General features: G+C 59.8%; 23 protein-coding genes, 2 tRNA genes, 4 rRNA genes and 7 pseudogenes (2 of these 36 only partly in view). 24 read left to right on the forward strand and 12 right to left on the reverse strand.

The genetic code is table 11. The features are described 5' to 3' along the window. The 7 genes from LJU32_05245 to rrf (LJU32_05275) all read left to right on the forward strand — a co-directional run. Window positions 1-907 carry the 3' portion of a CoA transferase gene (locus tag LJU32_05245; GenBank protein ID WKV89763.1) on the forward strand. It extends 314 nt beyond the left edge of the window, so the window shows 907 of its 1,221 coding nt (coding positions 315-1,221); the start codon falls outside the window, past its left edge; the stop codon is at window positions 905-907. Window positions 908-1,537: 630 nt separating this feature from the next. After that, window positions 1,538-3,074, forward strand: a 16S ribosomal RNA gene (locus tag LJU32_05250). 81 nt (window positions 3,075-3,155) lie between these two features. Continuing rightward, window positions 3,156-3,232, forward strand: a tRNA-Ile gene (locus LJU32_05255). A 30-nt stretch (window positions 3,233-3,262) separates the two neighbouring features. Then, window positions 3,263-3,338, forward strand: a tRNA-Ala gene (locus tag LJU32_05260). Between the two features lie 247 nt (window positions 3,339-3,585). Then, a 23S ribosomal RNA gene (locus LJU32_05265) occupies window positions 3,586-6,477 on the forward strand. A 153-nt stretch (window positions 6,478-6,630) separates the two neighbouring features. Then, window positions 6,631-6,746, forward strand: a 5S ribosomal RNA gene (gene rrf / locus LJU32_05270). A gap of 105 nt (window positions 6,747-6,851) precedes the next feature. After that, a 5S ribosomal RNA gene (rrf, locus tag LJU32_05275) occupies window positions 6,852-6,967 on the forward strand. The 16S, 23S and 5S rRNA genes sit together here with 2 tRNA genes alongside, the layout of an rRNA operon. 65 nt (window positions 6,968-7,032) lie before the next feature. Here the strand turns inward: rrf (LJU32_05275) and LJU32_05280 are convergent. The 4 genes and pseudogenes from LJU32_05280 to LJU32_05295 form a co-directional block, all read right to left on the reverse strand. Beyond that, the gene (locus LJU32_05280) at window positions 7,033-8,211 is read right to left on the reverse strand and encodes a PepSY domain-containing protein (GenBank protein ID WKV89764.1); all 1,179 of its coding nucleotides are present in this window, start codon (window positions 8,209-8,211) and stop codon (window positions 7,033-7,035) included. A 75-nt stretch (window positions 8,212-8,286) separates the two neighbouring features. After that, window positions 8,287-10,787, reverse strand: a pseudogene (locus LJU32_05285) (TonB-dependent siderophore receptor). Window positions 10,788-10,873: 86 nt separating this feature from the next. Then, window positions 10,874-11,875: a FecR family protein gene (locus LJU32_05290; protein WKV89765.1), complete on the reverse strand. Its 1,002-nt coding sequence runs from the start codon at window positions 11,873-11,875 to the stop codon at window positions 10,874-10,876. Beyond that, the gene (locus LJU32_05295; GenBank protein WKV89766.1) at window positions 11,875-12,375 is read right to left on the reverse strand and encodes a sigma-70 family RNA polymerase sigma factor; all 501 of its coding nucleotides are present in this window, start codon (window positions 12,373-12,375) and stop codon (window positions 11,875-11,877) included. Before LJU32_05295 ends, LJU32_05290 begins: the two co-directional genes overlap by 1 nt. Before the next feature lie 312 nt (window positions 12,376-12,687). On the opposite strand from LJU32_05295, the gene LJU32_05300 reads away from it, so the two are divergent. Next, complete coding sequence (locus LJU32_05300) at window positions 12,688-14,568, forward strand: methyl-accepting chemotaxis protein (GenBank protein ID WKV89767.1); 1,881 nt, start codon at window positions 12,688-12,690, stop codon at window positions 14,566-14,568. A gap of 126 nt (window positions 14,569-14,694) precedes the next feature. On the opposite strand, the gene LJU32_05305 is transcribed toward LJU32_05300, so the two are convergent. The 5 genes from LJU32_05305 to LJU32_05325 form a co-directional block, all read right to left on the reverse strand. Continuing rightward, a complete protein-coding gene (locus tag LJU32_05305; protein ID WKV89768.1) occupies window positions 14,695-15,162 on the reverse strand; it encodes an SRPBCC family protein in 468 nt (155 codons plus the stop codon). Window positions 15,163-15,184: 22 nt separating this feature from the next. Beyond that, a complete protein-coding gene (locus tag LJU32_05310) occupies window positions 15,185-18,577 on the reverse strand; it encodes an amino acid adenylation domain-containing protein (protein ID WKV89769.1) in 3,393 nt (1,130 codons plus the stop codon). A 10-nt stretch (window positions 18,578-18,587) separates the two neighbouring features. Next, on the reverse strand, window positions 18,588-19,517 hold the full coding sequence (locus LJU32_05315; protein WKV89770.1) for a diiron oxygenase: 930 nt from the start codon (window positions 19,515-19,517) through the stop codon (window positions 18,588-18,590). Next, window positions 19,514-20,290: a DUF3050 domain-containing protein gene (locus LJU32_05320; GenBank protein ID WKV89771.1), complete on the reverse strand. Its 777-nt coding sequence runs from the start codon at window positions 20,288-20,290 to the stop codon at window positions 19,514-19,516. Before LJU32_05320 ends, LJU32_05315 begins: the two co-directional genes overlap by 4 nt. Before the next feature lie 695 nt (window positions 20,291-20,985). Beyond that, window positions 20,986-21,696 (reverse strand): GntR family transcriptional regulator, encoded by a 711-nt coding sequence (locus LJU32_05325; GenBank protein ID WKV89772.1) that lies wholly within the window; start codon window positions 21,694-21,696, stop codon window positions 20,986-20,988. 196 nt (window positions 21,697-21,892) lie between these two features. On the opposite strand from LJU32_05325, the pseudogene LJU32_05330 reads away from it, so the two are divergent. Together LJU32_05330 and LJU32_05335 are read left to right on the forward strand one after the other, a co-directional pair. After that, window positions 21,893-22,584: pseudogene (locus LJU32_05330) on the forward strand (transglutaminase-like cysteine peptidase). 14 nt (window positions 22,585-22,598) lie between these two features. Continuing rightward, window positions 22,599-24,550, forward strand: a pseudogene (locus LJU32_05335) (EAL domain-containing protein). A gap of 190 nt (window positions 24,551-24,740) precedes the next feature. Here the strand turns inward: LJU32_05335 and LJU32_05340 are convergent. Together LJU32_05340 and LJU32_05345 are read right to left on the reverse strand one after the other, a co-directional pair. Continuing rightward, window positions 24,741-25,079 (reverse strand): tryptophan synthase subunit beta, encoded by a 339-nt coding sequence (locus tag LJU32_05340; GenBank protein ID WKV89773.1) that lies wholly within the window; start codon window positions 25,077-25,079, stop codon window positions 24,741-24,743. 149 nt (window positions 25,080-25,228) lie between these two features. Continuing rightward, window positions 25,229-42,067, reverse strand: a complete 16,839-nt coding sequence (locus LJU32_05345) for a LapA family giant adhesin (protein WKV89774.1) — start codon at window positions 42,065-42,067, stop codon at window positions 25,229-25,231. A 361-nt stretch (window positions 42,068-42,428) separates the two neighbouring features. On the opposite strand from LJU32_05345, the gene LJU32_05350 reads away from it, so the two are divergent. The 7 genes and pseudogenes from LJU32_05350 (at window position 42,429) to LJU32_05380 (ending at window position 51,436) form a co-directional block, all read left to right on the forward strand. Continuing rightward, window positions 42,429-43,781, forward strand: a complete 1,353-nt coding sequence (locus tag LJU32_05350; protein ID WKV89775.1) for a TolC family outer membrane protein — start codon at window positions 42,429-42,431, stop codon at window positions 43,779-43,781. Window positions 43,782-43,814: 33 nt separating this feature from the next. Continuing rightward, window positions 43,815-45,970: pseudogene (locus tag LJU32_05355) on the forward strand (type I secretion system permease/ATPase). Continuing rightward, window positions 45,960-47,327, forward strand: coding sequence for an HlyD family type I secretion periplasmic adaptor subunit (locus LJU32_05360; protein ID WKV89776.1), 1,368 nt, complete (start codon window positions 45,960-45,962; stop codon window positions 47,325-47,327). The pseudogene LJU32_05355 and the gene LJU32_05360 overlap by 11 nt, the downstream one beginning before the upstream one ends. A 357-nt stretch (window positions 47,328-47,684) precedes the next feature. Next, entirely contained in the window at window positions 47,685-48,581 is an 897-nt protein-coding gene (locus LJU32_05365; protein ID WKV89777.1) for a TauD/TfdA family dioxygenase, read from the forward strand. 17 nt (window positions 48,582-48,598) lie between these two features. Beyond that, window positions 48,599-49,459: an ABC transporter ATP-binding protein gene (locus tag LJU32_05370; protein ID WKV89778.1), complete on the forward strand. Its 861-nt coding sequence runs from the start codon at window positions 48,599-48,601 to the stop codon at window positions 49,457-49,459. 20 nt (window positions 49,460-49,479) lie between these two features. Beyond that, window positions 49,480-50,345: pseudogene (locus tag LJU32_05375) on the forward strand (ABC transporter permease). Window positions 50,346-50,518: 173 nt separating this feature from the next. Then, the gene (locus tag LJU32_05380; protein ID WKV89779.1) at window positions 50,519-51,436 is read left to right on the forward strand and encodes a LysR family transcriptional regulator; all 918 of its coding nucleotides are present in this window, start codon (window positions 50,519-50,521) and stop codon (window positions 51,434-51,436) included. A 21-nt stretch (window positions 51,437-51,457) separates the two neighbouring features. On the opposite strand, the pseudogene LJU32_05385 reads toward LJU32_05380, so the two are convergent. Then, window positions 51,458-51,610, reverse strand: a pseudogene (locus LJU32_05385) (DUF4381 domain-containing protein). Between the two features lie 54 nt (window positions 51,611-51,664). On the opposite strand from LJU32_05385, the gene LJU32_05390 reads away from it, so the two are divergent. The 7 genes and pseudogenes from LJU32_05390 to LJU32_05420 form a co-directional block, all read left to right on the forward strand. Continuing rightward, complete coding sequence (locus tag LJU32_05390; GenBank protein ID WKV91041.1) at window positions 51,665-53,197, forward strand: MFS transporter; 1,533 nt, start codon at window positions 51,665-51,667, stop codon at window positions 53,195-53,197. Window positions 53,198-53,223: 26 nt separating this feature from the next. Continuing rightward, window positions 53,224-54,291, forward strand: a complete 1,068-nt coding sequence (locus tag LJU32_05395; GenBank protein WKV89780.1) for an HlyD family secretion protein — start codon at window positions 53,224-53,226, stop codon at window positions 54,289-54,291. Then, a pseudogene (locus tag LJU32_05400) lies at window positions 54,288-55,884 on the forward strand (efflux transporter outer membrane subunit). Before LJU32_05395 ends, LJU32_05400 begins: the two are co-directional and overlap by 4 nt. A 78-nt stretch (window positions 55,885-55,962) precedes the next feature. Beyond that, window positions 55,963-56,214 carry a DUF2789 domain-containing protein gene (locus LJU32_05405; protein ID WKV89781.1) on the forward strand — a complete coding sequence of 84 codons (252 nt, stop codon included), beginning with the start codon at window positions 55,963-55,965 and terminating at the stop codon, window positions 56,212-56,214. Window positions 56,215-56,296: 82 nt separating this feature from the next. Beyond that, complete coding sequence (locus LJU32_05410; GenBank protein WKV89782.1) at window positions 56,297-56,545, forward strand: hypothetical protein; 249 nt, start codon at window positions 56,297-56,299, stop codon at window positions 56,543-56,545. A 123-nt stretch (window positions 56,546-56,668) separates the two neighbouring features. After that, the gene (locus tag LJU32_05415; protein WKV91042.1) at window positions 56,669-57,097 is read left to right on the forward strand and encodes a winged helix DNA-binding protein; all 429 of its coding nucleotides are present in this window, start codon (window positions 56,669-56,671) and stop codon (window positions 57,095-57,097) included. After that, window positions 57,094-57,671 carry the beginning of an FUSC family protein gene (locus LJU32_05420; protein WKV89783.1) on the forward strand. It continues 1,486 nt past the right edge of the window, so 578 of the gene's 2,064 nt are visible here — the first part of the coding sequence; it begins with the start codon at window positions 57,094-57,096; its stop codon lies beyond the right edge, outside the window. Before LJU32_05415 ends, LJU32_05420 begins: the two co-directional genes overlap by 4 nt.

Consider the following 57,671-nt stretch of genomic DNA (forward strand, 5'->3'; position numbering starts at 1 on the left):
GGGCGGTCTGGCGGCCTACGGCCTGGACTATGAATCGCTGAAGGCGCTCAACCCGAATCTGATCTATTGCTCCATCACCGGCTTCGGCCAGACCGGTCCTTACGCCAAGCGCGCAGGGTATGACTTCATGATCCAGGGCCTTGGCGGCTTGATGAGTCTGACCGGTCGACCTGAAGGAGATGAAGGCGCTGGCCCGGTGAAAGTGGGCGTGGCGCTGACGGATATTCTCACCGGGCTGTATTCGACAGTGGCGATCCTCGCGGCATTGGCTCATCGCGATCACGACGGTGGCGGCCAGCACATCGATATGGCGTTGCTGGATGTGCAAGTCGCGTGTCTGGCCAACCAGGCGATGAACTACCTGACCACGGGCACTGCGCCAAAGCGCCTGGGTAATGCGCATCCGAATATCGTGCCTTATCAGGACTTCCCTACGGCGGATGGTGACTTCATCCTTACCGTGGGTAATGACGGGCAGTTCCGCAAGTTCGCCGAAGTCGCGGGGCAACCGCAGTGGGCGGATGATCCACGCTTCGCGACGAACAAGCTGCGGGTGGCGAACCGCGCGGTGTTGATTCCCTTGATTCGCCAGGCGACTGTCTTCAAGACGACGGCCGAGTGGGTTGCACAACTGGAGCTGGCGGGTGTGCCTTGTGGGCCGATCAATGATCTGTCGCAGGTGTTTGAAGACCCACAAGTGAAGGCGCGCGGTCTGGCGATCGAACTGCCTCATGCATTGGCGGGGATGGTGCCTCAGGTGGCCAGCCCGATTCGATTGTCGGAGACGCCCGTTGAATATCGCCATGCGCCTCCTTTATTGGGTGAGCACACATTAGAGGTTCTGCAGCGGGTGCTGGGTCTGAAGGCAGGTGCGGTGACTATGTTGAAGGAGGAAGGCGTCCTTTAAGGCTTCTTCTATATAGAAGGCGCTCTTTTCTCATCTGATTGGATGTTTTTTAACCAATACGCAACTTATTGAAAGAAAAGCGAAATTAACGGTTGACGGCAGATTCCAGAGGTCTATAATTCGCCCCACTTCCGGCGCAGTCGAAACGGAAAACTCCTTGAGATTCAAAGAGTTACGCAGTTTTCGACAGTGGCTTGCTTCAGATCATCGAAGCCTGGAAGGAGTTGATAGAGCAGTGATGTGTAGCTCTTTTAACGGTTCGATCTTCTCGGTCGAAAGCGGAGAAGAAGAGGTGTTGACAGCAGCGATTAACGCTGTAGAATTCGCCTCCCGCTAACGAGAGATCGGAAGCGCAAGTGGTTGAAGTTGTTGAAGAATTCTTCGAAAACTTCTGAAAATAATCACTTGACAGCAAATGAGGCTGCTGTAGAATGCGCGCCTCGGTTGAGACGAAAGATCTTAACCAACCGCTCTTTAACAACTGAATCAAGCAATTCGTGTGGGTGCTTGTGCAGTCAGACTGATAGTCAACAAGATTATCAGCATCACAAGTTACTCCGCGAGAAATCAAAGATGTAACCAACGATTGCTGAGCCAAGTTTAGGGTCTCTTAAAAACCCAAAGATGTTTGAACTGAAGAGTTTGATCATGGCTCAGATTGAACGCTGGCGGCAGGCCTAACACATGCAAGTCGAGCGGATGAAAGGAGCTTGCTCCTGGATTCAGCGGCGGACGGGTGAGTAATGCCTAGGAATCTGCCTGGTAGTGGGGGACAACGTTTCGAAAGGAACGCTAATACCGCATACGTCCTACGGGAGAAAGCAGGGGACCTTCGGGCCTTGCGCTATCAGATGAGCCTAGGTCGGATTAGCTAGTTGGTGAGGTAATGGCTCACCAAGGCGACGATCCGTAACTGGTCTGAGAGGATGATCAGTCACACTGGAACTGAGACACGGTCCAGACTCCTACGGGAGGCAGCAGTGGGGAATATTGGACAATGGGCGAAAGCCTGATCCAGCCATGCCGCGTGTGTGAAGAAGGTCTTCGGATTGTAAAGCACTTTAAGTTGGGAGGAAGGGTTGTAGATTAATACTCTGCAATTTTGACGTTACCGACAGAATAAGCACCGGCTAACTCTGTGCCAGCAGCCGCGGTAATACAGAGGGTGCAAGCGTTAATCGGAATTACTGGGCGTAAAGCGCGCGTAGGTGGTTTGTTAAGTTGGATGTGAAATCCCCGGGCTCAACCTGGGAACTGCATCCAAAACTGGCAAGCTAGAGTATGGTAGAGGGTGGTGGAATTTCCTGTGTAGCGGTGAAATGCGTAGATATAGGAAGGAACACCAGTGGCGAAGGCGACCACCTGGACTGATACTGACACTGAGGTGCGAAAGCGTGGGGAGCAAACAGGATTAGATACCCTGGTAGTCCACGCCGTAAACGATGTCAACTAGCCGTTGGGAGCCTTGAGCTCTTAGTGGCGCAGCTAACGCATTAAGTTGACCGCCTGGGGAGTACGGCCGCAAGGTTAAAACTCAAATGAATTGACGGGGGCCCGCACAAGCGGTGGAGCATGTGGTTTAATTCGAAGCAACGCGAAGAACCTTACCAGGCCTTGACATCCAATGAACTTTCCAGAGATGGATTGGTGCCTTCGGGAACATTGAGACAGGTGCTGCATGGCTGTCGTCAGCTCGTGTCGTGAGATGTTGGGTTAAGTCCCGTAACGAGCGCAACCCTTGTCCTTAGTTACCAGCACGTTAAGGTGGGCACTCTAAGGAGACTGCCGGTGACAAACCGGAGGAAGGTGGGGATGACGTCAAGTCATCATGGCCCTTACGGCCTGGGCTACACACGTGCTACAATGGTCGGTACAAAGGGTTGCCAAGCCGCGAGGTGGAGCTAATCCCATAAAACCGATCGTAGTCCGGATCGCAGTCTGCAACTCGACTGCGTGAAGTCGGAATCGCTAGTAATCGCGAATCAGAATGTCGCGGTGAATACGTTCCCGGGCCTTGTACACACCGCCCGTCACACCATGGGAGTGGGTTGCACCAGAAGTAGCTAGTCTAACCTTCGGGAGGACGGTTACCACGGTGTGATTCATGACTGGGGTGAAGTCGTAACAAGGTAGCCGTAGGGGAACCTGCGGCTGGATCACCTCCTTAATCGACGACATCAGCTGCTGCATGAGCTCCCACACGAATTGCTTGATTCATTGAAGAAGACGATAGAAGCAGCCCGAAATTGGGTCTGTAGCTCAGTTGGTTAGAGCGCACCCCTGATAAGGGTGAGGTCGGCAGTTCGAATCTGCCCAGACCCACCAATTTTGTGTGGGAAACGCCTGTAGAAATACGGGGCCATAGCTCAGCTGGGAGAGCGCCTGCCTTGCACGCAGGAGGTCAGCGGTTCGATCCCGCTTGGCTCCACCACTACTGCTTCTGAAGTTTGAAAGCTTAGAAATGAGCATTCCACCGGTTCGGTGATGAATGTTGATTTCTAGTCTTTGACTAGATCGTTCTTTAAAAATTTGGGTATGTGATAGAAAGATAGACTGAACGTTACTTTCACTGGTAACGGATCAGGCTAAGGTAAAATTTGTGAGTTCTCTTAGTTGAGAAATTCGAATTTTCGGCGAATGTCGTCTTCACAGTATAACCAGATTGCTTGGGGTTATATGGTCAAGTGAAGAAGCGCATACGGTGGATGCCTTGGCAGTCAGAGGCGATGAAAGACGTGGTAGCCTGCGAAAAGCTTCGGGGAGTCGGCAAACAGACTTTGATCCGGAGATGTCTGAATGGGGGAACCCAGCCATCATAAGATGGTTATCTTGTACTGAATACATAGGTGCAAGAGGCGAACCAGGGGAACTGAAACATCTAAGTACCCTGAGGAAAAGAAATCAACCGAGATTCCCTTAGTAGTGGCGAGCGAACGGGGACTAGCCCTTAAGTGGCTTTGAGATTAGCGGAACGCTCTGGAAAGTGCGGCCATAGTGGGTGATAGCCCTGTACGCGAAAATCTCTTAGTCATGAAATCGAGTAGGACGGAGCACGAGAAACTTTGTCTGAATATGGGGGGACCATCCTCCAAGGCTAAATACTACTGACTGACCGATAGTGAACTAGTACCGTGAGGGAAAGGCGAAAAGAACCCCGGAGAGGGGAGTGAAATAGATCCTGAAACCGTATGCGTACAAGCAGTGGGAGCAGACTTTGTTCTGTGACTGCGTACCTTTTGTATAATGGGTCAGCGACTTATTTTCAGTGGCGAGCTTAACCGAATAGGGGAGGCGTAGCGAAAGCGAGTCTTAATAGGGCGTCTAGTCGCTGGGAATAGACCCGAAACCGGGCGATCTATCCATGGGCAGGTTGAAGGTTAGGTAACACTGACTGGAGGACCGAACCGACTACCGTTGAAAAGTTAGCGGATGACCTGTGGATCGGAGTGAAAGGCTAATCAAGCTCGGAGATAGCTGGTTCTCCTCGAAAGCTATTTAGGTAGCGCCTCATGTATCACTGTAGGGGTAGAGCACTGTTTCGGCTAGGGGTCATCCCGACTTACCAAACCGATGCAAACTCCGAATACCTACAAGTGCCGAGCATGGGAGACACACGGCGGGTGCTAACGTCCGTCGTGAAAAGGGAAACAACCCAGACCGTCAGCTAAGGTCCCAAAGTTATGGTTAAGTGGGAAACGATGTGGGAAGGCTTAGACAGCTAGGAGGTTGGCTTAGAAGCAGCCACCCTTTAAAGAAAGCGTAATAGCTCACTAGTCGAGTCGGCCTGCGCGGAAGATGTAACGGGGCTCAAACCATACACCGAAGCTACGGGTATCATCTTCGGATGATGCGGTAGAGGAGCGTTCTGTAAGCCTGTGAAGGTGAGTTGAGAAGCTTGCTGGAGGTATCAGAAGTGCGAATGCTGACATGAGTAACGACAATGGGTGTGAAAAACACCCACGCCGAAAGACCAAGGTTTCCTGCGCAACGTTAATCGACGCAGGGTTAGTCGGTCCCTAAGGCGAGGCTGAAAAGCGTAGTCGATGGAAAACAGGTTAATATTCCTGTACTTCTGGTTATTGCGATGGAGGGACGGAGAAGGCTAGGCCAGCTTGGCGTTGGTTGTCCAAGTTTAAGGTGGTAGGCTGAGATCTTAGGTAAATCCGGGATCTTAAGGCCGAGAGCTGATGACGAGTTACCCTTTGGGTGACGAAGTGGTTGATGCCATGCTTCCAAGAAAAGCTTCTAAGCTTCAGGTAACCAGGAACCGTACCCCAAACCGACACAGGTGGTTGGGTAGAGAATACCAAGGCGCTTGAGAGAACTCGGGTGAAGGAACTAGGCAAAATGGCACCGTAACTTCGGGAGAAGGTGCGCCGGTGAGGGTGAAGGACTTGCTCCGTAAGCTCATGCCGGTCGAAGATACCAGGCCGCTGCGACTGTTTATTAAAAACACAGCACTCTGCAAACACGAAAGTGGACGTATAGGGTGTGACGCCTGCCCGGTGCCGGAAGGTTAATTGATGGGGTTAGCTAACGCGAAGCTCTTGATCGAAGCCCCGGTAAACGGCGGCCGTAACTATAACGGTCCTAAGGTAGCGAAATTCCTTGTCGGGTAAGTTCCGACCTGCACGAATGGCGTAACGATGGCGGCGCTGTCTCCACCCGAGACTCAGTGAAATTGAAATCGCTGTGAAGATGCAGTGTATCCGCGGCTAGACGGAAAGACCCCGTGAACCTTTACTATAGCTTTGCACTGGACTTTGAATTTGCTTGTGTAGGATAGGTGGGAGGCTTTGAAGCGTGGACGCCAGTTCGCGTGGAGCCATCCTTGAAATACCACCCTGGCAACTTTGAGGTTCTAACTCAGGTCCGTTATCCGGATCGAGGACAGTGTATGGTGGGTAGTTTGACTGGGGCGGTCTCCTCCTAAAGAGTAACGGAGGAGTACGAAGGTGCGCTCAGACCGGTCGGAAATCGGTCGTAGAGTATAAAGGCAAAAGCGCGCTTGACTGCGAGACAGACACGTCGAGCAGGTACGAAAGTAGGTCTTAGTGATCCGGTGGTTCTGTATGGAAGGGCCATCGCTCAACGGATAAAAGGTACTCCGGGGATAACAGGCTGATACCGCCCAAGAGTTCATATCGACGGCGGTGTTTGGCACCTCGATGTCGGCTCATCACATCCTGGGGCTGAAGCCGGTCCCAAGGGTATGGCTGTTCGCCATTTAAAGTGGTACGCGAGCTGGGTTTAGAACGTCGTGAGACAGTTCGGTCCCTATCTGCCGTGGACGTTTGAGATTTGAGAGGGGCTGCTCCTAGTACGAGAGGACCGGAGTGGACGAACCTCTGGTGTTCCGGTTGTCACGCCAGTGGCATTGCCGGGTAGCTATGTTCGGGAAAGATAACCGCTGAAAGCATCTAAGCGGGAAACTTGCCTCAAGATGAGATCTCACTGGAACCTTGAGTTCCCTGAAGGGCCGTCGAAGACTACGACGTTGATAGGTTGGGTGTGTAAGCGCTGTGAGGCGTTGAGCTAACCAATACTAATTGCCCGTGAGGCTTGACCATATAACACCCAAGCAATTTGCTGACCTGAGAAGGCACCAGATTGCGGTGTGTGAAGACGAAACGAACCGAAAGTTCGAAACGCACAAACACCAGCTGTCACATACCCAATTTGCTGAAGCGAGACCATCTGGTCACGAGTCAGTACCCGAATTTCTTGACGACCATAGAGCGTTGGAACCACCTGATCCCATCCCGAACTCAGCAGTGAAACGATGCATCGCCGATGGTAGTGTGGGGTTTCCCCATGTGAGAGTAGGTCATCGTCAAGATTAAATTCCGAAACCCCAATTGCGAAAGCAGTTGGGGTTTTGTTTTAGTAGAAGTTCCTGTTTTTGCTGGCCTGTTACCGTGTTGACGGGCCAGATAAAGAATTTCTTGACGACCATAGAACATTGGAACCACCTGATCCCATCCCGAACTCAGAAGTGAAACGATGTATCGCCGATGGTAGTGTGGGGTTTCCCCATGTGAGAGTAGGTCATCGTCAAGATTGAATTCGAAACCCCTGTCTGCTAACGCAGACAGGGGTTTTGTCATTTAAGCGTGTATGAAAGATCAGGCCGTTCTGCGATTCTTGCTGCTGCGTCTTGCCTGCCACTTGCGCCACCAGATATATACCCCCGTCCCTGACAGCCCCGCAATCAACACACCCAATACTGCGATCATTATCTGCCCTGTCACGCCGATGATCCGTCCCCCATGTATCGGCAACTGCAGTCGATAGAACTGCTCTCCCAGCGTGCCCTGTCCGGCGATTTCCTGTCCTAACAAGCGACCGTCGGTACCGTGAAAGAACAACCAGGATTTACCGTGTGCGTCCGTATCGTGCTGTCCAAACCCTGCGCCGTAGAAGTTGTACTCAAAGCTGTAATACAACTCGCCGATTGCCGCCGTCAGTCCTAATCGTTTCCCTTCCTGCAATGCCCTTTCGTACGCCTGTTGATAACTTAACTGTGTCGTCCCCAGTTGATCAGCGGGCATTCGTCCTCTGGCTTCATAAACGCTCGGCTCGATTGGCGAAAACAACGAAACCGCAGGCTTGAACACCTGGCTCGGCAAGTTCATCGCCACGCTGCTGACGGCGATCGGTAACAACAGTAGCCACAGCCACAATCCGCCGGCGCGATGTAGATCGAAGTTCAAACGGTAGGCATGCCCGCCTTTCACCTTCCACGCAGTCGCCCACTTCTTCCAGAAGGGCTTGCCGCGCGGCAAGGTCAGCCACAATGCTATAAAGCAGTCGATCACCCACGCGATGGCCACCCCACCCATCAACAGCAATCCCCAGTTACCGGGCAATGTCAGGTTGTAGTGAAACTCCAGAATGAACGGGATGAAGTTCTCCCGCTGAAAGCAGCATTCGCCCCAGTAACGCGCGCCTTTGTGCTCCGCACTCACCGGATCCAGATAAAACACCTGATTACGTTCATTGAACGGCTGACCCGTTGCTGGATCATTGCGTGGAACTGCCGCCAGCAGCGCCGTATGCCCCGCCTCCTGCGGATACTCCATGTACCAGACTTGCAATTTCGGATGCGAAGTCTGCACCGCATCTACCAACGCGCCCGGCGGCAAGCGCTCACCCTGTGAAGTCGCCTCATAGAACTGCGGGTTCAGCCACTCATCCAGTTCATGATTGAACGCCAGTACACTGCCTGTGAGGCCCGCCAACACAAGAAACACAGCAGTAGCCAAGCCCATATAACGATGCAACAAAACCAGAAACGCACGCATGCAAGACACCCCGAATAAACGACAAAGCCAGCCCCTGACAGCAGGGGCTGGCTTTTTTATGCACAGAACAATGCTTTAGAACTGATAGCTGACGGTCGCCGCTACGTTGCGTTCTTCGCCCATGTAGCAGAAGTTCAGACTGGCGCAGGACGCGACATAGGATTCATTGGTCAGGTTGTTTGCATTGAGCCGAACATCAACACCCTTCAAACCAATCTTGCCCAGGTCATAACCAATCGAGGCATCGAACAGCGTGTAAGACGGCACCTTCATCGTGTTCTCCGCATCGGCCCAGCTGTAGCCGACATAGCGCACCCCACCACCCAAGCGCAGCCCATCAAGTGCGGCGCTGTCGAACTTGTAGTCAGCCCACAGCGAGGCCATGTGGCGCGGCGCTTGAGTTGGCGAGTTGCCCTTGTTCTCGATGACATCGGTCGGCGTGCTCAAGGTGCTGATCATCGATTTGGAATATTCGATATCAGTGAAGGTGTAACTACCGAGTACTTTCAAGTTATCGGTCAGTTGCATGTGCGCTTCCAGCTCCAGACCTTGCGAGCGTACGGCGCCGACTGCGCGGTAGAAGTTCTCCTGCGGCAGTTTGGTCGCGAGGTTTTCCTGGTCGATGCGGAACAGCGAGGCGGTGAACAGGTTGTCGGTGCCCGGCGGCTGATACTTCAAGCCGACTTCCCACTGCGTGCCATCGGTGGGGGCCAGTGGATTACCGGCGCTGTCGGCATAGGAGTTCGGGTTAAACGACTCGGAGTAGCTGATGTATGGCGCCAGACCGTTATCAAACAGGTATAAAGCGCCGGCACGCCCAGTGAGTTTCGTGCGCCGATCATTGATCTCTGTACCCACCGGGCGCCCCGCTTCGGCGATGCGGTTTTCATCGGATGTCTCGACCCAGTCCTGACGCAGGCCCAGCGAGAAGCGCCACTTGTCCATCTCGATCAGGTCTTGCAGATACACACCGGTCTGCTCCAGACGACGCAGATAGCTGGTGTCGCCGTACATTTCGATCGCCGAATTGCCATACACCGGATTGAACGCATTGATCGGCGCGAGCCCACCGCTGGTCCAGTCGACCACGGTTTTGCGCCGTTGATAATCCGCGCCCATCAGCACCGTGTGCTTGGTCGCGCCGGTGAAGAATTCGGCCTGCAACATGTTGTCGACGATGAACGCATGCAGGCGCTCATCACCGCCGGTGTAATAGCGGTTCAGTTCATTGCTGGTCGGGGTGGTCCAGCCATAGGCGTAGACCTGATCCATGTTCACTTTGGAATCGAGATAGCGGAAGTTCTGCCGCGCTGTGAAGACATCGTTGAAGCGATGTTCGAACTGATAGCCGAACGATTGCTGGTCACGGGAGTAGCCGTCGATCCCCGGCTCGCCCTCGAAGAAGCGCGGCGAGATGCGCTCGCCATTGCGCTGATGGATCGTGCCGTCCGCCGGAACGCCGCCGTGGTAGCCACCGTCCGGATCGTGTTGCAGGTAGGCCTGCAGGGTCAGCGAGGTGTCTTCGCTGAAATCGATGCTCAACGTCGGCGCGAGGGCAAAGCGTTTTTCCTTGTTGTGATCGAATTGCGTGTCGGACTGATCGCTCAATCCGGTCAGACGATAGGCAATCCGCTTGTCGTCATCGACCGGACCGCTGAAGTCAAACCCAACCCCGCGCTGGCCTTGCGTCCCCACTGTGGCCTGCATCTGGTGGTAAGGCTCATACAACGGTTTTTGCTGGTCAGTGCGACCAGACCGCCGGGCGAGCTACGTCCGTACAGCACGGACGACGGGCCTTTGAGAATGTCCACACGCTCAAGGAAATACGGATCGACCTGCATGGTGCTGTAAGTGCCGCTGTCGCCCATCGACTTGAGGCCGTCGAGGTAGATGTTGTCCACCGAGCCGTCGTTGAAACCGCGCATCGCCACGTAGTCGTAACGGTGCGTAGCGCCATACGGGTTGGTCAGCACGCCCGGGGTGTAGCGCATCGCTTGCGAGACGGTCTGCGAGCCTTGGTCATCCATTTGCTCGCGTGTGACCACGGACACGCTTTGCGAAGTTTCCAGCAGGGCGGTACTGGTCTTGGTGGCGATCTGGCTGTGCGTGGCGTTGTAGCCGGCCATGCTGCCCAGCGCGTTGCCGAGGGCGAAACCTTTGATGTCGGTGGTCGGCAAGGCCAGTGCTTCGCTTTCAGCGAGTGGGCGCAGAATGTAGCTGCTGCCGTCCTGGCTGACGGCCTCCAGTCCTGAGCCGCCGAGCAAATGGCTCAAGGCCTGGTCGGTCGAATATTCACCCTGCACGCCGGGAGATTGCTGACCTTGAGTCTGTTGCGGCGTCATCGCCAAGGTGATGCCGGCCTGCCGGGCAAACTGATTCAACGCCTCGCCCAATGGCCCGGCAGCAATGTTGTAGCGGTGGCTGATCTCGGTGCCGGTGTTGGCGGCCAGACTCAGGCTCGGTAACACGCTGACGCCCAGCGCGGTGGTCAGCAGTGCCGCGCGAACCGCATGGCGCAGCAGTGTCGATTCTGCAGTGAAATTCAGAGGGTTCTTACAAGTGGCGCGGACAGTCATTGTGGATTTCCGTAGGCAGTCGCGGGGGCTGAGTTGAAGTGCTTACTGACTAAGCCGGACTGCCTGCGGAAACCCGCCAAAAATAATCACACCGCACGTTCCAGGGTCACCCACCAGCGGGTGCGATAACGCAATTGCACCGGCAGCGTCTGCGGCAGGACCGCCAGCAGCCTGTCGGTGTCCTCCAGACGGAACACTCCAGAGAGGCGCAGGTCTGCGATATCCGCCGAACAATGGAGATAGCCCGGGCGATAACGGCCGACTTCAGCGAGGAAGTCGCCCAGCCGCATATTGCGCGTGACAATCAAACCGTCGAGCCAGGCGCCTGCATCCATATCCAGTGTCGGCGCTGCGCGCAAACCGCTTTGGTCGACCAGAAAACTCTGCCCGGCGAGCGCTTCGAGCGAATGACCGCCAGCCCTAACAACCACCCGGCCACGGGTAACGCTGAGCCGCGTGCACTGATCGTCCTGACGCAAAATGAAACGCGCATCGACCGGCGCATAACTGCCGTGGCGATTCTGTATGCGCAGCGGTCGATCGGCCGCCGCGCCTTCGTCAGCGCCGCCGCAGGTAACGATAATCTCGCCGCGGGTCAGTTTGATCAGGCGCTGCTGCGCGGTGTAATCCAGGTCTACGGCGCTGGCGGTGTTGAGTTCGATGCGCGTGCCGTCGGGCAACTGGAAACCGCGCCGTTCGCCGGTCGCCGTCGCGTAGTCGGCACTCCATTGCTGCCAGGCGGCGCTGTCCTTGGCCAGCCACGCGGCGGAGCCCATCAACAGCGCGCCCGACAACAACTTCAAGGCCTGGCGTCGGCCTAGCCCCTGCGCACTGTTTTCCAAGGTGTTGAAAGCGACCTGCGCACCCGGCACGGCGCGCAGACTGGAACTCAATTCGGCTTGCAGCGACTGCACCCGCTGCCAGGCGATTTCATGTTCATGATGCTCGGCGCGCCACTGCTCACATTGGCGAGTCAGCCGCGAATTGCCGTGGTTGTTGCGCAGCCGCAGCAGCCAGTGAATCGCTTGCTTGACCACGTGTTGGCGCGGTTCGACGCGGCGAGCGAATGAGAGGTTATCCACAGGCATCAGCTTTCATACCGCAACACATAGCAGTGATACAGCGCATCGGCGACGTAGCGTTCCACTGAACGTACCGACACGCTCAACTGCTCGGCGATCTGTTTGTGGGTCAAACCTTCGCACTGTGCCAGGAGAAATGCCTGACGCACTTTCGGCTTCAGTCCTTCGAGCATGCGCGCAATGCTTTCCAGTAGTTCCAGCACCAACGCGCGCGATTCGGCGTCAGGTACTTCGCCTTCAGGCAAGTGAGCAATGGTTTCCAGATAGGCCCGCTCGATTTCCTCGCGGCGCCAATGGTCTATCACCAGACCGCGCGCGATGGTCCGCAGGAACGCGCGGGGCGCTTTCAGTTCGAGGCGTTCGGTGCGTTGCAGCAGGCGCAGAAAAGTGTCCTGAGCCAGATCCGCAGCATCCGCCGCATTGCCCAGCCGCGCGCGCAGCCAAGCGTTGAGCCAGCCGTGATGACTACCGTAAAGCGCCTGTACGACCAACTCAGGTGAAGACATGACCACGCCAGCCCGAACGTCACAAATGATAATTAGTCGCATTGTCATCAAGGGTTACAGATTTTGCAACTGTCGCCCCCATGTTGATGCGAAAAATTCCCTCGCAGCCGCTCTGGCACGCCGTTCGGCGGGAATCCTGCACAAACCCGGTTCATTTCTCACGCGCCCCTAAGATTTCTCCGCCGCTGGCCGACAGACTGGTGAGAAATGCGTGCACCAAAGTAGAGCGGCCAGAAGAACGCTGCCTGCACCGTACATGGAATGTTGCATCCGGAAACGCATCCCCACTTTTGGCATAAGAAGTCCCATGAAATGAATCTCAAGTTCAGCCATAAAATCCTCCTGGCCGCTTCGGGCGTCGTGGTCCTGGCGTTCGCGTTGTTCACGCTCTACAACGATTATCTGCAGCGAAACACCATTCGCCAGAACCTGCAGTCCTCCGTGCAACAGGCCGGTGACCTGACCGCCAGCAGCGTGCAGAACTGGATGAGCGGGCGCATTCTGGTGCTGGAAAACCTCGCGCAGAACGTTGCCCATCAAGGCAGGAATGCCGACCTCCCCGGCCTTGTCGATCAACCGGCCTTCACGTCGAACTTCCAGTTCACTTATGTCGGGCAGGCCAACGGTGTCTTCACCCAGCGCCCTGATGCGAAGATGCCGGACGGTTACGATCCGCGTCAGCGCCCTTGGTACAAGCAGGCAGTGGCCGCCGATAAAACCATGCTGACCCCGCCGTACATGGCGGCCGTCGGCGGTTTGGTGGTGACCATCGCCATGCCGGTGAAAAAGGACGGTGAATTGCTCGGTGTGGTCGGCGGTGACCTGAGCCTCGAAACGCTGGTGAAGATCATCAACTCGGTGGACTTCGGTGGCCTCGGCCATGCGTTTCTGGTCAGTGCCGACGGTCAGGTGATCGTCAGCCCTGACAAAGATCAGGTAATGAAAAACCTCAAGGACATCTACCCGAACACCAGCGTGCGCATCGAGAAGGGCAACCAGAACGTGGTGCTCAACGGCCAGGAACGCATTCTCTCGTTCACCCCGGTCAGCGATCTGCCGAATGCGCAGTGGTACATCGGTCTGTCGATCGATCGCGACAAGGCCTACGCCGCACTCAGCCAATTCCGCACCTCGGCGTTGATCGCCATGTTTGTCGCGGTCGCGGCGATTGCGTTACTGTTGAGCCTGTTGATCAACGTGTTGATGCGTCCGCTGACCACCATGGGCCGCGCGATGAAAGACATCGCCCAGGGCGAGGGCGATCTGACCCGGCGTCTGGTGGTCGAGAGCAAAGACGAGTTCGGTGAACTGGGCAGCGCGTTCAACCAGTTCGTTGAACGGATTCACGCATCGATTTCCGAAGTGTCGTCGGCGACCCGTCACGTACATGACCTGTCGCAACGGGTGATGGCGTCGTCCAACGCTTCGATCGTCGGTTCCGACGAGCAGAGTGCGCGCACCAACAGCGTGGCGGCGGCGATCAATCAGCTGGGCGCGGCCACTCAGGAAATCGCGCGCAACGCGGCGGATGCTTCGCAACACGCCAGTGGCGCTTCCGAGCAAGCCGACGACGGTCGTCAGGTGGTCGAGCAAACCATTCAGGCGATGACCGAGTTGTCGCAGAAGATCAGCCTGTCATGCACGCAGATCGAAACCTTGAATGCCAGCACCGACAACATCGGCCACATCCTCGATGTGATTAAAGGCATCTCGCAGCAGACCAACCTGCTGGCGCTCAACGCTGCCATCGAGGCTGCGCGTGCCGGTGAAGCCGGGCGCGGTTTTGCCGTGGTCGCCGATGAGGTGCGCAACCTTGCGCATCGCACCCAGGAATCGGCGGAAGAGATCCACAAGATGATCACCTCGCTGCAGGTCGGCTCGCGCGAAGCGGTGAGCACCATGAACGCCAGCCAGGCGTCCAGCGAGCAGAGCGTGGAAGTGGCGAATCAGGCCGGTCTGCGCCTGGTCAGCGTGACCCAGCGCATCGGCGAAATCGACGGCATGAACCAGTCGGTGGCCGCTGCGACTGAAGAGCAGACTGCGGTGGTGGAAACCCTCAACGTCGACGTCAACCAGATCAACCTGTTGAACCAGCAGAGCGTGGCCAACCTCAATGAAACGTTGAAGGATTGTGATGCGTTGTCTCAGCAGGCCAATCGCCTGAAGCAATTGGTCGACAGCTTCAAAATCTGATTTTCAGATTGCAGACCTCGTTATCGTTCTTCGCGAGCAGGCTCGCTCCCACAGGGAAATGCATTCCGGATGTGGGAGCGAGCCTGCTCGCGAAAGCGGCGGTTCAATCACCGCCAAACCGATGCCTTAAACAAACAGCTTCAAGACATTGCCCATCGCATCATCGGCAAACCCCTGCACGAAATCCCTGAACCCCGGCAATGCTTCATCCCCACCCGCAGCCGGTTCGGCAATGATCGTCCAGGTCGCTCGCGACTTCCCTGCGCTCAGCGATTCCACTTGCATCGCCGCCCACAGATTCCCCACCCCCAACGTGTTGTAGATCGTCGTCCAGGTCATGCGCTGCGCCTGTTCATCGCGCGAGTTGAGTTGTTCGACCACGACGTTGCCGTCCTTGAAGATTTTCTTGCGCAGCGATGACACGCCCTCGCCGGTCATTTCGGTGTGCGACAGCGCCGGAATGAATCGATCGAAGCCAGCGAAATCGCCAACGATCGCCCAGACTTTTGCCGCGTCCGCCGGCACTTCCACCGACGACACAACGTGGCAGCCTTGCGGGTTTTTGATCAGGGTGTCGGGTTGCAGATTGATCATGGTGTTGCTCCTTGTGGATGAGTCAGATGAAGTTGATTTCTTTCAGGTAGTCGCAGCCGCGACGCAGCAGCGCCGGGGATTTCTGTGGGTAGTGCGCGCCCATCTGCTGCACGCCGGCCTCGGCGTTGGCGTGGCCGATCAGCGAGATGTCGCCGATGTCTTCTTCGAAACCATTGAGGTAGAAACCGAGCACGCCGAACAGCGCGTTGTCGGCGTCGACCCGACTCAATTGCTGCTGCCAGTCGGCGACGCTGACCAGCGCAAACTCGCTGCCGGTTTCGCGGAACGAAGCGACGTAGGCATCCCAGCTCAGCGGCTCGGGGTTGTGCAGATTGAACACCGCGCGTTGCGCTGAATAACGGCTGGCATGGAAGGCGATGAAGCGGGCGAGAAAGTCCACCGGCATCAGGTCGAAATTCAGCGCAAAGGCCGGCACCTGACCGAGCTGGATCGAGCCTTTGAGCATCAGCATCAAACGGTTTTTGTGCGGCTGGCAAACGCCGCTGAGGCTGTTGAAACTGATGTTGCCAGGGCGATAAAGATTGACCCGTACACCGCGCTCGCGCGCCCGTTCGAGGATGCGTTCGCCGACCCATTTCGACAGGTTGTAGCCGTTGCGAATGTAGATCGGCGGCGTCGCGGCGGCGGGCAGTTCCAGCACTCGACCGGCATCATCCACGGTGCTGGATGCCGACAGGGTCGAGACGAAGTTGAAGACCTTTTTGCGCTGCCCTTCGCACAGCTTCAGCAGGGCGAAAATCGGCTCGACGTTGTCCGCCGCCAGGGACTCGTAATCGAGCACGTGGTTGACGTTGGCGGCGTTGTGCACCAGTGCGCCAAACTCGCGATCCAGGCGCTGATAATCCTCATCGCCCAGGCCCAGTTGCGGACGGCTGATATCAGCTGCGTAAACTCGCACACGGCTCAGGTCGAGGTGCTCCAGCCGGTTCTCGCGCAGTGCCTGAGCGAAGCGTTGCGCCGCCGTTTGCCCGGCGCCATCACGCACCAGACAGGCCACTTCGCTGGCGCCCCAACCGAGCAGCGCTTCGACGATGTGCACGCCGACAAAACTGTTGGCACCGGTGACGATGACCTTGTGCACATCGCCCATGCGGCTGATCGGCAGCGGCTCGATATCCAGCGCGCGCTCGGCGTCGGCCATGGCTTGGGCGCTGAGTACCGCCCTGTCATCGGTACCGCGCACCAGCGTCGCCAGTTTGCTGATCGTGGGCAGTTCGATGAAGCGATTGATCGAAATGCTTCGGCCGAATTCCTCACGCAAGCGCAGCAACATCCGCGACAGCAGAATCGAATGACCGCCGAGATTGAAGAAGCTTTCGTCAGTGGAAATGTCGCTGGTCGGCAGTTCCAGCAGTTCGGCCCAGACCTCAAGAAGCAGCGCTTCGTCAGCATTGGCCGGCAGGCATTTCGCAGCGCTGTCCTGCACCGTCACCGGCAATGCCAACAGCGCCTTGCGATCGACTTTGCCGTTACTGGCGAATGGCATCTGCGCCAGTTCGGTCCACGCTCCCGGTTGCATGTAGTCCGGCAGAAACTGCCGGGCGTGGGCTTTCAGTTGGTCCCGGGCAGTCTCGGTCTGTGGCTGGGCGAGGAACGCCAGAATGCGCCGCTGACTGTCGATGACCACAGCGATCTGCCGATATAAGCGGCTCTCGCGCAGGCAGCGCTCGATCTCTTCCGGCTCGACGCGAAAGCCACGGATTTTCACCTGATTGTCGCGCCGCCCGCACAGCTCGATACCGTGCTCGCCCCACTTGGCCATGTCGCCGCTGCGGTAGGTGCGCAGGGTTTCGCCGCCGGGCAGTGACAGGCTCAGATAACGCTCGGCGGTCTGCTGCGGATTGTTCAGGTAACCGAGGCAGACACCGGGACCGACGATGAACAGCTCACCGACGGTTTGATCGGGCACCGGTTGCAGATCGTCGTCGAGAATCAGCACCCGACTGTTGGCGATCGGCCCTCCCAGCGTGCGGTTGCTGTCGCCCGGTTTGAGCTGGCGCGCGGTGATCAGCACGGTGGCTTCGGTCGGGCCATACAGGTTGTGCAGGGTGCCTTGGCGGGTCAGTTGCTCGATGACGTACGGCTCGCAGACATCACCGCCGGTCATCACCTGCACGCCCTCCAGTTGCTCCAGCGGCAGGATGCTCAACAGCGCCGGCGGCAGGAAGGCGTGGGTCAGTTGCCGCCGGCGAATCAGCGCAACCAGCTGCAAAGGATCGCGGCGCTGGGTGTCGTCGGGCACGATCAGTTCCGCCCCTGCGAGCAGGCTGGGGAAGATGTCGATCAGTGACGAATCGAAGCTTAGCGAAGAGAACTGCAACACCCGGCTTCCGGCGTGCAACTGCACGTAGTCGGCGTACCACGCGGTGAAGTGGGCGAGATTGGCCTGGCTGAGCAGCACGCCTTTCGGATGCCCGGTGGTGCCCGAGGTATAGAGCGCCATGCACGGCGCATCGAGCTTGGGGCGGTGCAGCATCAGCGGTCGATTGAAATCCGCGTCGGTCGCCTCAATGCCACTGACCTCCAGCCCCGCTATCGACTCGCTGAGCGCCTGTTGTCCATCGTGAAGCAACAGCACCGCGCCGGCGTTTTCCAGGATGTATTGCTGGCGCTGCAAAGGATGGCTCGGCTCCAGCGGCAAGTACACCGCGCCGCTGCCCAGAATCGCCAGAATCGAGGCAAACAGTGCCGGGCTTTTGCCTTGGCAGACAGCGACCACCCACGGCTGCGGATGTTGCTCGAGCAAGGGCAGCAACCGCTGCTGGATCGCCCGGCTGTGGGCGTGCAATTGGCGGTAGCTGATGGACTGTCCGCCGAGGTGCAGCGCCGGTCGTTCGGCATGTTCGATCAGGCTTTGTCGCAGGCGCTCGATCAGCGGGATCTGCGCTTGTTGCAGCAGCGCCGGATTTGCCGTGTCGTTGAGACGGTGGACATACGCCAGTTTGTCGAGAAACAGCAGATCTTCCAGCCGTTCGAAATCCGGCGCTTTGAGGGCCGGGGCATGCCTCAAATAATCGGCATCGCGGGAAAAGCGGCTGACCAGCAACGCCACTTCGTCGACCACATGGGCGAGCGCTCGTTGGCGTAGCGACTGACCGTTGCCGGACGGCTCATCGCCGATCGGTACGCGGCTGATCAGCGACGAGCCGAGGAAGCACAGCAGGTCGAGGGTCGGCAGGCCGCCATGGTCTTGCGCGGCGACACCCAGGCGCAGGTGCAGATGCGGGATGGCGCAGAAGTCGCCGGCAGCGATAAAGCCATCGTCGATGATCAGATCCACCGCCGTTTGAGCCACGCCGCTGCGGGTCAGTGCATGGCCGTGCTGTTCGAGTTCCCGGGCCAGGTCGGTCATCGCCTGGCCGGCGCCGGTGAGCAAAATGTCGAGACGTTTCATGTCGGCCTCCTCAAACCAGATAGTTGCGCAGTGCGTGCTGCACGCACGGTGTGTCGAGAAGCGAGCTGTTGTGGAAAAACCTGACGATGTTGCCCACCAGCGGGTGGTGGCGATTGATCGGGAAGGCCAGTCCGGCGATTTCTTCGCGCAGTGAGTGGCGGGTGGTTTCGCTGACCGGCAGCGCATCGATCAGGCGCAAATCGAAGGACTTCTGGATGTCGTTGGTCAGGTAATGGCCGATGAACACCGGCAGAATCTGCGCGATGGTTTCGCGGTCCGCGTCGCTAGCGGTGTGCCAATAGATGCGCACCATGCGCGCCCAGAAACTCGAATGGCGACCCTCGTCGAGCAAGTGGTCGGCCATCAGGCCCTTGATCGACGGCTTGACCGAATCGTCGCGGGCGAACGCCGCAACATCACCGGTCACGGTGTTTTCGGCGATTGCCACGCAGATCAGTTCCACCGCGCTGCGCAGGTGTTCCGGCGCCAGCGCAACAGCGGCGGGAATCGCCCGGCTCAGCTCGATTTCGTCGGGCAACGGAATCGGTTCGATACCGGTCAGCGCGACCGTTTGCTGCATGAAGTCCATGGCCACCAGCGCGTGGTAATCCTCATCGACCACCACGGTCATCGCGTCGTAGCGACAGGCGAACGGGAACGCCACGGCAAAGCGATTCTTGGCAATGCTGCGGGCGGTCTTGTCGACGATTTCCGTCTCGAAAATCACTACGTCGTTGATGAATTTGTACAACGTCTGCACCAGGGCGAAATCACGTTGCTGTGGGCATTCACGCAGGAAGGTTTCGCTGAGCACCAGCGGCTGGCGGCTGAGCGGGTAGATCAGGCGCTGATCGTCTTCCAGCAGCCGCCGGGGGCGGGTGCGGATGGTCGCGCGGCTTTCCCAGGCCTCGGCGAAGGATTGATAGTCGGCAGCGTTCATTGGGCCACCTCGGCAACTTCCACGCCCATGCTCAGGCGCAGCCCGTCCCACAAGGCGATGCGGCTTTCCACGGCGGCGATGGCGCTGGCATAAACCTCGGCTTCGCGCTGCGGATCGCCGTCGACCAGACGCTCCAGCAACTGCTCGGCGGCGGGGCCGTGATCTTCGGAATCGACTTCGATATGCCGTTGCAGGTAGTAACGGAAGGTTGGTGCCTGTTCGATGCCGATGCCCCAGTCATCGAGAATGCGCTGGAACATCGTCGGAATGACGCTCTCGCGACCGTGCAGGAACGCGGCGGCAACGCTGTGTCCCGGCGCTTCCAGGGCGACGCGCAAGGTATCGCGGACAAACTGCGCGGCCGCCGGGTCGACGTCGACGCTCTGCAACGCGACGTCATAACTCACGCCTTCCTGCTGCAGGGCGACAAAGCGCTCTACCGCCGTGGTGCTCGCGCCGATTTCGCGCATCGCATCCAGGTACAACTCGAAGTGGCTGTAGTGGCCGGCATCGAGGCGATCGTCCGATTCCTCGCCCAGCACAATCTCGTTGATCAACCGCGCCGCGTGGGGATCGCGCGGCGGCAACCAGGGTAAACGCGTGCAGGTCAGTTCCTGTTGCAGGCGCTTTGTCAGCGACATGAAGTCCCATACGGCAAATACATGGGTTTCCATGAAACGGCGTAATACCGATAACGAAGTAATCTCGGAAAAGATCGGATGAATACTCAGTTCGGCTTTCTTCAAGGCGAGTTGCTGCTTGGTAGGCATCATGATGTCCTTTATCAGTGATATGAAGTGCACAGTTGTTTTCAGTTGCTGTCAGTGTCGAGCAAGTTGGATGGAACTTGTCCGGGGCATAACTTGACTGCGGTGTGGCGCTGTTGCGGCGCCACGGCTGCTGCATTTGCTGCGTGAGGTGTGCCGAGCGGAACCGCTAAGTTCAAACTTGGCGAGAGAAAGCTAATACAGGGCAAAAGCATTTAACAAGTTTATTTTCAATTATTTCAGGTTGGCTTTTTTCAAGTATGAGAGTTGCCGATAAAACTATTAAGCTGAGTTTTATTTGGGCGTAGTTACTCCTTTCGGCTAATAACGGCCAAAATTGAAAACAAGAGTGAATGCCTCACTCGAAGCAACTTTTTAACTAAGGAGATTGGTTGAATTCATAGGGGCGAAAGTTGGCCTGGACCGGCGCCATGACTTCCTGTTTCCCGTGACAAGGCTCCTTCCGTAGGTTCCTGTTGCGGGGACTGTGCCGTCAGGGCGGCGCGTCCCCGTTCTATAGGGTTGGCGCTTGAAGAGTGCGGGTAAATTGCCGTCAGGGCTATTACCGATTGGTCATTGGTGGAGTGCAAAAAAAGCGCCGGTCAGGGCAAGGCGGGCAAAAGCGCACGCCGATCCGCTGCCAGAGCCGGCAGCAGAGCGGTCGCGAAGATTTGTAAGGGGATTATTCGAGCTGCGGGATATCAGCGTGAGGTGTGGCGCTTCTGTGCCGCGGGAGTAGCGAGATAGCGGGTGATCACCTCTACGCCACGGTTGAGGTGCTGCTCAAGCAATTCGAGCGAACGAGGGACGTTCTTCTCGATCACGGCCTGGAGCATGGCACGGTGGTCATCCTGGGACAGAGTACCCAAGCCCATCGCCTCCAGATTGAAGCGCAGAAAGCGCTCTTCTTCATTCAGGCCATCCTCCACCAGGCGCAGCAGTCGCTGGTTCGGCGCCTTGCTGTACAAAGCCATGTGGAACAGACGGTTGAGACGGCCGATCTCGTTGTAGTCGTGTTGCGCTTCAAGCTCATCGATATAACCGGCAGCGAGTTGATGCTCGGCGTCGGTCAGCAACGGAATCGACTGCCGCAATGCCTCGGATTCGAGCAGAATGCGCAATTCGTAGGTTTCGGTGGCATCGCCCTGGATCAGCGGCGCAACCACGGCGCCTTTGTGCGTGGTGACGCTGAGCAGCTCCTGCGCTTCGAGCTGGCGCAAGGCCTCGCGCACCGGCATGCGACTGACCCCGAACAGATCGGCCAGATCCTGCTGGCGGAGTGCAGTGCCGCAGGGCAAGCGCCCGTCGAGGATGGCTGAGCGTAGCGTTTCTTCAATGACGGACCGGGCCAGATGCGCAGGAATCGGTCCTTCGACTTTGATGCTGTGCAGCGGTTTGGGCTTCTGAGTCACGACAACACACCCTGTAGGTCGCAATATTTGGATCCAAATGACACTAGTGATTGCTCTACAGGTTGTCAAACCTTGTAAAACATAACGCTGCAATCTCAAGTCTAGCGCGTGTTCGATGATCTCACGGTGCCATTGTTTTTTGCCGGGCTAAGCTTCACCATCAAACGCTTCCTTTCTGTCCTCCTGGAAACCTGCAGTGGCGGTACGTTTCGCGATCCCTCGGACCTTGCGCTGGCTTGGCTGCGCATTGCTGCTGGCCGGCGTCATGCTGGGCGGTCTGCACGCCGATTGGGATTTTTCCGCGATCAGCCGCAAGGCCGCTGCTCTCTATGGGCCACTGGGCGCCGGGCAGCAGCGCATCGATGCCTGGCAGAATCTGCTGGCGACGCAGAAGCAGGCCAGTGAGATGGACAAGCTCAAAGTCGTTAACCTGTTCTTCAACAAGCAGGTGCGTTACGTCGAAGACATCGATCTGTGGCGCGAAGTGGATTATTGGGAAACCCCGATCGAAGCGCTGTGGAAGGGCGCCGGCGACTGCGAAGACTACGCCATCGCCAAGTATTTCAGCCTGCGTCATCTCGGCGTTTCCAGTGACAAGCTGCGCATCACCTACGTCAAGGCGCTGCGCCAGAACCGCGCGCACATGGTGTTGACGTACTATGCGACCCCCGATGCCATGCCGCTGGTGCTCGACAGCCTGATCGATCCGATCCAGCCGGCGTCGCAGCGGACCGATTTGCTGCCGGTCTACTCTTTCAATGCCGAAGGCCTGTATTTGCCGGGCGCCAAGGGCAATAAAAAGGTCGGCGACACCAAACGCCTGTCGCGCTGGCAGGATGTGCTGAAAAAATGCAGGCCGAAGGTTTTCCGGTCGAGACGATTAACTAGGAGCACGCGCTCAGATGTCTTTGTTCAAACAGCTGTTGATCGCTATCTGTCTGTTCCTGGTCGTGGCCTTCACCGGCAGCTTCATGGTCAGCCTGGAGAGCTCGCGCACCCAGTACGTCAACCAGTTGCGCTCCCACGCGCAGGACGCGGCGACGGCGCTGGCGTTGTCGCTGACGCCGAATATCGACGACCCGGCGATGGTCGAGCTGCTGGTCAGCTCGATCTTCGACAGCGGTTATTACGCGAGCATCCGCGTGGTCGACGTGAAGACCGACCAGACCATCGTCGAGCGCACTGGCACGCCGGCGGTGAGCAATGTGCCGGACTGGTTCGTCAAACTGATCGGCCTCGAGCCGGCCGGTGGCGATGCGCTGGTCAGCCGTGGCTGGGAGCAGGCGGCGCGGGTCGAGGTGATCAGCCATCCGATGTTCGCCGTGGCCAAGCTGTGGCAGAGCGCGCTGGGCAGCCTTGGCTGGTTGCTGATCTGCGGTGCATTGAGCGCGGTGCTCGGCGCGCTGTTGCTGCGTCGGCAGTTGAAGCCCCTCGATTACATGGTCCAGCAGTCCCATGCGATTGCTCGCCGCGAGTTTCTCAGCCTGCCGGATCTGCCGCGCACGCCTGAATTGCGTCGCGTGGTGCAGGCGATGAATCAGATGGTCGAGAAGCTCAAGACCCTGTTCCAGGAGCAGGCCGAACGCAGTGAAAAACTGCGTACCGAGTCCTATCAGGACAACCTCACCGGCCTGGCCAACCGCCGCTATTTCGAGATGCAACTGAACAACCGCGTGAGCAACCCGGAGCAGGCCAGTTCCGGTTATCTGCTGCTGTTGCGGGTCAAGGATCTGGCGGGGCTCAATCAGCGTCTCGGCGGCCAGCGCACTGATCAGTTGCTCAAGGCCGTCGGCGAGCAACTGACCCGCGAGTGCGCCAGATACCCGCAAACCCAAGACTTGGTAACGCGTATTCGCGGCGGTGAATTCGCCGTGCTCGCCCCGGGCTGGTGCGCGAGGAAGCATTACAGTTGGCGCAGAATCTCGACAACGCCTTGAGCAGCCTGCACGCCACTGGCGCGACCGATGTGCCGGCGGTGGCTTCCATCGGGCTGGCGCCGTTTGCCCATGGTGATTCACCACAAGCGGTGCTGACCCTGGGCGATCAGGCGCTCGCACAGGCCGAAGGACAGGGCGAGCAGAATTGGGCGTGCATCGATCAGAGTCTGGTGGCGGAGGTCGGTGACGATCATCACGCCTGGCATCGACTGCTGGATCAGGCCTTGAGTCAGCAGCGTTTCGAGCTGTACTTCCAGCCGGTGGTCGCTGCGCAGGACACGCAACTGGTGCTGCATTACAAGGTGCTGTCACGCCTGCTCGACGAGCAGGGCCAGACCATTCCCGCCGGACGCTTCCTGCCTTGGCTGGAGCGCTTCGGCTGGACCGCACGGCTCGATCGGCTGATGCTTGAACGCGTGTTCGAGCAGATGAAAGGGCACGAGGATTCGCTGGCGCTGAACCTGTCCTCGGCAACGCTGGCCGACCCGCAGGCGCTGAACAAAGTCTTCGAGATTCTGCGCGCGCATTCCAATCTCGGCGCGCGGCTGACGCTGGAAATCGGTGAGGAGCAATTGCCTGAACAGGCAGTGCTGGAGCAGTTGACCCGACGCCTGCGCGAGCTCGGTTTCTCGCTGAGCCTGCAGCGCTTCGGCGGGCGCTTCAGCATGATCGGCAATCTGGCGCGGTTGGGTCTGGCGTACTTGAAGATCGATGGCAGCTACATCCGCGCGATCGATCAGGAGAGCGACAAGCGCCTGTTTATCGAAGCGATCCAGCGCGCGGCGCATAGCATCGATCTGCCGCTGATTGCCGAACGGGTCGAGACTGAAGGGGAGCTGTCAGTGATTCGCGAGATGGGCCTGTATGGCGTGCAGGGGCAGTTGCTCGGTGAGCCGAAGCCCTGGGGCCTGAACTGATCGTTCCCACGCTCTGCGTGGGAATGCAGCCCGTGACGCTCTGCGTCACAACGGTGACGGGCCGTGATAACTGAGTTGCGGTCGGAACGCGGAGCGTCCCTTGATGCATTCCCACGCGGAGCGTGGGAACGATCATTGTGGGAGCGAGCCTGCTCGCGAAAGGGCCAGTCCAGTCGGTGAAGATCCAGGATCAGATCAACCCGCCTTCATCCTCATCGATCAACTGGCTCAACCCGCCCAGCGCTTCACGCGCCTGGGTGCGGTCCATCAGTTTGGCCTGGGCCGCCGCCGGCAGGTCGGTGACGCGGATCACGCCTTTCTGGGTCAGCACCTGAATCAGGTCGTCGAGTACCCGAATCATTTCAAAGTCGCTCTGCTTGAGCTGTTTGAGGCTGTTTTCCACGGCTTCGTTGGCGTACCACGCCTGAATTTCATGGTTATCGGCGGGCAGCGTTTCCGTGGCCTCGGCGTACGCCGCAGCTTCCACGCGAATCAACTGGCCTTGCGCATCGCGTTGCACGTAAAACATTGAGCATCCCTCACAAATGAACAGCGTCATGCTGTCAGCAGCATAGTCAACTGCGCGCCAGTATGCGGGGCGACGATCAAATCGTCACCGCTGCATCGCCCGCAAACGCGACGGCCGCCTCACAGGAGGCGGCCGTTTTGGTTTCAGCCTCAGCTGTTGTTGTGGTCGACCTTGATGGTCGGATCGCTGCCGGCAATCAGGTTGTGCAGGTTGGCGCTCGCCCAGTTGTTGCCTTCCAGTTTGATCGTCACGTCCGGCGTGGCCGCAGCGGCATCGCCCGAGTTGAATTTGCCCGCCGAGCTGACTTGCAGCGACGACGTGCCATCGACCGTGGTGATCTTCAGGAAGTTGTCGATCGTGCTGCCGGTTTCGCCCTGCAACAGGTCGCGCAGGTCGATGCGGTCGCCTTCGCTGGCTTTGAAATCCTTGATCACGTCGTTACCGGTGTCGCCCGATTTCCAGACGAAGGTGTCGCCACCGGAACCGCCAATCAGGATGTCGTTGCCCTGACCGCCAATCAGCGTGTCGTTGCCAGTGCCGCCGAGCAGGATGTCATTGCCTTTGCCGCCGTCGAGCAGGTCGGTGCCACCCGAGCCGAACAGGATGTCATTGCCTGCGCCACCGAGCAGCGTGTCGTTGCCATCGTGCGCACCGGACACATCGAACGCCTGATAGTGCTCGGTGATGTACTGGTGCACGTTGCTGGTGCTGACTTTGCTGACATCGACGCCGGTTTCCTTGGCGACGAACGCCTGCATCGCCTGGTAACCCTCGCCGGCAATGCCGTTGAAGCTGACCAGATCGCCGAACAGGATGTCGTTGCCTTCGCCGCCGTTGACGGTGTCGTTACCTGGCATCGTCGCTTCGGTATGGCCGATGATCGAGTTGGCCAGGTCCTTCGGATCGATGTTGGTTTGCGGCGTTTTGTCCGAGTCGTACGGCTTGAGGTCGTTGAGGCTGACGTCGTTGTTCAGGCCAATGGCTTCGACGTTCGACAATCCGCTCAACAAGGCAAAGCCGCTGGTCGAGTTGCTGGTGGTCGACGAGTTGGTGCTGTTACCGGTACCGGCCAGGTTCGACAGCTCGTAAGTGCCGTCACCCTGAGCGTGAATGGTGCCCAGATTGCTGCTGCTCCAGCCCCACCACGAACTGTAGGTCTGCAAAGTCACGGTGCCGGCACTGTTGATCGTCAATGCGTGAGTGTTGTCGATGTACGTGCTGAAGGTGTCGCCCGGCTTGTAGTTGCTGGTTTTCACCACGTCGTCGAGCTTCACATTGCCATACAGCGTCGGATTGGTTTGCTCGCCGGTCTGGTAATAGGTCGGCTGGCCATCAGTGATGAAGTACGTCAGGTTTTTCGCGCCGCTGTTGGCCACCGCGTCGGCACTCTGGAACCAGTTGGCCGTGGTCTTGAACACGTCCTCGTAGTTAGTGCCGCCACCGGAGCCCATCGAATCCAGCACGGCTTTGAGTTGCGCCAGCGCATTCGGGTCGTTGAGATTCACCGACACCGACTTGTTGACCTGGGTATCGAAGTCCACCAGGAAGATATTCACCGTGCCCGAATTGCTGCCGCCCAGACTTTGCTTGAGGCTGTTGAACACCGAGGTCAGCGAGTCTTTCGCAGCGTTAAGCGACGAGGCGCTCATGCTGCCCGAGCTGTCGACCATGAATGCGATGTTGTAATTGGTGCCCGGGACCACGGTCAGGCCGCCGATGTCAGCGACGATGATGTCATTGGCGTCGGTGCCGGTGACGTTGTCGTCACCCGAGGTGGCGGTGACCGCGTTGTACACCGCAGGCACTACCGTGACCGGAATGGTCGCGCTGCTGCTCGCCGAGCCGCCGACCTGTTCGGTGGACGTCGAGGTCACGGTCAGGTTGAACTGGCCGTTGTAGTAGGCCGGTGGGGTCACGGCCAGGGAACCGAGGTTCCAGCCGGTGACGTTGGCTTCGCCATTGCTCGCGGTGACGGTGAAGGTGTGACCCGCGCCATCGCTGAGCACCGAGCCGACCGGCGCGCCGCTGATCTTCACGCTCAGGGTTTCCGAGCCGTCGGTGTCGGTCAGCGCGGTGCTGATCGCCGACAGTTTCACCGTGGTGCCTTCGGCGCCGGTGTTGAGCTTGTAGCCGTCGTAATAGCCTTCGCCATTAGTGCCGTGCAGATCGGAGACGGTCACGCCCGAGTTGATCAGGTCCTGCACACCGGTGTAGATCGGCACGCCGGCGTTGCTCAGATCGATCGGCGTGCCGCCGTTGACCGACAGGTTGACGTCGTAGCTGCCCGGGCCGCTCTGGTTGTGGTGGTAGATGTCGAGGGTGTAGTAGCCGCTGGTGGTCGGGGTGAACGAACCATTGATCGCACCGCCCGCGCCCCAGGTACCGGAAGCCACGTTCTTGCCGCCGATGGTGATCAGCAGGCTGTCATCGGCCACGCCGCTGAAGCTGTAGGTCTTGCCGGCTTCCAGATAGATCAGGCCAGAGGTCTTCGAAGCCGTGCCGGCGGCGACGCTGCCATCGGACTGCACATTGGTGATGTTACCGCTGGAGTTCGGCTTGCCGGCCGCATCGATCACACTTTTCAGAGTGGTCGAGTTCGCGCCGCTGCCGTCGGTGCCCAGGCCCGACAGACCGGTCCAGACTTCCTTGATCAGGCCGGTGGATTTCACACTGTTGTCAGCCACGGCTACGGTCGGCGCATCCGCCACTGGCGTGATGTCGATCTTCACTGTGCCGGTGCTGCCCAGCGCCTGGCCGTCGGTAGGCTGGAACTTGATCTGTGCGTAATCCGCCTGATTGTTGCCCAGACCGGTGCCGCCGTAACCGTTGGTGCCCGACTCGTTGGCATCCGGCAGGAAACGCAGCTTGCCGGCGTCGATGTCGGCCTTGCTGAAGGTCTGGTTGTTGGCCACATCCTTCCAGGTCGAACCGTCCAGATACTGCAGTTTGCCCTCGCCCGGCAGCTGCGTGATCTTGATTCCGAGGCTGCTCGCCGGACTGTCGACATCGCTGACGCCAAAGGTCGACCAGCCGAGTACCAGCGGCGTGTCTTCGGTGCCGGTGACATTGCTCGGCGCGGCGACCGGTGCATCGTTGACCGCCACCACGTTGACCGTGGTCGTCGCGGTGTTCGAGTAGTTGCCGCCATCGGTCACCGTCACGGTGATGATGCGTGGCACGGTGCTCGGGTTTTCGCTGCTGTTGGTGAAGCTGATGTTCTTGATGGCCTGCATGTAGTCGGCCAGGGTCGCGTTACCCGAGAGGGTCAGGGTCACCGTGCCGTTGGTGCTGTTGGCATTGATGGTGATGCCATTGACGCTGTTGCCCAGATTCAGCGCATCGCCGTCCTGACGGTTGGTCAGCACCACGGTGGCACCGGTCAGCATGGTGCTGTCCGGGTCGGTGATGCTGATGTCGGTGTCAGCGATCGACACGCCGGCGCCCGGGGTGTTCTCGGTGAACGTCACTTTGTAATCGGCACCGGTCGCACCGCTGGAGTTGTTGGCATCCAGATCGAGTACCGGAGGGGCATCGTTATCGATGATCGAGGTGCTGACGCTGCCATTGGTGCTGCTGACCGCGAGGTTCTCGAAGTTGCCGCCGGTAGCCGAATCGATCTTGACCACGAAGTTCTCGGTGCCTTCGGTGATCTTGTCATCGAGGGTGGCGACGTTGAACTGCGCGCTGCTGGCGCCCGCCGGGATCTTCACGGTGTACACGCCAGTGAAGTCCGAACCGTCGGCGGCGGTGCCGCTGTAGACGATTTTCAGGGTCACTTCGGTCTGCGCCGGGTGATTGAGGCTGACGGTATAGCTGGCGGTCTGGCCTTCGGTCACCGAACTGCTGCCGGTGATGCTGACGGTGGTGGTGTCGACGGTGTCGGTGACGCTGGTCACCGCTGGCGTGGTGCTCGGTACCAGTTTTTCGAAGCTGCCTCCGGTGGCGCTGCTGATGGTCGCCTGCACGGTGCCGGCGTCTTTGTAGACGTCGTCAGCTGGCGCTGGAACGTTCACCGTGCCGGTGGTTTCGCCAGCCTTGATGGTGATCACGGCGCCGTTCGACAAGGTTACGGTCACTGGCGAGCCAGCGGCGTTGGTCAGGGTCGCGGTGTAAGTGATCTGGCCACCTTCAGCCACCGAGTTTGTTGCCGACAGCGACAGGCTGGTGGTGTCGACGGTGTCGGTCACGGTGGTGCTGACCGGCGTTTTGTCGGCGACGAGGTTTTCGAAGTTGCCGCCGCTGACGTTGGTGATCGAGTTGGTCAACGGAGCGTTGCCGGTCAGCGCATCGTTCGGTGCGATGGCCGTTACGGTGCCGGTGGTCTGGCCGACCGCGATCGTGATGTTCTGGCCGTTGGCCAACGTTACGACAACTGGCGAACCGGTGACGGGGGCGCCGACGGTTGCGGTGTAGACGACATTGCCGCCTTCTGCCGCTGTGGCGGTTGCGCTCAGTTTTACGGTGGTGGTGTCGATGGTGTCCGTAACACTGGTCACGGCAGGCGTGCTGCTGGTCACCAGGTTTTCGAAGTTGCCGCCAGTGGCTTTGCTGATGGTTGCCTGCACGGAACCGGCATCTTTGTAGACGTCGTCGGACGGTGCCGGAACGGTTACGGTGCCGGTGGTTTCGCCAGCCTTGATGGTGATCACGGCGCCGTTCGACAGGGTCACGGTCACTGGTGAGCCAGCGGCGTTGGTCAGTGTCGCGGTGTAAGTGATCTGACCACCTTCGGCCACCGAGTTGCTGGCGCTCAAGGACAGATTTGTAGTGTCGGCAACATCAGTAACTGCGGTCGCTACCGGAGTTTTATCCGCCACCAGATTTTCGAAATTGCCGCCGGTTACGTTAGTGATCGAATTGGTGATCGGCGCGTTGCCGGTCAGCGCATCGTTCGCAGCAACAGCGGTTGCCGTGCCAGTAGTCTGACCGACGCCGATGATGATGGTCTGGCCGTTAGTCAGAGTCACCACGACAGGCGAACCGGTAACTGGCGCGCCGACGGTTGCGGTGTAAGTCACGGTACCGCCTTCGGCTACCGAAGTATCGGCGGTCAGTTTGACGGTCGAGGTGTCGATGGTGTCAGTGACCTGAGTAACCGCTGGCGTAGTGCTTGGTACCAGGTTCTCGAAGTTGCCACCGGTAGCGCTGGTGATCGTCGCCTGTACGGAACCGGCGTCTTTATAGACGTCATCCGACGGTGCTGGAACGGTTGCGGTGCCGGTGGTTTCGCCTGCTTTGATTGTGATCACGGCGCCGTTCGACAAGGTCACGGTTACTGGCGAGCCTGCGGCGTTGGTCAATGTCGCGGTGTAAGTGATCTGACCACCTTCGGCCACGGAGCCAGTCGCACTCAGCGACAGGTTAGTAGTGTCGGCAACATCGGTAACTGCGGTCGAAACCGGAGTTTTGTCCGCAACCAGATTTTCGAAGTTGCCGCCGCTGACGTTGGTGATCGCGTTGGTGATCGGCGCGTGGCCGGTCAGTGCATCGTTCGAGGCAACAGCGGTTGCAGTGCCAGTGGTCTGACCGACGCCGATGGTGATGGTCTGGCCGTTGGCCAAAGTGACCACCACTGGCGAGCCGGTAACTGGCGCACCGACCGTGGCGGTGTAAGTCACAGTGCCGCCTTCAGCAACCGAGGTATCGGCGGTCAGTTTGACCGTCGAGGTGTCGATGGTGTCGGTGACCTGGGTAACCGCTGGCGTAGTGCTCGGAACGAGGTTCTCGAAGTTGCCACCGGTCGCGGTTTTAATCGTTGCCTGCACCGAGCCGGCATCTTTGTAGACGTCATCGGACGGTGCCGGAACGGTGGCGGTGCCAGTGGTTTCACCGGCCTTGATGGTGATCACAGCGCCGTTCGACAAGGTGACTGTCACTGGCGAGCCAGCGGCGTTGGTCAATGTCGCGGTGTACGTAATCTGGCCACCTTCAGCCACCGAGTTGCTGGCGCTCAAGGACAGATTTGTAGTGTCGGCAACATCAGTAACTGCGGTCGCTACCGGAGTTTTATCCGCCACCAGATTTTCGAAATTGCCGCCGGTTACGTTAGTGATCGAATTGGTGATCGGCGCGTTGCCGGTCAGCGCATCGTTCGCAGCAACAGCGGTTGCCGTGCCAGTAGTCTGACCGACGCCGATGATGATGGTCTGGCCGTTAGTCAGAGTCACCACGACAGGCGAACCGGTAACTGGCGCGCCGACGGTTGCGGTGTAAGTCACGGTACCGCCTTCGGCTACCGAAGTATCGGCGGTCAGTTTGACGGTCGAGGTGTCGATGGTGTCAGTGACCTGAGTAACCGCTGGCGTAGTGCTTGGTACCAGGTTCTCGAAGTTGCCACCGGTAGCGCTGGTGATCGTCGCCTGTACGGAACCGGCGTCTTTATAGACGTCATCCGACGGTGCTGGAACGGTTGCGGTGCCGGTGGTTTCGCCTGCTTTGATTGTGATCACGGCGCCGTTCGACAAGGTCACGGTTACTGGCGAGCCTGCGGCGTTGGTCAATGTCGCGGTGTAAGTGATCTGACCACCTTCGGCCACGGAGCCAGTCGCACTCAGCGACAGGTTAGTAGTGTCGGCAACATCGGTAACTGCGGTCGAAACCGGAGTTTTGTCCGCAACCAGATTTTCGAAGTTGCCGCCGCTGACGTTGGTGATCGCGTTGGTGATCGGCGCGTGGCCGGTCAGTGCATCGTTCGAGGCAACAGCGGTTGCAGTGCCAGTGGTCTGACCGACGCCGATGGTGATGGTCTGGCCGTTGGCCAAAGTGACCACCACTGGCGAGCCGGTAACTGGCGCACCGACCGTGGCGGTGTAAGTCACAGTGCCGCCTTCAGCAACCGAGGTATCGGCGGTCAGTTTGACCGTCGAGGTGTCGATGGTGTCGGTGACCTGGGTAACCGCTGGCGTAGTGCTCGGAACGAGGTTCTCGAAGTTGCCACCGGTCGCGGTTTTAATCGTTGCCTGCACCGAGCCGGCATCTTTGTAGACGTCATCGGACGGTGCCGGAACGGTGGCGGTGCCAGTGGTTTCACCGGCCTTGATGGTGATCACGGCGCCGTTCGACAAGGTGACTGTCACTGGCGAACCAGCGGCGTTGGTCAGTGTCGCGGTGTAAGTAATCTGCCCACCTTCGGCCACGGAGCCAGTCGCACTCAGCGACAGGTTAGTGGTGTCGGCAACGTCAGTGACAGAAGTCGAAACCGGAGTTTTATCCGCCACCAGATTTTCGAAATTGCCGCCGGTTATGTTGGTGATCGCGTTGGTGATCGGCGCGTGGCCGGTCAGTGCATCGTTCGAAGCAACAGCGGTTGCAGTGCCAGTGGTCTGACCGACGCCGATGGTGATGGTCTGGCCGTTGGCCAAAGTGACCACCACTGGCGAGCCGGTAACTGGCGCACCGACCGTGGCGGTGTAAGTCACAGTGCCGCCTTCAGCAACCGAGGTATCGGCGGTCAGTTTGACCGTCGAGGTGTCGATGGTGTCGGTGACCTGAGTAACCGCTGGCGTAGTGCTTGGTACCAGGTTCTCGAAGTTGCCACCGGTAGCGCTGGTGATCGTCGCCTGTACGGAACCGGCGTCTTTGTAGACGTCATCGGACGGTGCTGGAACGGTTGCGGTGCCAGTGGTTTCACCGGCCTTGATGGTGATCACGGCGCCGTTCGACAGGGTCACGGTTACTGGTGAGCCAGCGGCGTTGGTCAATGTCGCGGTGTACGTAATCTGGCCACCTTCAGCCACCGAGTTGCTGGCGCTCAAGGACAGATTTGTAGTGTCGGCAACATCCGTAACTGCGGTCGATACAGGCGTTTTGTCCGCCACCAGATTTTCGAAGTTGCCGCCGCTGACGTTGATGATCGCGTTGGTGATCGGCGCGTGGCCGGTCAGTGCATCGTTCGAAGCAACAGCGGTTGCAGTGCCAGTGGTCTGACCGACGCCGATGGTGATGGTCTGACCGTTGGCCAGGGTCACGACGACAGGCGAACCGGTAACTGGCGCACCGACCGTGGCGGTGTAAGTCACAGTGCCGCCTTCGGCTACCGAAGTGTCGGCCGTCAGTTTGACTGTCGAAGTATCGATGGTGTCGGTGACCTGGGTAACCGCTGGCGTAGTGCTTGGTACCAGGTTCTCGAAATTGCCACCGGTGGCGCTGGTGATCGTCGCCTGCACGGAACCGGCATCTTTATAGACGTCGTCGGACGGGGCTGCCACGTTCACGGTGCCGGTGGTTTCGCCAGCCTTGATGGTGATCACGGCGCCGTTCGACAGGGTCACGGTCACTGGTGAGCCAGCGGCGTTGGTCAGTGTCGCGGTGTAAGTGATCTGACCACCTTCGGCCACGGAGCCAGTCGCACTCAGCGACAGGTTAGTAGTGTCGGCAACATCGGTAACTGCGGTCGAAACCGGAGTTTTGTCCGCAACCAGATTTTCGAAGTTGCCGCCGCTGACGTTGGTGATCGCGTTGGTGATCGGCGCGTGGCCGGTCAGTGCATCGTTCGAAGCAACAGCGGTTGCAGTGCCAGTGGTCTGACCGACGCCGATGGTGATGGTCTGGCCGTTGGCCAAAGTGACCACCACTGGCGAGCCGGTAACCGGTGCGCCCACGGTTGCGGTGTAAGTCACGGTACCGCCTTCGGCCACCGAGGTATCGGCGGTCAGTTTGACGGTCGAAGTGTCGATGGTGTCAGTGACCTGAGTAACCGCTGGCGTAGTGCTTGGTACCAGGTTCTCGAAATTGCCACCGGTAGCGCTGGTGATCGTCGCCTGCACGGAGCCGGCATCTTTGTAGACGTCATCGGACGGGGCTGGAACGGTTGCGGTGCCAGTGGTTTCACCGGCCTTGATGGTGATCACGGCGCCGTTCGACAAGGTCACGGTTACTGGCGAGCCAGCGGCGTTGGTCAACGTTGCGGTGTAGGTGATCTGGCCACCTTCAGCCACCGAATTGGTGGCGCTCAAGGACAGATTTGTAGTGTCGGTAACGTCGGTGACAGAAGTCGAAACCGGAGTTTTATCCGCCACCAGATTTTCGAAATTGCCGCCGGTTACGTTAGTGATCGAATTGGTGATCGGCGCGTTGCCGGTCAGCGCATCGTTCGCAGCAACAGCGGTTGCAGTGCCAGTGGTCTGACCGACGCCGATGGTGATGGTCTGGCCGTTGGCCAATGTCACGACGACCGGCGAACCGGTAACTGGCGCGCCGACGGTTGCGGTGTAAGTGACGGTGCCGCCCTCGGCAACTGAGGTATCTGCAGTCAGCTTCACCGTTGAGGTGTCAATGGTGTCGGTGACTTGAGTGATCGCTGGCGTAGTGCTCGGAACGAGGTTCTCGAAGTTGCCACCGGTAGCGCTGGTGATCGTCGCCTGGACGGAACCGGCGTCTTTGTAGACGTCGTCGGACGGGGCCGGAACGGTCACATTACCGCTGGTTTCGCCAGCCTTGATGGTGATGACAGCACCGTTCGACAGGGTCACGGTCACTGGCGAGCCTGCGGCGTTGGTCAATGTCGCGGTGTACGTAATCTGGCCACCTTCAGCCACCGAATTGCTGGCGCTCAGGGACAGGTTGGTTGTGTCGGCAACATCCGTAACTGCGGTCGATACAGGCGTTTTGTCCGCCACCAGATTTTCGAAATTGCCGCCGCTCACGCCAGTGATCGAGTTGGTGATCGGCGCATTACCGGCCAACGCATCGTTCGCAGCAACAGCAGTTGCAGTGCCAGTGGTCTGGCCGACGCCGATGGTGATGGTCTGACCGTTGGCAAGCGTAACGACAACTGGTGAGCCGGTAACCGGAGCGCCGACGGTGGCGGTGTAGGTGACAGTGCCGCCCTCAGCCACCGAAGTATCGGCGGTCAGTTTGACCGTCGAAGTGTCGATGGTATCGGTGACATTCGTCACCGCTGGAACCGCGCTCGGAACAAGGTTCTCGAAGTTGCCGCCGGTCGCACCTTCAATGGTCACTTCGACTTTGCCGGCATCTTTATAGACGTCGTCTTTCGGTGCGTCGACGGTCACGGTGCCGGTAGTTTTACCCGCGTCGATGGTGATCGTGGCGCCGTTCGACAGGGTCACAGTCACCGGTGTGCCGGCCGGGTTGGTCAGCGTTGCGGTGTAGGTGATCTGGCCGCCTTCGGCGACCGAATCGCTGGCGCTCAGGTTCAGGTTGGTGGTGTCGGTGGTGTCCGATACCACGGTGTCGGCGGGCTTGCCGTCGACCACGAGTTTTTCGTAGTTGCCACCGGTGGCGCCGTCGATGGTTACGCTCAGCGAGCTGCCGCCCGCCAGCGGGCTGTTCGGCGCGACGTAGTTGACGCTGCCGGTGGTTTCGCCAACAGCGATGGTGATGGTCTGGCCGTTGGAAAGGCTCACGACCACCGGCGAACCGGTCACTGGCGCGCCCACGGTGGCGGTGTAGACCACGGTTTCGCCTTCGGCAACGTTCGCGGTTGCGCTCAGCGACACGGTGGAAGTGTCGATGGTGTCGTTGACCGTGGTCACCACCGGCTCTTTGCTGGTGACGAGGTTTTCGAAGTTGCCGCCGGTTGCGCTCTGGATGGTCGCTTCAACGCTGCCGGCGTCTTTGTAGACGTCGTCTTTCGGAGCATCGACCGTCACGCTGCCGCTGGTTTTGCCGGCCTCGATGAGGATGGTCGCACCGTTCGAAAGAGTCACGGTGACCGGTGTGCCGGCGGCGTTGCTCAGGGTTGCGGTGTAGGTAATCTGGCCGCCTTCGTTCACCGCGCCGGTCGCGCTGAGCGACAGGTTGGTGGTGTCGACGGTGTCGGTCACGGTGGTGCTGACCGGGGTCTGATCGGCAACAAGGTTTTCGAAGTTGCCGCCGCTGACGTTGGTGATCGAGTTGGTCAGCGGCGCGTGGCCGGCGAGGACGTCGTTCGGCGCGGTAGTGCTCACGCTGCCGCTGATCTTGCCGACTTCGATGGTGATGTTCTGACCGTTGGCCAGAGTCACGACCACAGGCGAACCGGTAACCGGAGCGCCCACGGTGGCGGTGTAGGTGACGGTGCCACCTTCGGCCGCGGTTTCGGTGGCGGTCAGTTTGACCGTCGAGGTGTCGACGGTGTCGGTGACATCAGTAACCGCTGGCGTGGTGCTCGGCACCAGGTTTTCAAAGCTGCCGCCGGTGGCATCCTTGATCGTGACTTCAACTTTTCCGGCGTCTTTGTAGACGTCATCGGCAGGTGCCGGAACGGTGACGGTGCCGCTGGTTTTGCCGGCCTCGATAGTGATCACCGCGCCGTTGCTCAGATTCACGGTGACCGGCGTGCCGGCCGGGTTGCTCAGGGTCGCGGTGTAGACAATCGAACCGCCCTCGGCCACAGAGCCGGTCGCGGACAGCGACAGGTTGGTGGTGTCGGCGACGTCAGTCACCGAGGTCACCGCCGGGGTCTGGTCAGCCACGAGATTTTCGTAATTGCCACCGCTGGCGCCGTCGATTTTCACGCTCAGGGTGTTGCCGCCGGCCTGTGCATCGTTCGGCGCGGTGAAGTTGACGCTGGCACTGCTGGCGCCAACCGGAATGGTGATGGTCTGGCCGTTGGACAGGGTCACCAGCACTGGCGAGCCAGTGACCGGTGCGGTCACGGACGCGGTGTAGACAACCACGCCGCCTTCAACCGCGCTGGCGCTGGCAGTCAGCGAAACAGTGCTGGTGTCGACGGTGTCGGTGACATCAGTTACCGCAGGAGTCTTGTCGATCACCAGATTTTCGAAATTACCGCCGCTGGTTTTGGTGATGCTCGCATCGACCTTGCCGGCGTCCTTGTACACGTCATCGCCAGGCGCGGCGAAGGTCGCAGTGCCAGTGCTCGCACCCTTGGCAATGTTGATTACCGCGCCGTTGCTCAGGGTCACGCCCATGGCGGTGCCGGCCGGATTGCTCAGGGTCGCCGTGTAGACGATCGAGCCGCCCTCGGCAACGCTGCCGGTGGCGCTCAGGCTGATGTTGGTGGTGTCGACGGCGTCGGTGACTTTGGTCACCACAGCCGAACGATCGGCCTCGACGCGCTCGAAATTGCCGCCGCTGTGGCTGGCGATCGCCGTCCGCACGTTGCTGCCATCGATGTACGGGGTGTTGGCGGGCGCCGGGAAATTCACCGAGCCGCTGGTAGCACCGGCCGCGATGTTGATCACCGCGCCGTTGGCCAGGGTCACGGTCATCGCAGTGCCGGCCGGGTTGCTCAGGGTCGCGGTGTAGGTGATCTGGCCACCTTCGCTGACGGTATCGCTGGCGGTCAGGGTCAGTGCGGTTGTGTCGACGGTGTCGTTGACCGTGGTGCTGACCGGGGTCTTGCTGACGTCGAGTTTTTCGAAGTTACCGCCGCTGGCGTCGGTCATGGTTACGGTGAGCTTGCTGACGTCCTTGTAGACGTCATCGCTCGGTGCGGCAATCGTCACCGAACCGCTGGTCTTGCCGGCTTCGATGGTAATGGTCTGGCCATTGCTCAGGTTGACGGTCACCGGCGTCTGCGCGGCGTTGGTCAACGTTGCGGTGTAAGTGATCGAAGAGCCTTCGAGCACGTAGCTTTCCGCGCTGAGGGTCAGGTGCGTGGTGTTGACCGTGTCGGCAACATTGGTCACCGCCGGCGTCGGGTTGGGTACCAGGCTTTCGAAGTTGCCACCGGTGGCGTCCTTGATCGTCACTTCGACTTTGCCGGCGTCTTTGTAGACGTCATCGGCCGGCGCCGGAACGGTCACGGTGCCGGTGGTCTTGCCGGCTTCAATGGTGATGACCGAGCCGTTGCTCAGATTCACGGTCACAGGCGTACCGGCCGGATTGCTCAGCGTCGCGGTGTAGGTGATCTGCCCGCCTTCGTTGACATTGCCGGTCGCAGTCAGCGCAACGCTGGTGGTGTCGACGGTGTCGGTCACGGTGGTGCTGACCGGAGTCTTGTCGGCGACCAGATTTTCGTAGTTGCCGCCGCTGACGTTGGTGATCGAGTTGGTCAGCGGTGCGTGACCGATCTGCACGTCATTCGATACCGGGGCGGTAACGCTGCCGGTGGTCTGGCCGACGGCGATGGTGATGTTCTGGCCGTTGGCCAGGGTCACGACAACCGGCGTGCCGGTGACGGGTGCGCCGACAGTGGCGGTGTAGGTGACGGTGCCGCCTTCAGCGACCGAGGTATCGGCGGTCAGTTTGACCGTCGAAGTATCGATGGTGTCGGTGACTTGAGTGACCGCTGGGGTGGTGCTCGGGACGAGGTTCTCGAAGTTGCCGCCGGTGGCACTGGTGATTGTGGCCTGCACGGAACCGGCGTCTTTGTAGACGTCGTCGGACGGAGCCGGGAAGGTCACATTACCGCTGGTTTCGCCTGCCTTGATGGTGATGACGGCGCCGTTTGACAAGGTTACGGTCACTGGCGAGCCAGCAGCATTGGTCAAAGTCGCGGTGTAAGTAATCTGGCCGCCTTCAGCCACGGAAGCGGTCGCGCTCAGCGACAGATTGGTGGTGTCGGCAACGTCGGTGACGGAGGTCGACACTGGAGTTTTGTCCGCCACCAGATCTTCGTAGTTGCCACCGCTTACGCCAGTGATCGAGTTGGTCAGCGGAGCGTTGCCGGTCAAGGCATCGTTCGGCGCGGTGTAAGTGACGGAGCCGGTGGTCTGGCCGACGCCGATGGTGATGTTCTGACCATTGGCCAACGTCACGACCACAGGCGAGCCTGTGACTGGCGCGCCGACGGTGGCGGTGTAAGTCACGGTGCCGCCTTCGGCAACCGAGGTGTCTGCGCTCAGCTTCACCGTCGAGGTATCGACGGTGTCAGTGATTTCGGTCACTGCTGGCGTAGTGTTCGGCACCAGATTTTCGAAGTTGCCGCCGGTGGCGTCCTTGATGCTGACTTCGACCTGGCCGGCGTCCTTGTAGACGTCATCGGCCGGCGCTGGAACGGTAACGGTGCCGGTGGTTTTGCCGGCATCAATGGTGATCACCGAGCCGTTGCTCAGGGTCACGGTTACCGGGGTGCCGGCCGGATTCGTCAGCGTGGCGGTGTAGGTGATCTGGCCACCCTCGGCCACAGAGCCGGTGGCGCTGAGGCTCAGGCCAGTGTCATCAACCGAGTCGGTGATGGTGGTCACGGCAGGTGTGGTGTTTGGCACCAGGTTTTCAAAGTTGCCGCCGGTAGCGCCAGTGATGGTCGTGCTGACGGTGCTGCCGTTGCTGTACACATCATTGGCCGCAGTCGGCACGTTGACGGTGCCAACGGTTTCGCCAGCCGCAATGGTGATGGTCGAGCCGTTCGACAGGATGACGGTCACCGGCGTCTGCGCTGGATTGGTCAGTGTCGCGGTATAGGTGATCTGACCACCTTCAACAATATTGTTGGTCGCGGTCAGCGTCAGGCCGGTGTTGTCGACCGAGTCGGTGATCGTAGTGACTGCTGGCGTGGTGTTCGGCACCAGGTTTTCGAAGTTGCCGCCGGTAGCCCCGGTGATCGTGGTGCTGACGGTGCTGCCATTGTTGTAAACGTCGTTGGCCGCAGTCGGCACGTTGACGCTGCCGACGGTTTCGCCAGCCGCGATGGTGATGGTCGAGCCGTTGGACAGCGTGACGGTTACCGGGGTTTGTGCCGGGTTGGTCAACGTCGCGGTGTAAGTGATCTGGCCGCCTTCAACAATGTTATTCGTCGCAGTCAGGGTCAGACCGGTGTTATCAACCGAATCAGTTATCGTGGTAACGGCTGGCGTGGTGTTCGGCACCAGGTTTTCGAAATTGCCACCGGTAGCCCCGGTGATCGTCGTGCTGACGGTGCTGCCATTGTTGTAAACGTCATTGGCCGCAGTCGGCACGTTCACGGTGCCAACGGTCTCGCCCGCAGCAATGGTGATGGTCGAACCGTTCGACAGGGTGACGGTAACTGGCGTCTGCGCTGGATTAGTCAGCGTTGCGGTGTAAGTGATCTGACCGCCTTCAACAATGTTGTTGGTCGCGGTCAGGGTCAGGCCAGTGTCATCGACCGAATCGGTGATGGTGGTGACCGCAGGCGTGTTGCTTGGCACCAGATTTTCGAAATTGCCACCGGTAGCGCCAGTGATCGTGGTGCTGACGGTGCTGCCGTTGTTGTAAACGTCATTGGCCGCAGTCGGCACGTTGACGGTGCCGACTGTTTCGCCAGCCGCGATGGTGATGGTCGAACCGTTCGACAGAGTGACGGTTACCGGTGTTTGTGCCGGGTTGGTCAGTGTCGCGGTGTAGGTGATCTGACCGCCTTCAACGATGTTGTTGGTCGCGGTCAGGGTCAGGCCGGTGTTGTCGACCGAATCGGTAATCGTGGTGACCGCTGGCGTCGCGTTCGGCACCAGGTTTTCGAAATTACCACCGGTAGCGCCAGTGATCGTTGTGCTGACGGTGCTGCCATTGTTGTAGACGTCATTGGCCGCAGTCGGCACGTTGACGGTGCCAACGGTCTCGCCGGCCGCAATGGTGATGGTCGAGCCGTTCGACAGGGTGACGGTTACCGGGGTTTGCGCCGGGTTGGTCAAGGTCGCGGTGTAGGTGATCTGACCGCCTTCAACGATGTTGTTGGTCGCAGTCAGGGTCAGGCCGGTGTTGTCGACCGAATCTGTGATGGTGGTAACGGCTGGCGTGGTGTTTGGCACCAGGTTTTCAAAGTTGCCACCGGTAGCGCCAGTGATCGTGGTGCTGACGGTGCTGCCGTTGTTGTAAACGTCGTTGGCCGCCGTCGGCACGTTCACGGTGCCGACGGTTTCGCCAGCCGCAATGGTGATGGTTGAGCCGTTCGACAGGGTGACGGTTACCGGGGTTTGTGCCGGGTTGGTCAGGGTTGCGGTGTAGGTGATCTGACCGCCTTCAACAATGTTGTTGGTCGCGGTCAACGTCAGGCCGGTGTTGTCGACCGAATCAGTGATCGTGGTAACGGCTGGCGTGGTGTTTGGCACCAGGTTTTCGAAATTGCCACCGGTAGCGCCAGTGATGGTGGTGCTGACAGTGCTGCCATTGTTATAGACGTCATTGGCCGGCGTCGTCACGTTGACGGTGCCGGTAGTCTGGCCCGCGCCGATGGTAATGGTCGAACCGTTCGACAGGGTGACGGTTACCGGGGTTTGTGCCGGGTTGGTCAACGTAGCCGTATAGGTAATCTGACCGCCCTCAGTCACGCTTGAGCCAGCCGTCAATGTAACAGTGGTGGTGTCGACGGTGTCAGTCACTTGCGTGGTCGCCGGGACGGTCGGCGGGGTCACGGTAATTCCGTTGCCGCCGCTGGTGCCGGTGACGGTCACGTCGATTTGGGTCGGGTCGTTGTAGACCGTGTCGTTCGGCGCCAGCGGCACGTTGACGGTGCCGGTGGTGGCGCCGGCCGGGATGACGATCACTGCGCCATTCGACAGGGTGATGGTCAGGTCGGTCAGCGGCGCCTGGGTCAGGGTCGCGGTGTACACCAGCACGCCGCCGGCTTCGGTGATGGTCGGCGTGGCGCTGAGGCTCAGGGTCGAGTCACGCAGCGCGTTGGTGGTGGTGTCGGTGGTCAGGCCGCCGGTGGTGTCCTGCGCGACTTGGCCGGCAGAATTGATGCCCGCCGTCGGAAAGCCAATGGTCGGATCGACGCGGCCAGCGGTGGCGTCGAGCATGACAAAACTGTGACCACCACCGGCGGCGCCACCGGTACCTGCGGCGGTCGGGCCGGCCGCAGTGGATTCAAGTGCGGTGGTCGGGTCGACACCAGCGGCAATGGCTTGCTGCAGTTCTTCTACAGAAGGCGCAGCCTGCGCCGTGGCTTCGGCCAGGTCAGTGCTGGAGTCAGGCGAGCTGGCACTCCACTGGGTGTCGCGGCCCAGATCGAGCATGCGGCCATCGGCCAGTTCCAGCGACACCGCGCCGGACAGACCGGTATCGATCTGGTCGCCGACATACAGGCGATCGCCTTCAACGAGTACGCGACGCACGCCCTCTGGGGACACCACGAAAACCTGACCGACAATGCTTTTGACGACGGCAACAACACTGCTCATTGAAGACTCTCCGGGGTGTCACATTCAGTTGACTTCCATGGGCCTGACGGGCGTCGGCGCCACTTCAGTCTGGACGTACTTTCTATAAATGGATAACTTATTGACGCTGGATTTCCGTCAATAATATGGCTATAAATTATCGCGATTAACTTTATGCCAAACTATTGACCTTCTGGGAGCCATCCTAAACAATCGCCCCACTAATGTCACATTGATATTTCCGCGGCGACCTGTCCTTCAGCCTGTCATCCAGTTCCTTTTTTGAACTTTCCGACATACGGTCTTTCGGGTTGCCATCATCCGACGCAGCGCCACGTTTTTGCTGTGATTCAAGACAAGAAGTTCCGGGAAAATTCCAACCATGCGTTCGCTTTTGCTCCTTGCCGCTCCCTTCGCTCTCGCCGCCTCTTTTGTACAAGCACAATCCTTACCAGAAGCCATGCAACAGGCGCTGGATGTCCATCCGGAGATTCAGGCAGGGGTCAACAGTCGTTTGGCGGCGGATTATCAATTGAAGGCTGCGAAAGGGGGATACCTGCCCAAGGTCGATCTGCTGGGCGGTTATGGCCGTGAAGGTACTGATAGCGTGACCACCCGAGCCAACGGTGGCGGCAATCACTGGGAGACGTTGAACCGCAGCGAGTCAAGTTTACGTCTCTCGCAAATGGTTTTTGACGGTTTCGCGACGTCCAACGAAGTTGCGCGTCAACAAGCCAACGTCAGCTCCCGTGCTTACTCGTTGCTGGGCACTTCCGAGCGTACTGCACTGACCGTCGCCCAAGTCTATCTGGATGTGCTGACGCGTCGCGAATTCGTCCGCCTAGCCGAGGAAAACCTCAAGAGCCACCAGCGCATCTACGACCAGATCCAATTGCGCACCCAGCGCGGCGTCGGCAGCGGTGCCGATCTTGATCAGGCCGAAGCCCGTATGGCGCAAGCCCGCAACAACCTGATCACCGAACAGACCAACCTCGCCGACGCGGAAACCAACTTCCTCAGCGCTGTCGGCCAGATGCCCGACCAGCTCGAGCGTCCGGCGCCGTTCATGGCGATGATGCCGGCCAACCTCAATGAAGCCCGCGCGCAAATGCTGGAAAACAGCCCGATCCTGCGTTCCGCCGAGTCGGACATCGCCGCTGCCGAGAAGCAGTTCGCCACCGCCAAATCGACCTTCTACCCGCGCTTCGACGCTGAGCTGGGGCGTACCGCCGACAACGATCTCGATGGCCAGAATGGCCACAACAACGAATGGCAGGCCATGCTGCGCATGCGTTTCAACCTGTATTCCGGTGGCAGCAACAAAGCCGATCTGGAATCCAAGTCGTACCTGGCCAACCAGGCGCTGGACATCCGCAACAACGCCCTGCGGCAGTTGAACGAAGAGCTCGGCCTGGCCTGGAACGCGCTGAACAACGCCAACGCTCAGGTACCGATCGCTCAGCAATACGTCGATCACAGCACTTCGGTGCGCACCGCTTACCAGCGTCAATTCAGTCTCGGTGAACGCACTCTGCTGGACTTGCTCGACAGCGAAAACGAACTGTTCACTGCTTCGCGGCGTCTGGCGGAAATCAAGAACATTCAGTTATTTACTCAGTATCGAATCAAGGCGACCATGGGCCAATTGCTCAAAAGCCAGGGAGTGGTCGCGCCGTTGGCATCCGTTGTGCAGAACGACGTGAAGCCCAAGGTCCAGCTGCCTGGGATGAACTGAGTTATCCCTTTCAACTGTTAAAGAGTGTCGAGCGTGGAATCAGAAGTCAGTCGAGTTCAACTCAGCCATGATCCGCGCGCGTTGCATGACGATCCGTTGCTGGATGGTCTGCTCGCCCTGTGCATGCTGCACCAGAAGCCCGCCAGCGCGGCGATGCTGACCACCGGCCTGCCGCTGCCCAAACAACGTTTGAGTATCGAGTTGCTGCCGCGCGCAGCGCTCGCGCCGGCCTGCAGGGTCGGGTGTTGCAGCGCAAGCTAGAAGAAATTCCGGCGATCGCCATGCCCGCGCTGTTGCTGCTCAAGGATGGCCGCAGTGCCGTCCTGCTCGGCTGGCAGGGCGACGACGAAGCACGCGTGCTGCTCAGCGAAAGCGACGGCGGCGAGTCGGTGGTCAGCCGTGAACTGCTGAGCGACGATTACACCGGCAAAGTGTTCTTCGCCCAGCCGCAGCACAAATTCGACGTCAACCACGGCACGCTGATCCCGCGTGCACGCTCGTGGTTCCGTGACACCCTCAAGCGTTCGCGCTGGCTGTACGCCGATGCGATCGCCGCCAGTTTCCTGATAAACATCATCGCCATGGCCGCGCCGCTGTTCGTGATGAACGTCTACGACCGCGTGGTACCGAACCAGGCCGAAGCAACCCTGTGGGTGCTGGCGCTCGGTATCACCGGAGCTTACATCTTCGACCTGATCCTCAAGAGCCTGCGCAGCCTGTGCCTGGATCTGGCCGGGAAGAAAACCGACCTGATCATCTCCGCCACGCTGTTCGAGCGCATCGTCGGCATGGCGATGAAATACCGCCCGGCGCGGGTCGGCAGTTTTGCGCAGAACATCCACGAGTTTCAGAGCCTGCGCGACTTCCTCGCCTCGCTGACCCTGACCAGTCTGATCGACCTGCCGTTTACCATTCTGATTTTCATCGTCATCGCCATTCTCGGCGGGCATCTGGTATGGATTCCGGTGCTGGCCTTCCCGATTGCCCTGCTGATCGGCTACGCCTTGCAGAAGCCGCTGATCGCGACCATGGAGCGCACCATGGCGCTGGGCGCCGAGCGCCAGTCGAGCCTGATCGAAACCCTCGCCGGTCTGGATGCGGTCAAGGTCAACAACGCCGAAAGCGAGCGCCAGTATCAGTGGGAGCAAACCATTGGCACCCTCAGTCGTCTCGAGCTGCGAGTGAAAATGCTCTCCGGTCTGGCGATGAACATCACCTTGCTGATCCAGCAACTGGCCGGGGTGATCATGATCGTCTTCGGCGTGTACCAGATCATCGCCGGCAACCTGAGCATGGGCGGGCTGATCGCCTGCTACATGCTCAGCGGTCGCGCGCTGAGCCCGCTGGCCTCGCTCTCAGGTCTGCTCACGCGCTATCAACAGGCGCGGGTGACCATGGCTTCGGTCGACCAGATGATGGAACTGCCCCAGGAGCGCAATTTCGAAGAGCGTCCGCTGAGCCGCAAGGTCTTGCAGGGTGCTATTGAATGCCGCCAACTCAGCTTCACCTACCCGGACCAGCAGAACCCGGCGCTGAAGAACATTAACCTGGTCATCCGTCCCGGCGAAAAAATCGGCATCATCGGCCGCAGCGGTTCGGGCAAGAGTTCGCTGGCTAAACTGCTGGTCGGCCTGTATCAACCGGACGACGGCGCCTTGCTGGTCGACGGCGTGGATATCCGCCAGATCGACGTCAGCGAACTGCGCTACAACATCGGCTACGTGCCGCAGGATATTCAGCTGCTGTCCGGCACCCTGCGCGACAACCTGGTCTCCGGCGCGCGTTACGTCGAAGACGAGTTGGTGCTGCAAGCCGCCGAACTGGCCGGCGTCCACGAATTCGCCCGTTTGCACCCGCAGGGCTATGAACTGCAAGTCGGCGAGCGTGGACAGAACCTTTCCGGCGGCCAACGGCAGAACGTCGCCCTGGCTCGGGCGCTGTTGCTCAATCCGCCGATTCTGTTGATGGATGAGCCAACCAGTGCGATGGACAACACCGGCGAAGAACGCCTCAAGCAACGTCTCGCAGCGGTAATTGAAAACAAGACCGTGGTGCTGGTCACGCACCGGGCATCGCTGTTGTCGCTGGTCGATCGCCTGCTGGTGATCGATCGCGGGCAGATTCTCGCCGACGGCCCGAAAGCCGCCGTGATGGAAGCGTTGAAGAAGGGGCAGATCAGTGTTGCTTAAGTCCGGTGTCAAGGAGTCGATCCGTCGCTACTTCAAGGGCTCTGCCTCGCTGCAGGGCCAGCCGCTGCCGGAGGTCAACAAGGCGCTGATCGAAGACGCCCCGCGCGTCGTGCGCCTGACCATCTGGGCGATCATCGGCTTCTTCGTATTCCTCATGCTCTGGGCCAACTTCGCCGTGATCGACGAAGTGACCAAGGGCGACGGCAAGGCGATTCCGTCGTCGAAGATCCAGAAAATCCAGAACCTGGAGGGCGGTATCGTCTCCGAGCTGTTCGTCAAGGAAGGCCAGATCGTCGAGGCCGGCGCGCCGCTGATTCGTCTCGATGACACACGTTTTGCCTCCAATGTCGGCGAAACCGAGGCCGATCGCCTGTCGATGTTGCTGCGGGTCGAGCGTTTGAGCGCGGAAGTCGATGACCGTCCGCTGAATTTCCCCGAGGACGTGCTCAAAGCCGTGCCGGGCCAGGCGAAAAGCGAAGAGTCGCTGTACATCAGCCGCCGTCAGCAGTTGCACGATGAAATCGGCGGCCTGCAGGAGCAGTTGATCCAGCGTCAGCAAGAGCTGCGTGAGTTCAGCTCCAAGCAGGCGCAGTACCGTCAGCAACTCGGCTTGCAGCGTCAGGAAATCAACATGTCCGAGCCGCTGGTGGCGCAGGGCGCGGTTTCGCCGGTGGAAGTGTTGCGCCTCAAGCGTGCCGAAGTGGAAACCCGCGGCCAGCTCGATGCGACCACGCTGGCCATTCCGCGTGCCGAATCGGCGATCAAGGAAGTGCAACGCAAGATCGACGAAACCCGCGGCAAATTCCGCAGCGAAGCGCTGACCCAGCTCAACGAAGCGCGCACCGATCTGAACAAGGCCCAGGCCACCGGCAAGGCGCTGGAAGACCGCGTCAGCCGTACGCTGGTTACCTCGCCCGTGCGGGGCATTGTCAATAAATTGCTGGTCAACACCATTGGCGGCGTGATCCAGCCGGGCAGCGACATGGTCGAAATCGTGCCGCTGGACGACACCCTGCTGGTCGAAGCGAAGATCCGCCCCCAGGACATTGCCTTTCTGCATCCGGGGCAGGAAGCGATCGTCAAATTCACCGCGTATGACTACACCATCTACGGCGGGCTGAAGGCGCAGCTGGAGCAGATCGGCGCCGACACCATCACCGACGAAGACAAGAAAACCACTTACTACGTGATCAAGGTGCGCACCGAGCGCAGCCACTTGGGCACGGATGAAAAGCCACTGCTGATCATCCCGGGGATGGTGGCGTCGGTGGATATCATCACCGGCAAGAAGTCGGTGTTGAGCTATTTGCTCAAGCCGATCATCCGGGCGCGGGCCGAAGCGTTGCACGAGCGTTGATCCCCAGTGGCCTCGCTGGCCTCATCGCTGGCAAGCCAGCTCCCACAGTTATCTGTTTTCAACAAATATCTGGAGTCCATATGCGAACCCTGTGGGAGCGGGCTTGCCCGCGAAGGCGTCTTTCGAAGCGCTACATATCCGTCGGTAAGTGACAAAAATGGTCACCCACCCCTCACCAATCGCCATATCGTTATTCATTAACGGTATTTAATTTCCAATTCTTATAGCTATAAAGTCACCCGCCTGCGTACCTGCCGACCAATCGGCGCGCCGCACGACCTGAACCGACACGCAATCCAGCGTGAGTGTCTGATCGACGAGCGCGTCCGTGAGCGCGCCGTGCGTGGGAGATGATTGATGTCCGCCGCTACTGCCACCGAAAGCGCCGCAATTGCCGCGCCGCAAATCTTCGAAATTCGTCCCTTCAGCGGTGCCGTCGGCGCCGAGATCGTTGGCCTCGACCTCAGCCGGCCGGTCAATGATCAGGACTTCGCGCGCATTCACCGCGCGCACCTGGATCACCATGTCGTGGTCTTTCGCGATCAGCAGATCACCCCGCAACAGCAAATCGATTTCAGCCGCCGCTTCGGCGTGTTGCAGATCCATGTGCTCAAGCAATTCCTGCTGGCCAACCACCCGGAAATTCTCATCGTTTCCAACATCATCGAGAATGGCCAGAACATCGGTCTCGGTGATGCCGGCAAGTTCTGGCATTCCGATCTTTCCTATAAAGAGCTGCCGAGCCTCGGCTCGATGCTGCACGCTCAGGAGCTGCCCGCCGAGGGCGGCGACACGCTGTTTGCCGACATGCACAAAGCCTGGGACGACTTGCCCGCTGCGTTGCGCACTGCGGTCGAAGGACGCTCTGCCGCGCATTCCTACACAGCGCGCTACAGTGAAACCAAATTCGAAGGCAACTGGCGCCCGACCCTGACCCCGGAACAGTTGGCTCAGGTCGCTGAAGTAGTGCATCCGGTGGTGCGCACCCATCCGGAAAACGGCCGCAAGGCCTTGTTCGTCAGCGAAGGCTTCACCACGCGCATCGTCGGTCTGCCGGAAGACGAGAGCCGCCAGTTGCTCGGCGAACTCTTCGCTCACAGCGTGCTGCCGCAAAACATCTACCGCCATCAGTGGGAACCGCACGATCTGGTGTTCTGGGACAACCGTTCGCTGATCCACCTCGCCGCCGGCTGCCCTGCGCATCTGCGCCGCAAGCTGTATCGCACGACTATCCAGGGCGACGCGCCTTTCTGATTTGCCGGAGATCGACCATGAACGCCCCTTTGCCAGGCCACGCGGCCAGCAACCCGATCGCCCGCAGCGAAGCGTTGCTGGCCGTCGATCACGTCAGCCTCGAATACCGCACGCCGCAGCGGGTGGTGCGCGCTACCCATCAAGTCAGTTTCGCCGTCGACCCGGCTGACCGGTTCGTCCTGCTTGGCCCGTCCGGTTGCGGGAAATCGACCTTGCTCAAGGCTGTCGCCGGATTCATCCAGCCTTGCGAAGGCGAGATCCGCCTGCAAGGCCAGCGCGTCGATGCGCCGGGGCCGGACCGCATTGTGGTGTTTCAGGAATTCGACCAGTTGCCGCCGTGGAAAACCGTCAAGCAGAACGTGATGTTCCCGCTGCTCGCCTCGCGCACCTTGAACAAGAAAGAAGCCGAAGAGCGTGCGTTGCACTATCTGGAAAAGGTCGGCCTCGCAGCGTTCGCCGACGCCTATCCACACACCTTGTCCGGCGGCATGAAAGCACGGGTGGCGATCGCCCGGGCCTTGGCCATGCAGCCGAAAATTCTTTTGATGGACGAACCCTTCGCTGCACTCGATGCGTTGACCCGCCGCAAGATGCAGGAGGAGTTGCTGCTGCTCTGGGAAGAGGTTCGTTTCACCCTGCTGTTCGTCACTCATTCGATCGAAGAAGCCTTGGTGATCGGCAATCGCATCCTCTTGCTGTCGCCGCATCCGGGGCGGGTGCGCGCCGAAGTGCACAGCCATCAATACGATCTGCACAGCCTCGGCGGCGTGGCGTTTCAGGAATCGGCGCGGCGCATTCATCGTCTGCTGTTCGATGAGGGCCAGGCGCCGGAGACCGAACGTGATCACCACTTCAACGACATTCGCATCGCCTATTGAACGGCCAGGAGGTCTACCCGATGAGCCATTCATCATCCGTGCGTGAAGAATTCGAAACCGTGCTCGAGCCGCTGACCGCAGTGCCGGTCGAGCGCGAATTGCCGCTTGCGACGCGCCTTTGGCAACAGGGCTGGCTGCGCAAAAGCCTGATCCTGATCGTGCTGGCGATCATCTGGGAAGTGGTCGCGCGGATTCAGAACAACGACCTGATGCTGCCGAGTTTTTGCAAACCGCGCAGGCCCTGTTCGACGGTCTGCTCAGTGGCGAGTTGCTGGCCAAGGTGTGGATATCCCTGGTGGTGCTGATCAAGGGTTACCTGATCGGCATTGTCCTCGCGTTCGCTCTGACGACATTGGCGGTTTCGACCCAGTTGGGACGTGATCTGCTCAGTACGATGACTTCGATGTTCAACCCGTTGCCGGCGATCGCCCTGTTGCCGCTGGCGCTGCTCTGGTTCGGATTGGGGCAGAACAGTCTGATTTTCGTGCTGGTGCATTCGGTGCTGTGGGCGCTGGCGTTGAATACCTATGCCGGATTTCTCGGCGTCTCCGAAACGCTGCGAATGGCCGGGCGCAATTATGGCCTCAAGGGATTGCGTTTGGTCTTGTTCATCCTGATTCCGGCGGCGCTGCCTTCGATTCTCGCCGGTTTGAAGATTGGCTGGGCGTTTGCCTGGCGTACCCTGATCGCCGCCGAACTGGTATTTGGCGCAACCAGTGGCAAGGGCGGGCTGGGCTGGTACATCTTTCAGAATCGCAATGAGCTGTACACCGACAAGGTGTTTGCCGGGTTGGCGGTGGTGATTCTGATTGGCTTGCTGGTGGAGAATCTGGTGTTTGCCACCCTTGAGCGCGTGACCGTCAAGCGCTGGGGAATGCAACGCTGAGATCTTCGTTGGCTGTTCCGGCCTGTTCGCGAGCAGGCTCGCTCCCACATGAGAACGCATTCTAAGGTGGGAGCGAGCCTGCTGCGAAGAGGCCAGCGCTGGCGCCGCCACTCTTTAAGGATGTTTGCTAGCATTGCGCCGTGATCAATCCAGATCAGCCAAGAGTGCTCAGCATGCAACTCCCGGACATGAACCTTCTGGTCGCTCTCGATGCCTTGCTCGACGAGGGCAGTGTGGTCGGTGCGGCACGGCGGATGAACCTCAGCCCGGCGGCCATGAGTCGCACGCTGACGCGGATCCGCGAAGCCATCGGCGATCCGATTCTGGTGCGCGCCGGGCGTGGCCTGGTGCCGACACCCAAGGCTCTCGAGCTGCGCGAACAGGTGCGCGATGTGGTCGAGCAGGCGGCGCTGCTGTTTCGCTCCGCCGACAGCGTCGAGCTGGGTACCTTGCGTCGACGCTTCAGCATTCGCGCCAATGATTTCTTCGTCGGCGTTTACGGCGGCAAGCTGTTCGACACCCTCGACCAACTCGCCCCGCATTGCGAATTGCGCTTCGTCCCGGAAGGCGATGGCGACGATGAGGCGCTGCGCGAAGGACGCATCGATCTGAGCGTCAGCAACACCCGTCCGCTCACGCCAGAAGTGAAGGTGCAGAACCTGTTTTCCACCCATTTCGTCGGCCTGGTGCGCGAAAATCATCCGTTGCTCGATGGCGAAATCACTGCCGAGCGCTACGCCGGTTTTTCCCACATCAGCATGTCGCGGCGTGGCATCGCTCGCGGCCCGATCGACACGGCGTTGAATGCGTTGGGGCTGGAGCGCCGGGTCGCGGTGATCGCGCCAAGTTTCCATGCTGCGATGTTTGCCTTGCCCGACTCCGACCTGATCCTTCCGGTGCCTAAAGAAGCCCTGCTCAGCGTGCGGCGGCTGGGCCTGAAACTGCGTTCATTCGACCTGCCGATTCCACTGCCCATGCTGATGCTGACCCAGGCCTGGCACCCGCGTTTCGACAAGGACCCGGCCCACCGCTGGCTGCGCGAAACCCTCAAGACCTGCTGCGATGAAACGTGGCTGGCGGCACAGCCCTAGCCTTCGGACCGACACAAAACCTTGTGGGAGCGAGCTTGCTCGCGAAAGCGGTAGATCAGTCACAGATGAAGTTGGCTGGCACGACGCCTTCGCGAGCAAGCTCGCTCCCACAGGAAGTTCATTGCTGCACCAGATGCACTTATAACCTGCCGATAAGTCAATTTTCGTCAGCATCAAGCCCCACTAAAATGCTCCGGTATTTTCACCCCCGGAGTTTTCATTCATGACATCCCTGACGGTCACGGCCCCCTTGCCGCGACCAGCCCGGCGACGGCGGCTGCGCCACCGGTGTTCGGGGCGCGGATCATCATTGGTCTGGTCGGCGTGCTGTTGGCCGTGCTGGTCTCGGGCCTCAACGAGATGGTCACCAAAGTCGCACTCGCCGATATTCGCGGTGCGCTGCACATCGGTTACGACGAAGGCACCTGGCTGGTCGCCAGCTACACCGCCACGTCGGTCGCGGCCATGGCCTTCGCGCCGTGGTGCTCGGTGACCTTCTCGCTGCGTCGCTTCACCCTCTGCGCGATCGGCCTGTTTACCCTGCTCGGGGTGCTGTGCCCGTTCGCCCCGAATTACGAAAGTCTGCTGCTGATGCGCATCCTCCAAGGCCTCGCGGGCGGCGCATTGCCGCCGATGTTGATGACCGTTGCGCTGCGCTTCCTCCCGGCGAACATCAAACTGTACGGACTGGCCGGCTACGCACTGACCGCGACTTTCGGCCCGGGACTCGGCACGCCGCTGGCCGGTCTGTGGACTGAATACGTCGGCTGGCAATGGACCTTCTGGCAGATCATCGTGCCGTGCCTGATCGCAATGGCTGCAGTGGCTTACGGATTGCCGCAGGATCCGCTGCGGCTGGAACGTCTCAGGGAGTTCAACTGGAAAGGCCTGCTGCTGGGCTTTCCGGCGATCTGCATGCTGGTGATCGGTCTGTTGCAGGGCAATCGACTGGACTGGTTCGAGTCGAATCTGATCTGTGGATTACTCGGTGCCGGTTCGCTGCTGCTGGTGGCTTTTATAATCAATGAATGGTCGCAGCCGATTCCGTTTTTCAAACTGCAGATGCTCGGCATCCGCAACCTGTTGTTCGCCCTGATCACCCTTGCAGGGGTGCTGATCGTGCTGCTGGCGGTGGTGCTGATTCCGTCGAGTTATCTGGCCCAGGTGCAGGGCTATCGTCCGGCGCAAACCGCGCCGATCATGCTCATTGCCGCGCTGCCGCAATTGATCGCGCTGCCGCTGGTGGCCGCGCTGTGCAATTTGCGCTGGGTCGATTGCCGCTGGGTGCTCGGCATTGGGCTGGGCATGCTCGCGCTGTCCTGCCTGGGCGGTTCGCACCTGACTTCGGCGTGGATTCGCGACGATTTCTACGTGCTGCAATGGCTGCAGATTTTCGGCCAGCCGATGGCGGTGTTGCCGCTGTTGATGTTGTCGACCGGTAGTATCACGCCGATGGAAGGGCCGTTCGCGTCGGCGTGGTTCAACACCGTCAAAGGCCTGGCCGCGGTGGTTGCCACCGGCGTCATCGAAGCGCTGACCACATCGCGCCTGCATTTTCATTCGAGCATGTTGGTCGACAGCCTCGGCAATTCGCCGCTGGCCGATCACAGCGATCCGGGCCTCGCCCACCGCTTGCACGAGCAGGCCGTGGTGCTGACTTCGTCCGATTTGTACCTGTGCATGGCTGGCGTCGCCGTGGCGTTGATTCTGCTGATTTTCTGGCTGCCGACGCGGATTTATCCGCCGCGCGCGCCGTCCTGATTGCTGCACTGAAACTGAAGGTTTTTATGACTCAATCCAAGCAAAAACTCGCGGTGGCCGTGGCTGCCGCGCTGGCGGTGGGCGTGCTGGTGTACCTGGCGATGCCCGGGCTTTTCGGCCACCGCACCGAGCAAACCACCAATGACGCGTTTGTCTCGGCCGACTACACGCTGGTGGTGCCGCGCGTGGCCGGGTTCATCAAGCAGGTGCTGGTCGAAGACAACCAACAGGTCAAGGCCGGGCAGTTGCTGGCGCTGATCGATGACCGTGATTTGCGCGCAGCGGCGGAAGCGGCGGATGCGCAAACCCTGGTCGCGCGTGCGCAGTTGCAGAACGCCAACGCGACCCTGGAGCGTCAGGCTTCGCTGATTGCTCAAGCGCAGGCCGCAGTGGTCTCGGCCAAAGCGGAAATGGCCTTCGCGCAACAGGAACTGAACCGCTACAACCACCTCGCCGGTGTCGGCGCCGGCACCGTGCAGAACGCGCAGCAGGCGCGCACGCGCATCGATCAGGCGTCGGCGCGCCTCGACACCGCGACCGCGAAGTTGGCGGCCGAACGCAAGCAGGTCGAGATTCTCACCGCCCAGCGCAACGCCGCCGAAGGCAATCTGAAACATGCGCAGGCGGCGCTGGAGATCGCCAGTTTCAACCTGTCCTATACGCGCATCACCGCGCCGCAGGACGGCATGATCGGCGAGCGTGCGGTGCGTGTCGGGGCTTACGTCACGCCGGGCAGCAAGCTGTTGGCGGTGGTGCCGTTGCAACAGGCCTACGTGGTCGCCAACTTTCAGGAAACCCAGTTGACCGATGTGCAGCCCGGGCAAGATGTGCAAGTGCGGGTCGACAGCCTCGGCGGCGAAGCCCTGACTGGCCGCGTCGAGAGCATTGCGCCGGCAACGGGCGTGACCTTCGCGGCGGTGAAACCGGATAACGCGACGGGAAATTTCACCAAAGTGGTGCAGCGGATTCCGGTGAAGATCGTGCTGGAGCCGGGCCAGCCACTGACCGAGCGCTTGCGGGTGGGGATGTCGGTCGAGGCGAGTATTGATACCGCCAGCTCAAAGGCGTCCGGGCGCGAGGTGACGCAGCGATGATCGGTGTTGAATCGGCTGGCCTCATCGCTGGCAAGCCAGCTCCCACAGGGGGCATTGGCAGGCTGAACCATTTTGCACAACCTGCACAATCTTTGTGGGAGCTGGCTTGCCAGCGACGGGGGCATTGGCAGCAACTCACCCTGAGTGCCTTGCTCACAATCAGTCTCAGCGCCTGCACCGTCGGCCCAGACTTCCAGAAACCCGAAGCCGCTCAACCTGCCGACTGGACCAAACCGAGCCAATCCGCGCCAAGCCAGGCCGTCAGCGCACCCTTGAACGAACGCTGGTGGGAAACCTTCCACGACCCGCAGCTGTCCGCGCTGACCCAGCGCGCGCTGAACAGCAACCTCGACCTGCAGCTGGCCAGCAGCCGCCTGCAACAAAGCCGCGCCGCGCGCCAGGTGATCACCGCCGAGCGTTATCCGAACAGCTCTGCTACCGGCAGTTACGGGCGCAAACGCAACAGTGGCAAAGGCTTGAACGATCCATCGGGCAATAACGGCGACGAGGCCTTCAACCTGTGGGATGCCGGTTTCTCCGCCTCATGGGAGCTGGACTTCTGGGGGCGCGTGCGCCGTGAAACTGAAGCCGCCGATGCCAATCTCGAAGTGGCGGAAAATGATCGTCGTGGTGTGCTGCTGACAGTACTCGCCGACACCGCGCAAAACTACATTCAGCTGCGCGGGGTGCAGAACACCCGTGCCGTCACCGAGCAGAGACCTCGACGTCGCCCGGCATAGCCTGAAACTCTCGCAGCTGCGGCTGGCCGATGGCGTCGCGACCGATCTCGACGTCGCCGAAGCCGCCGCGCAAGTCGCCGCCATCGAAGCACGCCTGCCAGCGCTGGAGCAGCGTCAGTCGCAACTGATCAACGCGATCAGTCTGTTGATGGGCGAACCACCGCAGGCCCTCGCTCAAGCGTTATCCACAGACGCGGCAGTGCCGCAGTCGCCACTGCAAGTCGCCATCGGTCTGCCGTCGCAATTGGCCGAACGTCGTCCGGATATCCGCCAGGCCGAAGCGCGTCTGCACGCCGCCACCGCCAACATCGGCGTGGCCAAGGGCGATTTCTATCCGCGCATTACCCTGTCCGGCAACCTCGGTTCACAGGCCATGCAGCTGAGCGATTTCGGTTCATGGGGCTCGCGTGCCTTCGGCATCGGCCCGCAATTCAGCCTGCCGTTATTCGACGGCGGTCGCCTGCGCGGGATGCTGCAATTGCGTGAAGCTCAGCAGCAGGAAGCAGCCATCGCCTACCAGCAAACCGTGCTGCGCGCCTGGCATGAAATCGATGATCAACTGACCGCCTACAACGCCAGTCAGCGCCGTCGTGACAGCCTCGCCGAAGCCGTGCGCCAGAACCAGATCGCCCTGCGCACCGCGCAACAGCAATACGTCGAAGGCGTGGTCGATTTCGTCAACGTCCTCACCGTGCAGAGCGCTTTGCTCGCCACTCAGGAGCAATGGGTGGAAAGCTCGACCGGCGTGTCCCTGGCGATGGTCGGGTTGTACAAAGCGTTGGGCGGCGGATGGCAATCGGTCTATCCGGCCGCGCAACTGGCCGCAGGCTCACCTGACCTCGCCAGACCCTGAACCCGCAGCGACAGCTATGATCAACTCCACTGCAGCGAACGGCGCAACGCCGGACCTGAATTGCAGAGGAGTTGCATCATGGAAAATCCGCAGCACAGCCTACCGGCCCTGTTCAAACAACTCGGCCTCGCCGACGACCCGACCGGCATCGACCAATTCATCGCCACCCATTCGCCGCTCAAGCCGGATTTGCATCTGGCCGACGCGTTTTTCTGGACGGAAAGCCAGGCGCAGTTCTTGCGCGAGGAGATTCTCGACGATGCGGATTGGGCGGAGGTGGTGGATCAGTTGAATGTGATGTTGCGTAAGGGGCGCGGTGCATCGAGCTAAGGCAAACCCCACTTACAGAATGCGTGAGAGATAGAGACCGCATTGCAGTAGTGTCGCAGCTCTAAGAGCTGGAGAGTTGAGCATGAAATCCTTTTTGCCAATCCAATCGACGAGTCTTTTGCAACTGACAGTTTGCCCCGAGACCATTATTGAAACCGCTCAGTTCGGGCCGATTTCCGTTCAGGATCATCAGGGTCAAGCAATCGCGATCCTGATATCAGCCAAGCATTTTAAGGACTTGCTGGACCGTATCGATGATCTCGAATTGGCTTGTGTTGTTCAGGCGCGCCGAGGAGAAATTGGTCGCCCTGTCGAGATTGATGAAATATAGGACGGTCTTCAGCGGAAAGATTTGTTTCAAAACTTGACTGAAATTCCCCTCAAATGCGATATTGATAGTTAGCAAACTAACAGTGTCAGTTATCCCGTGTCCGATTCCCTCGACAGTCTCCAGATGAACATCAGCAGCGCCATGGTGGTGGCCGCCCGGCATTGGCGGAAGATCTGCCAGACCACGCTGGTCAACTATGGAATTTCCGAAGCCTGCGCCGTGCCCTTGTTGATGATCGGCCGCTTGGGCGAGGGCGTGCGTCAGGTACAAGTCGCCCAGGCTGCGGGGATGGAGAGTCCTTCGCTGGTGCGCTTGCTCGATCAGCTGTGCCACGCCGGTTACGTCTGTCGCACCGAAGATGCGCAGGATCGCCGGGCCAAGTGCCTGAGCCTGACCGATACCGGCCGCGAGCTGGTGCAAGCGGTGGAGGCCGAGCTGGTGCGCTTGCGCCACGAAGTGCTGGAAGGCATCGAACGCAGCGATCTGGAAGCTACGCTTCGGGTACTGAGGGCTTTTGAGGCGGCGAGTTCGCCTGTGGTGGTCAACTCTTGAACGGTTTTTTCACTGGCATGCCGCCGGCCCGTGACTGGTTTTACGGGGTCCGTACTTTTGCAGCGTCGATGATTGCGCTGTACATCGCCTTGCTCATGCAAATGCCGCGTCCGTATTGGGCGATGGCCACGGTGTACATTGTCTCCAGCCCGTTTCTCGGCCCGACCAGTTCAAAAGCGCTGTACCGCGCGGCGGGCACTTTCCTGGGCGCGGCGGCGGCGGTGCTCTTCGTGCCGATGTTCGTACAGAGCCCCTATGTGCTGGTGGTGGTGATCGCGTTGTGGACCGGCATTCTGCTGTTCATGTCCCTGCATCTGCGCACCGCCAACAGCTATGCGCTGATGCTGGCCGGTTACACCTTGCCGCTGATTGCCCTGCCGGTGGTCGATAATCCGCTGGCGGTGTGGGATGTGGCCGAGGCTCGTACCGAAGAGATTTTCCTTGGCATCGCCGTCGCTGCGGTGGTCGGTGCGATGTTCTGGCCGCGTCGGCTGGCGCCGGTGTTCAACGATGCCGTGAGCAAGTGGTTCGCCGATGCGACGAGCTACAGCCTGAAGTTTCTCAGCCGCGATGT

This window comes from Pseudomonas sp. B21_DOA (assembly GCA_030544685.1).
GTDB lineage: Bacteria > Pseudomonadota > Gammaproteobacteria > Pseudomonadales > Pseudomonadaceae > Aquipseudomonas > Aquipseudomonas fluorescens_AO.

Coding starts and splice junctions, on each gene's coding strand:
- LJU32_05290 (WKV89765.1), bottom strand. CDS start 11,875: ATGCCTGTGGATAACCTCTCATTCGCTCGCCGCGTCGAACCGCGCCAA.
- LJU32_05295 (WKV89766.1), bottom strand. CDS start 12,375: ATGTCTTCACCTGAGTTGGTCGTACAGGCGCTTTACGGTAGTCATCAC.
- LJU32_05315 (WKV89770.1), bottom strand. CDS start 19,517: ATGAACGCTGCCGACTATCAATCCTTCGCCGAGGCCTGGGAAAGCCGC.
- LJU32_05370 (WKV89778.1), top strand. CDS start 48,599: ATGAACGCCCCTTTGCCAGGCCACGCGGCCAGCAACCCGATCGCCCGC.
- LJU32_05395 (WKV89780.1), top strand. CDS start 53,224: ATGACTCAATCCAAGCAAAAACTCGCGGTGGCCGTGGCTGCCGCGCTG.
- LJU32_05405 (WKV89781.1), top strand. CDS start 55,963: ATGGAAAATCCGCAGCACAGCCTACCGGCCCTGTTCAAACAACTCGGC.
- LJU32_05365 (WKV89777.1), top strand. CDS start 47,685: ATGTCCGCCGCTACTGCCACCGAAAGCGCCGCAATTGCCGCGCCGCAA.
- LJU32_05350 (WKV89775.1), top strand. CDS start 42,429: ATGCGTTCGCTTTTGCTCCTTGCCGCTCCCTTCGCTCTCGCCGCCTCT.
- LJU32_05340 (WKV89773.1), bottom strand. CDS start 25,079: ATGTTTTACGTGCAACGCGATGCGCAAGGCCAGTTGATTCGCGTGGAA.
- LJU32_05320 (WKV89771.1), bottom strand. CDS start 20,290: ATGATGCCTACCAAGCAGCAACTCGCCTTGAAGAAAGCCGAACTGAGT.
- LJU32_05345 (WKV89774.1), bottom strand. CDS start 42,067: ATGAGCAGTGTTGTTGCCGTCGTCAAAAGCATTGTCGGTCAGGTTTTC.
- LJU32_05280 (WKV89764.1), bottom strand. CDS start 8,211: ATGCGTGCGTTTCTGGTTTTGTTGCATCGTTATATGGGCTTGGCTACT.
- LJU32_05310 (WKV89769.1), bottom strand. CDS start 18,577: ATGAAACGTCTCGACATTTTGCTCACCGGCGCCGGCCAGGCGATGACC.
- LJU32_05415 (WKV91042.1), top strand. CDS start 56,669: ATGAACATCAGCAGCGCCATGGTGGTGGCCGCCCGGCATTGGCGGAAG.
- LJU32_05380 (WKV89779.1), top strand. CDS start 50,519: ATGCAACTCCCGGACATGAACCTTCTGGTCGCTCTCGATGCCTTGCTC.
- LJU32_05305 (WKV89768.1), bottom strand. CDS start 15,162: ATGATCAATCTGCAACCCGACACCCTGATCAAAAACCCGCAAGGCTGC.
- LJU32_05410 (WKV89782.1), top strand. CDS start 56,297: ATGAAATCCTTTTTGCCAATCCAATCGACGAGTCTTTTGCAACTGACA.
- LJU32_05300 (WKV89767.1), top strand. CDS start 12,688: ATGAATCTCAAGTTCAGCCATAAAATCCTCCTGGCCGCTTCGGGCGTC.